This window comes from Neptuniibacter caesariensis (assembly GCF_000153345.1).
GTDB lineage: Bacteria > Pseudomonadota > Gammaproteobacteria > Pseudomonadales > Balneatricaceae > Neptuniibacter > Neptuniibacter caesariensis.
This window is the reverse complement of sequence record NZ_CH724125.1, coordinates 1,098,137-1,141,378: the sequence shown is the minus strand read 5'-3', so window position 1 is coordinate 1,141,378 and position 43,242 is coordinate 1,098,137. Positions and strand designations below refer to the sequence as shown.

Below are 43,242 nucleotides of genomic sequence, written 5' to 3'. Positions count from 1 at the left end.
AACAAAGATAAATGCTGTTCTCTTCTTGAGTGAACAGCATTTCGCATCTAGCGCGGCATTTTTTATTGGAGCTATGGATTTTTAACCATCCAAAACTAGGCGCTTCGGGTCGTGTAGAATGCGACAAATGCCAGAAGAGGGCAGAGTAGAAGCGTGACGATAATCCAAACAGAGCCTGCTGCAAGTATGAAGGGTGTCACTTGTGCAATCACCGCACCTGTTAATAACTGGATAAACCCCATGAGTCCCGAAGCTGTACTTGGTGAACCTTGACTGCAACTAATCCCCGCCGATTGTCCGCTCGGCTGGCTGAAGCCACGGCCAAGGGTAAACAGGGCCATAGGTATAAACAGGGTAAAGTAGTGGAGCCCGAAGCTCAGAATGCATAGCAGCATTGTGACCGCTGCCAGGGTGGAAAGGGAATGACCAAGAATAATCATCCGCTGGATGCCAAGTCGGGCGGAGATCTTTGCAGCGGTAAAGCTGCCCAGCATGAACCCCAGCGAAACTATTAGAAACCAGTTACCGAAGTCCGCTGATGTACCTCCCATCTCACTATCTACGATATAGGGTGCAGAGCCGATAAACAGGTAAAAGGCACAGGCAATGAAGGTCGTAGAGAGTGCATAACCCAGGTAGTTAGGTGCTTTAAGTACCTGCCAATATTGTGATAGTACCCGGGTAATACGCAGACTATCGGTTTTCTCCTTTGCCGTTTCCGGGATCATAAACATAACGATCAACCAGGAAACCGTGCTAAGTAGCAGCGAGAAGTGGAACAGATACTGCCAGCCAAACTGCAGGTTAATATGCCCTCCCAGTGTGGGAGCAATCGCCTGAGATAGGGCGATAGACAAAGTAATGTAGCCGATTTTTCCCGCCGCCTGATCACGGGTGTACCGATCCAGCATAATAGTTCGCGCGAGTACCATGCCCGTACAGCCGCCGAGCGCCTGAAGTACTCTGGCCGCAAGCAGAGAATTTAGGTCATCAGCATATGCACCCAGTAAACAACCGATAAAATGCAAAGCGATACCTGTGAGCAAAATGGGGCGGCGCCCAAACCGATCAGCGAGTGGACCACAGATCAGCTGTCCGATCGCTAACGAGAACAAGTAAAGCGTCAGGCTAAGCTGAACTTCACTGGTGGTGACCCCTAAGTTCTCGGCAACATCGGGCAGTGCGGGTAGCAGAATGTTGAGGGCAATCGGGCTCACCATCGACATGACGGTGAAATAAGCGATTGGGGGTAGCGGCTTGTGCTGATCCATTCTGAACGTAAACTTCCTGCAAGGTTGTACTAGTTGCTGAGCTGAGTAATGGCGGCAATACCCGCTTCAGCACATTCCTGATCCTGTGCTTCGCTGGCTCCAGAAACACCGATAGCGCCAACAATCACACCTTCATGTTTTATCGGCAGACCGCCGCCAAACATCACGACGCCTTCCTGAACATTTAAGCCGGCTAGCAGGTGGGGCTTTGTCGCCAGGCGTTCCTGCCAAAGATGCGTACCAAAGCCGAAGCTCACCGCAGTATAAGCTTTGCCGCGAGCGATCTCTGTTGAAGGCATGGGAGCATTGTTAATGCGCTGCATTGCCAGCGGGTTGCCGTGGCGGTCCAATACCCAGGTGCAGATACGCAGATTATTATCTGCAGCATATTGGCAGGCCGCTTTAGCGATTGAGTTAGCGGTTTCCCAGCCGAGTGAACTGTCATTTACCAGCATGTTCTGCCTATCCTTTGTAGAAAATAAAAGGGCGCCAGATTGGAAGGCGCCCTTTGGTTCGACTTTAACTTTTACAGCGAGTGCTTACAGGCTGAATACTACGTTGACTTGGCCTGTACCTGAGCTTGGGAAGTATTCACCAATGATCTCGCCTTTACCCTGGTATTGATCCCAACCCAGTGCACCAAACAGCATAGCAGTATCGTGCATACCACCTTCACCTGAACAGCACTCAGAGTAGTCTGGTAGCATTTTCAGGAAAGTATCGATTTCACCCTGCTGCCATAGGTCCAGAACGCGCAGGTCTACCTGACGGTTGAACTCTTTGGAGATCGTGAACGTACCATTGTTAGCTTCGTAATCATCGTTGTCCCAGATGCGGTGAGACAGGGAACCGGAAGCCAGTAACATTACTTTGCTATCGCTAGCTTCGATCGCTTCACGAATCGCTTCACCCAGCTTACGAGAAGATTCGATGCTGTGAACTGTACACCAACCCGCAACAGAAACGACTTTCAGATCACCTTCCGGGTTCATGTAACGCATAGGTACCAGCGTACCGTATTCCAGAGACAGGGTTTCAACCTGGTGAGACAGTGTGAAAACGCCTTTCTCAGTCGCTTTTTCAGCGATCAGATCACCCAAAGCAGGGTTACCTGAGTACTCGTATTCCATGTTCTGGATGAAATGCGGAAACTCGTGGCTAGTGAAAGAGCCTTTGAAGTGTGCATTAGAGTTTACATGATAGCCCGCGTTAACCAGCCAGTGTGTATCAATAACAACAACAGTATCTGCACCAGCTTCGCGTGCGCGGCGCGCAATCTCTTTATGTCCGTCGATAGCCTGCTGACGGCAGCCTTCTAGCTTACCAGGCTGTTCAGAAAGCAGCATGGTTGGGACATGAGTTACTTTAGCAGCGAGAACAATCTCTCCCATCGTAAACCTCTCAACTTTTATTTTTCTAACAGCAGCGCTCTTTGGGGGACAGTCAAAGAGATGCTGATTAGTTAGTGAATTAACTTAATATGTTAATTATATTTCAACTAAAGATAGTTGTCATGTTATCTATTGTCAATGGGCTAACTATTTATATTGATTGAGATCAGCCTTGGCGAGACTAAAAAGAGCTGAGTAGCTGGAAGGGATTGTAGCCGCTATCTGTCTGGAGACAGCGGCTAGCTTTAAAGCTTGTTTTAAGGCTCTAGTTCGGAAAGCTCTTTGAGCATCTCCATAAGCATTTTCAGTTTTTTCTCATCATAGCGATCAGTAAAAGTCTTATAACGCGCTTCAACTTCAGGGCTGAGCTTCTGGAACAACTCGTTGGCCTGATCGGTCAGGCTGATAATAGTGCGGCGTTGGTCCTCTTCAGACTTACGGCGTTGTACATAGCCCTGTTGTTCCAGGCGTTTCAGAATACCAGTAAGGCTTGGGCTTAGCAGGCAGCAACGATTAGCCAGCTCTTTCGACTCCATTTCTTTATACGCATAGAGCGCACGTAGTACACGCCACTGCTGTTCTGTCAGGGAATTTTCATGGAGTAAAGGACGGAAGAACAACATGGTTGCTTCGCGTGCTTTTAGCAATTGTAGTGGCAGAGAGTCTTCAAACTTACGCATATTCTTTATCTTTATTGGAACGTAGCGGATATTCTCCCGGCTTCATTAGTGATCTGCAAGCCTTGGGCATGTAATTCCACCTAATGAATAGGGCTAAACTAGTCAGGAACCTGCGAACAAGTCCTATGCGACTCAGGCTTACAGAGCAAATGAAGCGCGCGGCAATAATTACAGTCATGCTGGTTGCCTGGCGAAAATTATTAACAAAGCGATTCACTTGCTCTGCAAGCCCCGCAGGGTGGGCTGTATAACGGCTATCTGCTTTGTCAGTCAGTTTGAAAAGGTCTAGACATTCCACTGCACTGACTTTCGCGCACATAGCCGTTCTATAGTCCACTGAGAAAGCATGAGACTTATTCGCAGATTCCTTAATATATTACTAATATCTAGTGTCGAATATAGCAGTTCGGTAGGGAAAAGGAATGACTTAAGGCGATCTTTGCACATTTAGACGGGCAAAATGCAAAAAAAAGCCCCGACATAGTCAGGGCTTAAGGTAGAGAGAAGAGATAAGGGCATAGGGACCCTTAAAAAAAGGACCTAGTCTTCTCTGCGCACAACCATGGTCAGGATGTTGTATACCGCTACAGGGGTATTATCCTGATTGATCACTTCAACATCCCAAACGATTACGCCATTAGGCTCATCTTCAGGGTTGCGACGATCTTTCTTGATCTTACGCTTACAGGTCAGGCGTACCTGAATAGTGTCGCCGATACCCACTGGCTCGATGAAACGCAGGTTTTCCAGACCGTAGTTCAGCTGAACCGGACCTGGAGAAGGTTCTACGAACATACCCGCAGCCGCCGATAGAACGAAATAACCGTGAGCTACTCGCTTACCGAACAGAGAATCTTTGGCAGCAATCTCATCAAAGTGAGCGTAGAAGTGATCACCGGACAGGCAACCGAAGTTGACGATATCTGCTTCTGTCACTGTACGACGATGTGTGATCAGTGTTTCACCGATCTGTACATCTTCAAAGTACTTACGGAACGGATGCACATCATCTTTAATCTGTTCAGAACCTGGGTTGAACTCGTTAGTGATTGCAGTCAGCGTTGTTGGGTTACCCTGAATTGCTGTACGTTGCATGTAATGCTTAACGGCACGCAGTCCACCCAGCTCTTCACCACCACCGGCACGACCTGGACCACCGTGTACCAATGTTGGTAGCGGGGAGCCGTGGCCTGTAGATTCTTTAGCACAAGCTTCGTTCAGGATATGCAGACGACCGTGGTAAGAGGCGCAACCCAATACCAGCTCACGTGCTTCCAGGTTGTCAGCGGTTACGATAGAACCCGCCAGCGAACCTTTACCCAGCTTAGCGATCGCGATCGCCTGATCGATATCGTCGTAGGCCATCAGGGTAGAAACAGGACCAAAGGCTTCAACACCATGGGGTACGTCTGTTTCCATCGGCTTGTCAGAGTACAGCAGTGTTGTTGGGAAGAATGCACCTGTTTCCAGGTTACCACCCACAATCTCAAAATCTTCGCTGCCACCGTGAACCAGTTCACAGCTCTGTTTCAGCTGTTCCACTTTGTCCCATACGTCTGCTACCTGGCTACGACCTACCAGAGCACCCATGCGAACACCTTCCACAGAAGGGTCACCTATCACGGTTTTGCTCAGGCGAGCTTTCAGAGCTTCAGTCACCGCATCAACACGGTTACGTGGGATAATGGCACGACGAATGGCAGTACACTTCTGACCGGCTTTAACGGTCATCTCGCGCGCGACTTCTTTCACGTACAGGTCAAACTCAGGAGAACCTGGCTCAACCGTTGCACCCAGAATCGCACAGTTCAGCGAGTCGGCTTCCATAGTGAATGGAATTGAGTTTGCAACGATGTTTGGATGCGTACGAAGTTTCTGGCCCGTTGATGCAGAACCTGTGAAAGTCACAACATCCTGCTCGTTTAGCAGATCAAGCAAGTTGCCAACGCCACCACAGATCAACTGGATAGAACCTTCTGGCAGAATGCCAGATGCGATGATCTCTTTAACCATCACTTCTGTCAGGTATGAAGAGGCTGTTGCGGGTTTAACGATAACCGGCATACCCGCAGCCAGGCTTGGAGCGATCTTCTCAAGCATACCCCAGCAAGGGAAGTTGAATGCGTTGATATGAACCGCTACACCTTCTTTTGGTGTCAGGATATGACGACCAATAAAGGTACCTTCACGGGACAGAATCTGTGCGTCATCTTCAACCAAGAACGTTTCGTTTGGTAGTTCACGACGAACCAGGCTGGAGTAGGTGAACATGGTGCTTACGCCACCTTCAATATCGATCCAGCTATCCGCACGTGTTGCACCTGTCCAGGCAGATACGCGGTAGAAATCTTCTTTCTTCTCCATCAGGTGCTTACCCAATGCTTTCAAAGCATTAGCACGCTCATGGAATGTCATTTTACGCAGGGCAGGGCCGCCTTTTTCACGAGCGAAACGAACCGCATCGTTAAAGTCGACACCTGTAGAGCTAACAGTACAGACAGATTCGCCGTTAATCGCGTTAAATACTTCAGTACCTGCGTCAGTACCTTCGACCCACTGGCCGTTGATATAACTTTGTAGTTTCATCAGGTTGATAACCTCAAATGATTCTTTTTAATCGCGACAGAAACAAGCGATTAAAGCTCAGGATCAGAGAAAGATCCGGGCAGTTTAACTGCCCGGAAACACGTTATGAGCGTGCGTCGAAGTCCAGAACAACTTCGTCAGAGATTGGGTGTGCCTGACAGCTCAGAACATAACCTGCGTCAATCTCGTGCTGCTCAAGGCCGTGGGAGATATCCATGTCCACTTCACCTTTAACCAGCTTACACTTACAAGTAGAGCAAACGCCGCCTTTACAGGAGTAAGGCAGGTCCATGCCGTTCTCGATACCTGCATCCAGAATGTTCTCACCCACAGTTGCCAGGTCGAACATAACTGAACGGCCATCAGCCATGACGGTAACTTTAGACATCTTCTCTTCGCCGAACTGCTCTTTACGTGCAGCGGCTTTTTCCAGCATCGCTTTAGAGTCAGTCGCAGAGCTTGCAAACAGCTCGTAGTGGATGTGCTCATCAGTCAGGCCTTCCATACGGAAACCACGAGAGACTTCAGACATCATCGCTTCAGGACCACAGATAAATGCTTCATCAACTTCTTTGATGTTGATCAGGCCGGATTTCTGCAGCGCGTAACCTTTTGCGTTATCGATACGACCGTTCAGTAAGTCAGCACCCTGGTCTTCATAGTCCATGATGTTGATCCACTGGAAACGATCCAGGTAACGGTTCTTAACGAAGTTCAGTTCGTCTTTGAACATAACGGTGTTGCTACGACGGTTACCGTAAATCAGGGTCACTTTAGACTCAGGCTCTGTGGACAGAACAGTCTTCATGATCGAGATCATTGGTGTGATACCAGAACCTGCAGCGATGCACATGTAGTTCTTTTTCTGATCTGCTTTCACTTCAGTGAAGAAGCTACCCTGAGGAGGCATTACTTCAACGCTCATACCCGGCTTGAAGTTATCGTTCGCGTAGTTAGAGAACTTACCGTCTTTAACGCGCTTGATACCCACACGCATGTGGCCATCGTTAACGCCAGAGCAGATAGAGTAAGAACGACGGACATCTTCGCCATCGATCTCAGCACGCAGGGTCAGGAACTGACCCTGAATGAAGTTAAACTTGTCTTGCAGTTCAGCAGGAACTGCAAAGCTAACCGCGATTGCCGTATCCGTTTCCGGCTGCACTTCAGCGATTTTTAGCGTGTAGAAATTGGTGTCAGACATTGCTTCACCTTTATCTTAAAACCCAGGTTGAACCTAGATTTTCTTAAAATAGTCAAATGGTTCGTTACAGTCGTTACACTGAAACAGTGCTTTACAGGCTGTAGAGCCAAACTCACTTACCCGGCGTGTATTTCGGGAACTACAGTGTGGACACTGCGCGTGGGCATCCGGTGTCAGACCGTCTTCATCAAGATCTGCGTCTTCTGGTGGCGCAATGCCATAGTTACGCAGTTTGCGACGGCCCTCAGGGGACATCCATTCTGAACTCCAGGCAGGCGACAGTGAGGTTTTCACCTTCACATCAGCGTAACCAGCATCATTCAATACCTGAGTGACGTCTGTGCTGATGTTGTCCATCGCCGGACAACCGGAGTAGGTCGGCGTGATGGTGACAATCACGCTGTCACCTTCACGTTCGATATCACGCAGAATCCCCAGATCCCAAATCGTCAGCACCGGTACTTCGGGGTCTTTAACTTCGTCGAGCAGATCCCATAGTTCCTTTACGTCTTCAGCGTTGCGTTGCTGCAGGCGCTGGTACTGCTCTTCCGGCATCAGTGAGATTTCATTCATGTCGGCTTACCACTTACAACCTGGGTTAGAGCGGTGCACGATCTGCATCTCAGTCAGCATGTGACCCAGATTCTCTGTGTGGTAACCGGTACGGCCGCCACGAACAGCCCAGCTATCTTCCGGTACTGTGATCGTTGCTTCAGTCAGGATGTCCGTTACCATTTTCAGCCATGCATCACGCAGCTTGGAAACGTCAACGCCGATACCTTCGTCAGCCAGTAGCTGCTCCGTTTCGTCCATATCGAACATTTCGTGCGTGTAGCCCCACAGCTGGTCGACAGCTTTCTGAGTGCGCTTGTGGCTCTCTTCAGTACCGTCACCCAGACGCAGAACCCAGTCACGGCTGCGGCGCAGGTGGTATTTAGTTTCTTTGATCGCTTTTGCCGCAATAGCAGATAGTGTTTCGTCTTTAGACTGCAGCAATTCTGGTAGTAGAACTGTGTAGTAAACGTCTGCGAATAGCTGGCGAACCTGAGAGTATGCGAAGTCGCCTTTTGGCATCTCCATCAACAGCAGGTTGCGGTATTCACGATCGTTACGCATAAATGCGAAATCGTCTTCGTCACGACCATCAGCAGCCAGTTCAGCAGCGTATGTGTAGAACATACGAGCACGACCGATGTAGTCCAAAGATACGTTACCGTATGCGATGTCTTCTTCCAGGAAAGGACCGTAGCTTACCCACTCAGAGATGCGGTGACCCAGAACAACAGAGTCATCACCCAGGCGGGTTGCGTATTCAAGCGTTGCAGCTTTGATATCACTCATTCTTTAATCCCCACCAATTACATGTTGTTTACTGGGTCAGGAAGAACGTAGTAAGTCGCGTGACGGTATGGTTTGTCATCGCTTGGATCGTAGAAGCAATCCGCATCGTCTTCCTGAGAAGCACAGATGTCAGAAGATTTAACAACCCAGATACTTACGCCTTCGCTACGACGGGTGTAGCAATCACGTGCGTATTCCAGCGCCTGTTCGTGATCTTCCGCGTGCAGGGAGCCTACGTGTTTGTGGTCCAGACCACGCTTGGAACGTACAAATACTTCAAACAGTTCCAGTTTTTCAGTGATGTTAGTCATTTCAGTTTCCCCTTACGCAGCGTTCTGTGCTTTTTTAGCTCGTTTCTTCTCGTTGTACGCGGAGATAGCGTCGCGTACCCATTCGCCTTCATCGTGAGCAGCAACGTGGTGCTCGATGCGCTGGCGGTTGCAGTGGCCGTTACCGTTGATCACGCTCCAGAACTCGTCCCAGTTCAGATCGCTGCTGTCATAGTGACCACGTTCTTCGTTCCACTTGATCGCTTTGTCCGGGTGCTCAAGACCCAGTACTTCAATCTGCTTAACCGTCTGGTCAACAAACTTCTGACGCAGATCGTCATTCGTTTCACGCTTGATCTTCCACTGCATAGACTTCTGAGAGTGTGCAGATTCAGAATCGTGAGGACCAAACATCATCAGTGCAGGCCAGTAGAAACGGTCCAGAGCGTCCTGAGCCATTGCCTTCTGATCTGGAGAACCTTTAGCCAAAGCCAGGATCGCTTCATAACCCTGACGCTGGTGGAAGGATTCTTCCTTACAAATACGGATCATGCCACGGGAATAGGGGCCGTAAGAGGTACGCTGCAGAGATACCTGGTTTACGATCGCTGCACCGTCTACCAACCAACCGATTGCGCCTACGTCGGCCCATGTTAGTGTTGGGTAGTTGAAGATAGAAGAGTACTTGGCTTTACCTGTCTGTAGCTGTTCAATCATCTCGGAACGAGAGATGCCCAGCGTTTCACAAGCAGAGTACAGGTACAGACCGTGGCCCGCTTCATCCTGTACTTTAGACAGCAGTACCGCTTTACGACGCAGAGATGGCGCACGAGTGATCCAGTTACCTTCAGGCTGCATACCAATTACTTCAGAGTGAGCATGCTGCGAGATCTGACGGATCAGGTTCTTGCGGTAGTCATCTGGCATCCAGTCTTTTGGCTCGATCTTCTCTTCAGCTTCGATCTTTGCCCAGAATTGTTCTTCTTGAGGGGTCATTGTTTTGCCTCCACAAATTGGGTTTGCAGGTCCTGCACTATCGGCAGGGCTGCAGAGCTCTATGTAGGGATGCCGGATACCCGGCATCCTGTATTTTTATTAACTGCTTACTTCGGACGGTTATCGAAAACGCGCTTCGCTTTACCTTCAGAACGTGGCAGCGCACCAACAGGTACAACGTCAATCTTGGTGCTGATACCAACAACAGATTTAATGTGGTGCTGAAGTTCTTTAACAACAGGATCCTGAGCGGTGTTCTGCGCTTCAGGTGTCAGTTCAACTTTCACCTGTACTTTGTCCAGGTTGCCGTCTTTAGTGACGATGATCTCGTAGTGAGGTGCCAGCGCTGGGATCTTCAGAATCTGTTCTTCGATCTGCGTTGGGAATACGTTTACACCACGGATGATCAACATGTCGTCAGAACGACCAGTGATCTTGTCGATACGGCGCATCGGACGTGCAGTACCTGGCAACAGACGAGTCAGGTCGCGAGTACGGTAACGGATAACCGGCAGGGCTTCTTTCGTCAGAGACGTGAATACCAACTCACCGTATTCGCCATCTGGCAGTACTTCGCCTGTGTTTGGATCGATAATCTCTGGGTAGAAGTGATCTTCCCAGATAGTTGGGCCATCTTTGGTTTCAGCACATTCCTGCGCGACACCAGGGCCCATAACTTCAGACAGGCCGTAGATATCAACTGCATCGATGCCCAGACGACCTTCGATGTTTTTACGCATCTCAGCAGTCCATGGTTCAGCACCGAAGATACCGATACGCAGCGCCATCTCCTGTGGGTCCAGACCCTGACGCTCCATCTCATCCATCAGGTTCAGCATGTAGGATGGCGTTACCATGATGATGTCCGGATCGAAATCGCGCATCAGCTGAACCTGCTTCTCTGTCTGGCCGCCAGACATCGGAATAACAGCACAGCCCAGACGCTCAGCACCGTAGTGCGCGCCCATACCGCCAGTGAACAGACCGTAACCGTAAGATACGTGTACCTTATCAGTGCTGCGGCCGCCCGCTGCACGGATAGAACGGGCAACAACATCAGACCAAACGTTGATGTCGTGCTGTGTGTAACCTACAACCGTTGGCTGACCTGTCGTACCTGAAGATGCGTGGATACGTACAACATCGCTCATTGGAACAGCGAACGAGTTGAACGGGTAAGCATCACGCAGGTACTGCTTAGTAGTGAACGGGAACAGTGCCAGGTCTTCCAGAGTTTTAAGATCAGATGGGTGAACGCCTTTCTCATCACACAGTTGACGGTAAGCCATTACATTGTTGTAAGCGTGCTTGATACTGAACTTCATGCGGCTCAGCTGCAGCGCACGAATTTCATCAATACTGGCTGTTTCGATCGGATCGAGTGCGTTTGGATCCACTTTGATATTCATCATAATCCTGTCCTGTTGTTTACTCTGTCGTTTATGAACACGCCTTCTATTGGGCGTTATTCACAGGAAGGCCGAAGCCTTCCCATTGGCACGTTTAAACGCGCTCGATAATAATTGCGATACCCTGACCGACACCGATACACATTGTGCACAGCGCGTAGCGACCACCGGTACGGTGTAGCTGGTACATAGCTGTAGTCACCAGACGTGCACCGCTGGCACCCAGTGGGTGACCCAGAGAGATCGCGCCGCCATTCGGGTTTACGTGGGCAGCATCATCTGGAAGACCCAGATCACGCATGACCGCCAGACCCTGAGATGCGAATGCTTCGTTCAGTTCGATCACATCCATCTGGTCCAGTGTCAGGCCGGTTTTTTCCAGAACTTTCTTAGTGGCTGGCGCAGGGCCAAAGCCCATGATGCGAGGCTCAAGGCCCGCTGTTGCCATGCCAACGATACGTGCTTTAGGTGTCAGACCATTCTTCTCTGCCGCCTCTTTAGACGCGATCAGCAGAGCACAAGCACCATCGTTTACACCAGAAGCGTTACCTGCAGTTACAGAACCGCCTTCACGGAAAGGTGCTTTCAGCTTAGCCAGACCTTCCAGAGTAGTAGAAGCACGCGGGTGCTCATCGGTATCTACAACAACGTCGTCGCCTTTACGCTGTGGAATCACAACCGGAACGATCTCTTCTTTAAAGACGCCTGCTTCCATCGCAGCCGCAGTTTTCTGCTGGCTGCGGAATGCGAACAGGTCCTGGTCTTCACGGGAGATGTTGAAATCTTCTGCGACGTTCTCAGCCGTTTCAGGCATTGAATCAACGCCGAACTCTGCTTTCATCTTCTTGTTGATGAAACGCCAGCCGATTGTCGTATCGAACAGACCGTTTGGATTACGGCTGAATGCAGATTCAGCTTTACCCATAACGAAAGGCGCACGTGACATAGATTCACAACCACCGGCGATCATCAGATCGGTTTCGCCTGCTTTGATTGCACGTGCAGCCATGCCGATCGCATCGATACCAGAACCACACAGACGGTTAACCGTAGTACCCGGTACAGAGGTTGGCAGGCCTGCCAGCAAAGAAGACATACGTGCAACGTTACGGTTATCTTCACCTGCCTGGTTAGCATTACCGTAGATCACGTCTTCAACGCTTGCCCAGTCAACCTGAGGGTTACGTTCCATCAGTGCTTTCAGTGGGATCGCGCCCAGATCGTCCGGACGTACAGGGGCTAAACCACCACCGTAACGGCCGAAGGGTGTGCGGATCGCATCACAGATATATGCATCGGTCATAAGTTATTTTCCTTCCGGTAGTTCGGTGCCTGGAATAACGACACCACGGATTCGATGAGAACGACCGCGGAACAGTGCGATCAGTTCACCTTTCTGGTTTTCAACACGTACGTCATATACACCGGTACGTCCGCGTTGATGAGATTTGCTTGCTTTGGCTACCAGCAGGTCACCTTTGTGACCCGGGCTGATGTAGTCAATGGTCACGCCAGCGGCAACAGTCGGGTGGTTCTCTGTGTTGCAAGAGAATGCAAAAGCACTGTCTGCCAGTGAGAAGATCATGCCGCCGTGACAAGTATCATGACCGTTGGTCATCCAATCCTGTACCGGCATAGTCAGCTCTGCGTAGCCTGGTGCAACCTTGATGATCTCCATCTTCAGCTCGCGGGTCAGCGGATCGTCTGCCAGCAAGGCATCGCGACAGGCTTCAGCCAGCTGCTGCGGATCATTAAGGTCATATTTTTCTGCGTAGTTGATCTGCTCAGCCATGGAACGTTGCTCCAGCGAAGAACTTACGGCGTAGCAGGGCAGAAGGGCGGTAACGATCTTCACCGTAGCACTGCTGCAGATTGCTCAGGGTATTGAAAACATGAGCAACACCGATTGCATCTGCCCAGGCCAGAGGGCCCTGTGGATAGTTCACACCACCACGCATCGCAACATCCGCATCTGCTGCAGTACAAACACCCTGATTAACCGCATCAGAGGCTTCGTTTGCCAGCATCGCTACGGTACGCATAACTACCAGGCCTGGAATATCGTCGATCACGCTCAGGTTGATATCCAGCGCATTGAACAGGCCGATAACGTCTTGCTTAGCTGCTTCACTGCACTGATCAGCGAAAGATACTGCCAGTGCGGTTGCAGCGTTGTAGTCCAACGCCAGATCGAATAGCGCCGTGTCCGGGTTACCTGTTGCAGCTACTTCAGTCGCGAAGCGGCCGTCGGTCAGGCATAGGCGTGCAGCGCCAACTTTGATGTAAGATTCAGTATCAGACGCCTGTTTTTCAACGTTCAGGCCTTTAGCTTCCATACGCTCAACCAAGGCATTAGCCACACCCTGATCGCCCACAACCTGTACCTGAGCAGGTGCGTTACCACCGGTGGTGATAGCAGCCGCTGGTTTTTCAGCGCCTTCTGCGTAATCGTAGAATCCGTGACCGCTCTTACGGCCCAAACGGCCACACTCAACCAGTGCTTTCTGGGTGAGTGATGGTAGGAAGCGTGGATCCTGATAGTAAGCATCGAATACGGAGCAGGTTACTGCATAGTTAACATCGTGGCCGATCAGATCCATCAGTTCAAATGGACCCATACGGAAGTTACCCGCACCTTTAATCACCTGATCCAGGGTTGCCAGATCCGCGCCACCTTCTTCAAAAATACGCAGTGATTCAGCATAGAAAGGACGTGCCACACGGTTAACGATAAAGCCCGGCGTTGATTTGGTGTATACCGCCTGCTTGCCCCATGCTGTTGCCGTAGCATGAGTCTGATCGGCTACCGCCTGAGACGTCGCCAGACCGGATACGATCTCAACCAGCTTCATCACAGGAGCCGGGTTGAAGAAGTGCATACCTACCAGACGTTCCGGGTTGCTCATCTCAGCGCCCAACGCGGTAACAGAGATAGACGACGTATTCGTTGCAAGAATCGCATCAGTCGCACAAGTGGCTTCAAGGTTAGCCAGCAGGCCACGCTTGATGCCCAGATCTTCAATGATCGCTTCAATCACTAGTTTGGAATCAGCCAGAGCTTCGATCTCAGTTGCTGGCGAGATGTTTGCAAGCAATGCGTCCAGGGCTTCCTGGGTCATCTTGCCACGGGAAACCTGACGTTCCAGACCCGATTTGATGTGGTTAATACCACGCTCAATCGCTTCCGGGTTCATATCAAACAGAATAACCGGGTGGCCATAAGCGGCTGCAACCTGCGCAATACCTGCACCCATTGTGCCGGCACCGATGACTGCAATCTGAGCGCTTTTATCCAGAGGAGAAACAGTGTTAGTCATAGAACGCTCGCTTATTTGCCTTTAAATTCTGGTGCACGTTTTTCCATGAATGCTGCTACGCCTTCACGGTAGTCATCAGTACGGCCCGCCAGACGCTGAAGGTCACGTTCCAGATCAAGCTGCTCATCCAGCGTGTTTGTGTTGGCTGCGTTCACTGCGCGCAGAGTCAGGTCGAAACCTTTCGTTGGCTGTTTAGCCAGTTTCTTCGCCATGCCCATGACTTCATCCATCAGTGCTTCATCATCAACGCACTTCCAGATCATGCCCCACTCTTCAGCCTGCTCAGCAGATACTTTGTCGCTCAGCAGCATCAGTGCTTTAGCGCGTGCAGTACCGACCAGACGTGGCAGCGTCCAGGTACCACCAGAATCAGGTACCAGACCAATCTTGCTGAAGCCCTGGATAAAGCTTGCAGAGCGTCCTGCAACAACGATGTCACACACCAGTGCCAGGTTAGCGCCGGCACCTGCTGCTACGCCGTTAACAGCACAGATAACTGGCATTGGCAGATCACGTAGTGTGCGTACCAATGGGTTATAGTTCTTTTCTACAGACAGACCCAGATCTGGCATCTCTGCATCAGCTGCAACGTTACGGTCGCTTAGATCCTGGCCAGCGCAAAAACCACGGCCGTTACCGGTTAGTACCAGACAGCGTACGCTTTCATCTTTCTTAATGGCTTTGATTGCCTGGCGCATCTCTTCGTGCATGTCAGCGTTAAAGCTGTTCAGACGATCGGGACGGTTCAGGGCAAGCAGTGCTACCCCATCTTCAATTGATAGGCTTACAGTTTCGAAATTCATGCTTAGCATCCTTTGAAAGCGGGTTTGCGTTTTTCGATAAAAGCGTTGATACCTTCGTTACGGTCTTCAGTAGCAGCCAGCAGCGTAAATGCCTTACGCTCATAGAGCAGGCCAGAAGCCAGATCAGTATCAAAAGCTTTAAGTACGGAATCTTTTGCCATCTCCACCGCGATCGGTGCGTGGCGAGCAATCTGTTGTGCAACTTTCTGAGCGCGTTCAACAGTTGTTTCAGGAATAGTGATTTCAGAGATCAGACCGAAGCCCATCGCCTGTTGGGCTGAGATAGGCTCGCCGGTTAGCACCATCTGCATCGCCATCGACTTACCAACAGCGCGAAGCAAGCGCTGAGTGCCGCCGGCACCTGGCATGATGCCTAGTTTGATTTCAGGCTGACCAAATTTGGCTTCTTCACCCGCGATGATAATGTCTGCGTGCATCGCCAGTTCACAGCCGCCGCCCAGGCAGAAGCCGTTAACGGCAGCAATCAATGGCTTTTTAAAAGCGGTAATTCGTTTCCAATGATCAACACGTGGGTCGCGTAGTACGCCAACGGCATCCAGGGTCGCCATCTCACGAACATCAGCGCCGGCTGCAAATGCTTTGCTGGAACCGGTAATAACCACAGCACCCACTTCCGGGTTGCTCTGGATCTCATCAAGAAGGTCTGCCAGTTCTTCCAGCAGTTTCGTATTCAGTGCATTTAATGCTTCAGGGCGGTGCAGGGTAATAGTTAACACACCCTTAGTAGGTTCACTCACCTTAAGGTTTGTTGGAGTGCTCATGCATTGTCCTGTCAATTGCTTAATATGTTAACGAGTACTTTCTCTTAGCACGGAGTACTCTTCATTGGCCTTGATGCTACTGAAGACTGATTTCCGGAAATGCAGTAGCAAACATTGATGCCGATCAATATTCTAATTAAATGCAAAGTGATCCATTTTGTCAAACCTGTATTGCATTTTTTGTGTCACTTTTGGTTTTTGTGGTTAATTGGTTTGTTATGGGTTAACTTGCTGATCTGTATAGGTTTTTGTTGTATTTGCTTGGGTTGCTATGGGAAGGGGCTGTAGGTTTTTGTACTGACTCATTGGTCTAATCATGTATTGATTATGTCAATTATTGATGGTGAGTGTCATGCGTTTAACTTGTTGATAAATAAGGGTATATGGTTTTTTCCTTGATGTAAGTCAATAACGTAGGTTATAGTTTGTTCAAGTATTGGATACAAAAAATATTATATTTTGTTCTTTTTTGTATCGTAACTATAAGAAGTGTAACAAGCAGGTACCTCAGCTATGTCTAAAGCAGATTCACTATTTAATAAGCATAAAGAATTGTTAGCGAAAGCCTGTGACGCGATTCAGGAGAGGGGGCACTGGCTTCCATACCCAGAGATTCCAAGCGGGAAAATCTACGGGGAAACAGCTAAGCAGGAAGGTAAAGAAGCCTTTGAATCATCGCTTAATCAGCCTTTTATCGTTAAAGGTCCGCAGCCGCAAGGGCGCGTAGGTGTTGAAGTTTCTCCATACACCGGCGAGTTAGGGATTAGCTATGATCAGTACAATGCAGAAGACCTGATCATGACGGCTAAACAGGCACTGCCTGCCTGGCGTGATGCGGGGCCTGCGGCCCGTGTAGGGGTTTGTGCTGAGATTCTTGAGAGGCTGAACAAACGTAGTTTTGAGATCGGCAATGCCACTATGCATACCACCGGGCAGGGTTTTGCGATGGCCTTTCAGGCAGGTGGGCCCCATGCACAGGATCGCGGTCTGGAAGCGGTAGCTACGGCCTGGTTGATGATGTCTAAAGTACCAGTTTCCTCTACATGGAATAAGCCACAGGGTAAGCATGATCCGCTGCTGATGAGTAAGAAGTACCATATTGTCCCACGTGGTATTGCCATGGTTGTGGCCTGTTCGACATTCCCAACCTGGAATACCTACCCAGGATTATTTGCCAGCTTAGTGACGGGTAACCCGGTTATTATTAAACCCCACTCACAGGCCGTATTGCCGGTCGCAATTACCGTTCAGGTTTGCCAGCAGGTACTCGAAGAGTGTGGCTTTGACCCTTGCCTGGTCCAGATGGCGCCAGAAGGTCATGAGGTAGGCATCGCACAGGCGCTGGCGACTCATCCAGATATGAAGATCATCGACTATACCGGCGGCAATCACTTCGGTGACTGGCTCAGTGAAAACGCTCGTCAGGCACGTATCTATAAAGAACAGGCTGGGGTGAATACAGTTCTTATCGACAGTTTGCCTAGCCTTAAGCGCAGTGCCCAGAATCTGGCGTTCGCGTTGAGCCTCTATTCAGGGCAGATGTGTACCACGCCGCAAGCGGTGTTAATTCCGAAAACGGGTATTGAAACCGACGAAGGTCAGATGAGTTTTGATCAGGTGGCAGACTATCTGTGTAACACCATCAAAAAGTTCCTCTCCGATCCTGAGCGTGCCATTAGTGTGTTGGGGGCGATTCCCAATCCGGCAACCGTAGCGCGCCTCGAAGCAGCCGAAAGCCTGGGTAAAGTTCGCCTGGCTTCTGAAAGCCATCCGGTACCGGGTTTCGAAAATGCCCTTTATCGTACACCCTTAGTGTTGGAAGTCGAAGGAACAGACGCCGCATGGCAGCAGGAGCAGTTCGGCCCGATCAGCTTCCTGGTTGCGGTTGAAGATACAGACCAGGGGTTACAGCTGATCTCTGAGGCTGTGGCGAATAAAGGCGCGATCACGTTTGCGGTTTACTCTCAGGATGAGGCAATATTAGATAAAGCTGAACAAGTTGCAATCGAGCAGGGCGTTGCGTTGTCATGCAATCTGGATGGTGGAGTCTTTGTTAATCAGGCTGCCGCATTCAGTGATTTCCATGCGACCGGTAATAACCCAGCGGCGAACGCATCTTTGACTGATGTGGCCTTTGTTGCGGACCGTTACGCGGTTGTACAAAGTCGACGTCACATGGTCAGCGAATAAATATAAGTAGCCAGGCACTGGAATTGAGGGGATTTATGCAGGTTTATAGTATTGATGGAATTACGCCGGTGGTAGACCCAACGGCTTATGTGCATCCAACCGCCGTATTGATCGGTGATGTGATCATCGGCCCTGGCTGTTATGTAGGGCCTAACGCGGCCCTGCGTGGTGATTTTGGCCGCCTGATTCTGGAAGAGGGTGCAAACGTACAGGATACCTGCGTTCTGCACGGCTTCCCGGGAACCGATACTGTGGTTGAGAAAGATGGCCATATTGGCCACGGTGCCGTGTTGCACGGCTGCCGTATTGGTCGTAATGCGCTGGTGGGTATGAATGCCGTAGTGATGGACGGTGCTGAAATCGGCGCAGAATCGATCGTCGCAGCTTGTGCTTTTGTAAAGGCGGCTTTCAAATGTGAACCGCGCAGCATGCTGGTAGGCTCACCCGCCAAATTCCTTCGCGAAGTCTCCGATAAAGAGATCGCCTGGAAAAGTGCCGGTACAGCAACTTATCAGGATCTCACCAACCGCTGTTTAACGACCATGGAAAAGGTCGAACCACTCACCGAAGTGGAACCAAACCGCCCAAGAATGGATGTGGGCGAGGTTAAGCCGAAGTATAAGACTGAGGCGTAAAAGCAGGACGCCGCTTTGCGGCTAGAGGGCGCTGCGCTTCAGGGCGCAGCTTCGCTGCTAGAGGAAAAACAAAGGCAGATAGAAGCGGTCGGGAGCTGCTGAATTCAGGAAAAAGCTTGTAAATTAAAACGGCTGCTTTGTGCTATTTGCAGACAAATGCCAATTTATTGCTGTGAATAAAATCTGTTTGTTTATACAGTATATTTCAGCAAAGCAGTTTTTTGAGCCGTTTCAGCATCATGATCTGATATGAAATGTGCTTGATTTTGCCTCGATGCTAAGTTAAAAATCTTATAAAAACAGACAGATGGAAGTCTAACGAGGGTAGATACACGGACCCCGTATATCAATTGATATAGCGCATGGGCGGTTTGTCACGGAAGAGTCTCAGTAATTTCTAATTTATTCCTTCCTTTTCAATTTCTTACATCTGTTATTAAACACATGCCGTTAGGGTAGATATACTGACTCCCGTATATACAAATGTTAGCCTTTTTGGGCAGGGATATATGAAAAATAAAAAGTTAGCAAATTTACTTGCCTTTAAAGCAAATCTGTTTGAAGTATTTGTAATCGCTGTACTAGTCTCTCTTGGTGTCAATATTTTAGCCTCAGGGTTTCTTGCTTATCTTGATTTAGGTTCTACTCAATCACTTATAATCGGAGGGCTACTTGTAGTAATAGGTTTGTTAATTCTATTGAGGAACTTACAGCCAGAAAATAGTGGAATCTATGAGTTTAATGGTGTTATTTGTACAGATAGAGATTCAGGTGAAATAATATCGATTCAGAATTATGAAGTTACAGAAGAGCTTAAAACAGCAATCACTGCGCTATGTACTGAAAATAAAGCTTTTCAAAAAATCTGGTCAGAATCACCTATTGGTTTAGGTATGTATTTTGAAAATGGTCAGGCTGTTTCTAAACGCCCAAAATCAAATGTAATTCTATTGGAAGCTATTGAGTATTTTACTTTAAATCAGCTTAGCTTACATTTGAGTTCTCATTTTAATAATAATTCCAGTGTGTCAAATGATGAATTGGTAACCATTGAAAGAAAAAATATACCTCAAGTTTTATTAGATAACAGATTCTTAGATTTATTTTCTAGACCCATGGAAGAGCGGGAGCATTTTATTGAACATGGTGGTGAATCAAAAGATGGTAAAGTAGTTTACGCATTTGGAAAAGGCGGAGCTATGTTCAATCATTTTGAAATGGTTCTTCCTAAAGGAAGTTCAATTAGTCGTGATGAAGACTCTAGCTTAGTGATTAAGACCCCCCGTTTTGAGTTAAAAATTAAGCCTAGTTTTATTGGTGTAAATGCCAATCTGCCTCGTAATTTTGAACAGTTGTATATGGGCAGGGATCTAATGTCAGTTTCAACTTTTCATATTGGTTTAAGCCTTACGGTAGATTTTTATGCTAAATCATTATTTTCAGTTCAAGGTTGGGGCTACTATTGGTGGCTAGACTCATTTTTAAACAGGATAGAAAATGAATTCTCAAAGAATAAATTTCTTACTAAAATATCATGGGAACAAAATGCAGCCATAATGTTAATGGCTGAAAATAGAAGAAAAAAACAAGAACGTGACCTAAACAACAGAGAAAAAGAAGGCTGACAAATTGCTCAAGCGGACAAGAAACAGTTGGCTTTTGCTCGTTTCTCGCTAATTTTAGCCAAATATTTTATTGCCGCTTAGCAAGGCGTTAAGCAAAATTAATAGGCATCATTAAGGAAAATTAATTGTGTGTACTAATTTTATTATATTTATAACTTTGTTGTTTGCAGGAATGTCTGGGGGCTTGATTAATTATTCAAACACACCAAAAGACAAAGACGTAACGTTTCTGAAGAGCAATCTATTTAAATGTTTAAGTCTAGGTGTCGCAGCCTCATTTATGATACCTGTATTCTTACAAATGATATCTAGCAATTTACTTGAAGAAGTCAAAGCTGAAGATAAATCTATTTTTATATTATTTGGATTTTCATTGATTGCAGCAATATCATCACGATCATTTATAGAAAGTGTATCAAAAAAATTCCTTAATCAATTAACGGAGACGGAATCTAAAATTGATGAGTTAAAAGCGAGATCAGACGAAGAAGAAAAAGAAATAAAATATCTGAAAGAGAAGAACTTTTTACTAGAAGGGAAGGCATACAGATCAGATGGACAGCATCAAGAAGCGTTAGAAGAATTTGAAAAGGCCATTGAAGTCGAAAGCAGTGATAGAGCCTGGGGGCTTAAAGCATTGCAGCATTATCACCTAAAACAATATGAAGAAGCGCTTGAGGCAAATATCGTTGCTTTAGGTTTGGAGCATACTAGTGATACACAAACTTATCAGCTTAATTGGAATCAAGCGTGCTTCATGTCAATTCTAAAGCAAGATATAAAAGAGATAGAGAAACATTTAGACATTGCTATTGATCTTAATCAAGATCTTAAAAATCAAATTTCTAACGAAAAAGATCTATCTTTTGCTCTAAGTGATGAGAATTTTTGTAAAAAATACGGCATCCAATTTAACGCTTAACAAAGCGATTGAGCAAGGACGGACTGATGCCCGCCACTTAGCTTGGCGTTAGGTGTACTACAATCATGGCCGAAACCGAGAATCCAAGATTCAATAAGAACCACACCATCGATCTCAAGCAAATTAGACTCGATGTTTACAGACTGGTTTGTTACTTCGAGGCGGCACGTTCGATTGCAGAAACACATGCCTCACAAGATGATTACGCTATAGAAGCCTTACCGAGAGAATTCTTCACGGACGAAGTGTCGAGAATCCTTCTGCAAACAGCCATCATTCTTAGAATGCTAGATGATGAATCAGAGGCTGATATAGAAGAAAGAGATCCATTTTTCAGTGGCAGGCTAGAGCAAAATGGAAAAACTAAGCAGCTCTCTTTGAGGGAGGCCTGTAATAAAATAATCCATTCCCACAAAATTAACTTCGATCAAGAGCATTTTTCTGACGGTGGGGCTGAAGGTGAGTATTTCACACCTATTATTTATTTATACGGTCGTCAAAAACAGTACGGATGGAAGGCAACACTTAACCTTAGGCTTTTTTTAAACCATGCTGCCCGCCTACTACGAGCCCGTTCATTTTCAGAGTTTATCGAATGGGAAAGAGTATATGGAAGCGTATAACAAACAAATGAACTTCGGACAACACAAGCCGCCTCGAGCTTTTTGAGTCTGGTTATTTGCGGTGTTAGCGCAGTAAAACGACGGATGATTAAGACATGCATTTAAAGGATATCTTGGCTAGGGGTTTCTTCCCTAAGGAGCTGCCGGCACCATTTATCACAGATAATTTCGCTGAACTCCTTACTTCATCTACTATTCCGGTGACGGGGGATTTTGCGAAGAATATCACTAAGAAAGCCAAGATACCTAAAGCAAAACTTTGCGTTTACACGCACGCACGTGGTGGACTGCTGAGGAGAAAATTAAGCATATGTAATCCGGTTCTTTATTATCTTTTATCACGGGAGATTGAAAGCAACTGGACAAGCATTGTTAGTGTGGCAGGCGGTTCTTCGTTAGCAGCTACTGCTCCAGAACAAAAAAAAACTGGTAGAGCTATTGATGGAAAGCATTCACAGGGAGATAGAGCTAGCTTAGCTATACACACAAGGATTGGAAGGCGATTTGTTTTAACTACAGATATTAGCCGTTTCTATCACAGCATATACACTCATTCCATTCCATGGGCTCTACATACAAAACCAGTTGCCAAAGCCAGTCGCGCGTTAACTCTTTTGGGTAACAAGTTGGACTTCTTGGTTCGACAAGGGCAAGACGGACAAACGGTTGGCATACCAATTGGCCCTGATACATCCTTAGTTTTAGCAGAGCTTATAATGCATCAGTGTGATCACGCTTTGATCACAAAATTGCCTCTTATCAAGGGACACAGGTTTATAGATGACTATGAGTTGAGCTTTAGTACAAGAACGGAGGCCGAAGAAGCATTCCACTTTCTTGAAACCTGCTTATCTGACTATGAGCTTGCGCTTAACCCTAAAAAAACCAAAGTATCTGAATTACCACTTCCATTAGAAAGTGACTGGTCCCGTGAACTGAAGAAATTTCGATTTAGAGCTTCTAAGCGTAGTCAAGCAACAGACCTAGAGGCATTCTTCTCGCTGGCGTTCGAATTCCATAGGCATCACCTTGATGAGCCTGTTTTACAATTTGCAATTGCACGCCTTAGGTCCGTGACGGTAGATGCTGGTAATTGGGAGTTGTTTCAACGCTTGATATTACTTTGCGTCGTTCCTGAGCCTGCAACCTTGCCATATGCCCTAGAACAAATAATAAGCCGAGTGAATGCCGGGGCTGCTCCGTTGAAAGGTGAAATACAGGAAGTACTTAACGACTTGATTGAAAATCACGCCCCACTTCGACATTCAAGTGAGGTTGCTAACTCGCTATGGGGGTGTTTAGCACTAAAGCTAACTCTTAATGACTGCGCAGTTGTTCTTGTTTCCAGTTGCGAAGACTCATGTGTTGCTCTTCTAGCTCTTGACTGTCAATCCAAAGGGTTATTAGCGAAGCCTCTTAATACCAGTCTTTGGGAAACCCAGATGTGTGCTGAGGGTTTGTACGATGAACATTGGCTATTGTCGTACGAAGCAAATGTGAAAGGCTGGCTTCCAAGTGTTGGAGGAGTAGATCATGTGAGTGCTGATGCTAATTTCGGCTATTTAAAGGCAAACGGAGTACATTTCTACGAGGAAAGTCTCGCCTCACCAGTCATCGGCGGAGATGTACCAATGCCTACACTGCCATCTATATTAGTTCAGTCCAGCTATCAATCAATATGAACACTGAAAACGCAAACTAGAGGCTATAGGGGACGTTGGTTCTATCGCGCCAAATCTCCTGAACCCGGGAGTTAAATGTCTGGAAAGTGACGAAAGAAGTCTTCTAGAATCTAACAACTAGCCCTTGCTTTTTCTCTAGCCACGAAGTGGCGTGCTCTAGCAGCGGAGCTGTGCCTTCATCCGCTTTTTCCTGAATTCAGCCGCCCCTGGCTGCCTCAAGCGCTTTTAATTCAATCCACCATACCGCTTATAAAACTTATTATTCGGCGGAGGTAGTGGCCCTTCGGCGGTTTCCAGTACGGCATCCATATGCTGTTCAGCCCCTTGCCAGACGCGCTGATAGATATTGGTACACAGCTGGCGTGCGGCGCTGCCTGCCCAGTCGCCCGGAAGTAGTTCATCCGGTAGTTCCGGATCTCGAAGGATGATTCGGCGGTATTCGTGAATCAGCAGGGTGCGGATCTGGAAGCATTGTTCAGGGGTTGGGATACCCTTGTCGTTGATGTGGTTCCAGATCGGGCGGAATTTATCGAGGAAGCTCTGGTAGCTTTCAGCCAGTTTCGGCAGGTTCCAGGATTCACGGGTTTGCAGACGGAGCGGGCGGGTCGCGGTGCTGCCTTCGCCCATATCTTCAAAGATGATCACATCATCGGTGTAGTCGTATTCCTGCAACACGGCCTGCAGTTCGCTTTTCTGCATCTGTGGATGCAGTAAAACGGTGGGAGACAGGGTGCCGAAACCGTGCCATTCAAGTTCCTGACGAAGCTTTTGGCGTTCATCTTGTTCAAGCTGGCTTAAGATGGCCATCAGCCAGCGACCATCCCATTCCGGGTTTTGATCGGCATAGACACGTTTAAAGGCTTTCTGGAAGCGGCGGATACCGGGCCCGGTCAGGCTGTAATAGCTGCGGCGGCCAACCTGTTCGGCAACCAGCCAGTTTTCTTTTGCCAGACGGAACACCGAGGTGCGTACCAGGCGCTGGTTAAGCCCCAGCGGCTCCAGGAGTTTGATCATGCTGCCCAACCATACGGTTCCACCACGGGGTGCGATCGCATCACCATATACGGTAATAATCAGTGATCCTGCACGGATAGGCCGACGATTTCGGAAATTATCGACCAGGGTTTCGAGGGCGGGGAAAGCGGGCATGTGACTCCAGTTAATTTGTTTATGCTCTGAACAACAGTTTCAGGGCGTGCATTCTATAGCTCGTTGTAAACTCAGGCAAATTAAGCTGTTACAGCCACTGAGTTCAGTCAATAGATATACTCTTTTTTGCTTAATATGTTAAGAGTGAAAGTGATACGTAATTCGTATAAGTATAGATGCTTATTGTGTAATATCCGTCCACTTGTTCAATTCTATACGGCTGTCGTGATAGGTTTCATTGAGCTGAGTGCATGAGCTTTGCAGTTCAGCATGGTTATCACTCTTAATGGAGCCTGCTTTTTCCAGTGCTTTAGCGGCTTGCTGGACCTGAATAAACCCAAAATTAGCCGCCGCCCCACTGAGCGTGTGTGCCGAACTTTGCAGTGCCGCTGAATCCTGTTGCTGGATCGCTTCAGCAATCTCTTCAAGCAGTTGCTCCGCCTGATTATGGAACTGCGTAAGCAATTGCTGAACACTCTCTTCACCGAGCATTTCCCGGTGTTGCGTGAGCAGCGCCAGATCCAGGTATTCCTGCGTAGCTGTGTTCTTCACTTCAGTTGTGCCTTCCTGTTCCAGAATCGCTTTAAGGTCCGCATGCTGAATCGGTTTAGCTAATACGCCGTTCATACCTGAATCCAGATAGTTCTGAACTTCGTTAGGGGTGACCGAAGCGGTGAGGGCGATAATTCTGATCGCGCTTTTCTGTTCCTGTGGATGCTCTCGCATGCGTCTGGTGGTTTCCATTCCGTCCATATCGGGGAGGTGGATGTCCATCAATACCAGATCGTAGTCATGGTCGTTGTGCATCGACAGGGCGGTATACCCATCATCGGCAATGGATACTTTATGCCCGTCGCTTTCCAGAAGCCCTTTGGTGACTTCCTGATTCACCGGCGTATCTTCCACCAGAAGGATATCCAGGCAAGTGGACGGTTTAGGCATTGGAACGTTAGCAACTTCGGCAGGGAGCTCGTCTGTAATAGGGAAGCTGAGTTCGAACCAGAATGTTGTTCCCTGTTCTTCAGTACTCTCAAAGCCGATCTCTCCATTGAGTCGTTCTATAATCTGCCGGGTGATCGCAAGGCCAAGTCCCGTGCCTCCGTAGCGGCGAGTGATGGAACTATCCGCCTGAGTGAAATGTTGGAAGATTCGTGATTGGGCTTTTTCCGGAATACCGATCCCCGTATCTTCGATCGTAAAGCGAGTTTTTAGCTTATCTTGAGTATCTGGCAGGCCTTCACAGCTGATACGAATATACCCCTGATGGGTAAACTTTAAGGCGTTTGAGCACAGGTTCATCAAAATCTGGCTAAGCACCCGGGGGTCGCCCGAGACTGCGGGCAGCGTTCGCTCGATATTAGGGACAATCTGCAACGATTTTTCCTGGGCAACCGGCTTGAACAGGTTATAGATCTCATCCATGACATCCTGAATCAAGAAGGGTTTTTCTTCCAGTTCAAGCTGACCCGATTCGATCTTCGAGTAATCAAGAATGTTATTCAGAATCGACAGCAGGGTTTGGCCAGCGTTGTAGATTGTATCAATCTGTTCATTCTGTTCGCTGTTTAACTGCCCTTGTTTCATCAACTGGGCCATACCGAGAATGCCGTTCATCGGGGTGCGAATCTCATGGCTCATGGTGGCAAGAAACATCGATTTGGCTTCGTTTTCTGCTTCCGCCTCGTGGCGAGCCTGTTCTGCCGCTTCTTTGGCTTTTCGTTCCGTAATATCGGTCAGTGAGCCTTCGTAATATTGAACCTGGCCACTGGCGTCGAGCACTTTGCGCGCGGAGAGAGACACATAGATCGGCTCGCCGCTTTTCTTCCGCCAACGCGTCTCGAAATTGAGAATCTTATGCTGTGTATCGAGCTTCTCAAGAAACGCGACTCTTTCATGATCAACGTAGAAACACTGACTGGCGATGTCGGTGATCTCATCGTGAAACTCATCCATAGAGCGATAGCCGAGCAGGGTTGCCAGCGCGGGGTTTGCCGACAAAAAATGGCCATCGGGTGAGGCCCTGAAAATCCCTTCAACCGCATTCAGGAATAGCGACTTATAGTCATATTCGGATTGCTCAAGGCTTTGGTAAAGCTTGGCGTTCTCAATTGAGATAGCGGCCTGTGCAGCAAGAATTTGCAGCGTTTCCAGCCGATTTCGATCAAAGACATTACTGCTTTGATTGTTTTCCAGATACAGGATAGCGGTTAATTCGCTGTGGTAGAGAATCGGCAGCGCTAACAGTGAACGGGGTTTGAAACCCTGAATATACTGATCCTGTTGAAACATCTCGTGCTTGGTTGCATCGCCAAGTACGACATTCTCTTTTGTTCTGGCAACGTAATGAATAATGCTTGAAGGCAAAATATCTGCGGCCTGATTCAGGGGGAGATCATCATAGAAGCGAGTGTCCGCTTCAATCGTGGCTTCAGCAGAAATAGTCAGATGTTCATGGTTGAGCAACAGAACTGCACGCTGCGCACCTGCGTTAACGATCGCAAGTCTGATCAGGGTTGAGATCAATGGCTCAAGCATGATCTCGTCTGAGATCGCTTGCGATGCTTTAATAACCGAGGTGATGTCATAGTCGCGATGCTGCAGGTAGGGTTCGGAACCGCTTCCTGTCTGCGTATCGAGTTGTCGCTGTTCGACCTGTACCTCAGTTAAGAAGCTGTAGCTTTCTTCAAGTTGGCGTACTTTGCTGGACGCGCCCCAGGCAGCATAGCGTTTGGCTGCTTGTTTTATGTAATGCTGATAAAGCGTTTCTTTCTTCCACTGCCGGTAGCAATGGGCTGTCAGCTCCATACACAGAGCGTGATCGAGATTGAAGTTGTACGACTCTGCATGGTTTGCCGCCTGATCGAAGAAGTCGATTGCACTGCTATAACGGGCTTCACAGGTCAGTATTAAGGCCTTGATCAACATCTCATGATGCAGATGGTTTTCACGCGAGTGCTGGCAAAACTGCCTTAGCTTCTTTAGGTACTTCTTGGCTTTTTTAATTCTGTTGGATTGTTCCAGAACGCTAGTTGATTCGAACTGAAGCAAACTGTTAACAGTACTGAAAAACTCCAGGTAGGGCGCTGTGTAAGTACCGCTGATATAGGGTGAGTATTCATTGGCTTCAGCGAAGAACTGTTCGGCCTGATCGTGTTGTCCATAGATGAGTGCCAGAACCGCCTTGTAGTAGAAATGCAGGCAGATCGCAGTTTTATGGTTGTTCGCCTGATACTCAGCAAGCATCGCCGCTTCGTCATAAAACTTACCGTTAAGCCCGGCAGGCTCTGGGCCGATCAGTGTAGCGACACACTGCTGTGTCATCAGGGTGTAGTGCAGAGACTGAATCTGACCCGACTCATTGAGCTGGAGGATATATTGTTTTAATTGATCGGCAAAGATGCCCAGATCCGATGTGAGGGCGAACTCATACTGAATATACGCGGCTAGTGAGTAGGCGCTCCATTCAATATCCCCGTACTCCAACGCTTTAAGATGTGACTCAAACAAGCTGGCTGCGCAAAGGCTCAGGCTTTCCGCATAATGACGTATGTAGGCGTTATACAGGGATTGCACCCTGTGTTCGCGGTTGTTTGGGTAACGGTCACAAATTTTAAGCGCCAGCCTGCCAAGGCGCAGGCCGAGTTCGATCTGTTTGTTTTTGCCGCAAAGTACTCCGCCGTAACCAGCAAAAGCCATGGCCGATTCATTACTCAGCCCATGTTTGAGCGTTAGCTCAACCTCTTTTGCCATCACCAGCGGCCTGAGGCCGGAACTGGAGAACTTCACTACCCCGAACATATTGGCCAGCAATGACATTGTGGCGAGTTTGTTGGGGTCTTTCATTTTTGGCAGTTTCAGAATCCGTTCGTCACTGAAGCGGTTAAGCAATAGATAGGTTTTCACCTGATTGAGGGTGATTGTGCTGCTCTTCGGTGACAGAGGAAGCTGTATTTTTAGCTGACTAAGCTGCCCCAGTGCGGTTTCAAGGGCCTCTGAAAAACGGTTTTGTGCGACCAGTGCCTGGATGCGGAGCTCTTCAAGCTGGATACGCGCATGCAGGTCTGGAATGCCCGGTAATGCGTCGCTTAATAACCTATCAAGATACTCAAAGTCAGCTTTGATGTAAGCGGTTTCCGCCGCGTGCTGAAACAGCTGGTTCTTTAGCTCCTGAGCCCGAAGTTCCGGGGACCCGGCAAACAGAGCCAGGCCTTGTTGAAAGTATTCGAAGGCAGATTCAAAAGCGGCTGATTCACGGGCTCTGATACCTGTCTTTAGGTTGAGTTCAGCCAGCTCGAGTTTCTCTGCAGTCGTGCTGATCAGGCTGAGTGATTGATTTAAGTGATTGGTTACATCGAAAAGGCGACGTCCAAGCGCTTTAATCGACATGCTCTCTTTGAGGACGTTACCAATTTGATAATGCAGCGTTTCTAATTCCTGATCAGGAATCATTGAATAAGCCGCTTGCTGAACCCGGTCATGAACAAACCGGTAATAACTGTTATTTACCGGGCCTTCCGGTTTGTACTGATGGATATTCGCAGTGGGTAATAGCAAGCCCTCTTTCAGGGCGGGCCAAAGTGCATCAGCCGTATCGGGTACAGAATGCTTAAAAGCTGATGCCAGAATCTGCAGTGGAATCGGGTTACCGATGCAGGCGGCCAGCTTTAAAGCTTCAAGTGTTCTGGGGGGCAGCCTTTGCAGTTTGTCGACCATGAAATCGATAACATTATCGGTGATTTCACAGTCGAGAATATCCTGTTGGGTCCAAACCCATTTGTCACCCTGGAAACTGATGAGTTGCTTGTCATAGAGCTCAATCAAAAACTGATTGAGGAAAAAAGGGTTTCCCTGGGTTTTACTGAAACAGATCTCTGCCAGTTCCTGACAGGTTTCACTGTGTTGCCCCAATGTGTCGGCAACCAGCGCGGTGATATCATTGAGCGTTAGCGGTTGGATCTCGACATTGCACTGCTTAACCGGCGCTTTCTTGAGGTGCTCTATCGCCAGGTTGAATGGATGGTTGTTACTGAAGTTCTGCGTCCGATAACTACCAATTACCAAGAGATGTGGGTGCTGGGGGTTATGCGAGAGCTTGTCCAGTAGCTTCAGTGACGACAGGTCGGCCCAGTGAAGGTCGTCAAAAAACAGGACCAGAGGGTGCTGTTCAGTCGCAAATACTTTCAGCAACTGCCTGATAATATGTGAGAACCGGTGTTGCTCCTCAGATGGTGACAGCTTGGGTGCTGAGGGTTGCTTACCGAGGATCAATTCGAGCTCGGGGATCAGACGAAAAAGTACCTGGGCATTATTGCCGGTTGCTTCTAAGAGCCGCTCACGCCACTGGGCAATCTGTTCATCTGATTCGGTCAGTAACTGGCGGATCAGAATTTGCAGGGCCTGATAAATAGCGGTGTAGGGGCGGTTGCGATGGTATTGATCAAACTTACCCGATGCGAACAGTCCGCGCCGTTGGGTAATGTAGTGGCGCATCTCATGAGCCACACTGGATTTACCAATTCCCGCATAGCCTGAAATGAGCGCCAGAGACTGCTGCCCGCGACAAGCTGCATCAAAACTCTCCTGAAGCTGCGCGACTACGTTTTCGCGTCCATAGAGTTTTTGCGGCAATTCAAAGCGTTCAGATATGTCTCTACAACCAACGGTAAAATGATCTTTACGCTGCTGCCGGGTCATCTCCAGGCAGGCGTTTAGATCATTGCACAGGCCAAAGCTCGATTGATAGCGCTGGCTGGCATCCTTCGCCAGCAATTTCATAATGACCTGCGACAGAGGTTCGGGCAGATCGGTATTCTGGATATAAGGTTCAACCGGTTGCCGGGCCAGATGGCAGTGAATCAATTCCAGGCTGTCATCGCTGATGAATGGAGTGGCGCCCGTAAATAATTCGTACAGCGTCGCTCCGAGTCCATAATAGTCACTGCGATAGTCGATAACACGATTGATACGGCCGGTTTGCTCGGGTGATATATAGGCCAGGTTTTGTTTATCGCTTAACCCCGAAATTGACCCTGGGTGCTCACGTTGTAAACGTGAGCTAAGTGAAAAGTCGATGATCCACAGGTTCAAGGATTGTGGATCAATCAGTATGTTGTCAGGCGTGATCTGCTTGTGGATGATTTCGGCGTCATGAATCTTTCCTAGTGCTTTGGCAATATTCAGGGCGGCGCTAATTCGATTGACCAGTTCCGGGCGATCACTGAGCATCCACTGACGAAGCGTGACAGCCTCGATATCCTGAAACAGGATTTGATGGCCTTTATCGGTTTGGCGCAGCTCTATCGGGCGGCAGATACAATCCAGTTGGAGCTGGCTTAACAGGCTGAACTCGTAAGCCAGGCGCTGTTTGGCCGAATTGATCTGTTGTTCATTGGCGGCTTGTTTGACGATGACCGGGTATTTATCAGCATCGTTGCGCTCAATAATGGCGCGGGATATACGACTGTGTTTGCCCTGGTGAAGAAGTTCAATAATATGCAGGCGGTCAGGCATGTTTAGCCAACCTCGCCAGCAAACATATATCCGGCCCCGTGGGCGGTCAGTATAAAGTGTGGATCGGCCGGGTTGTCGCCCAGTTTTCGTCTTAACCTACCCACCATAACATCGACTGACCGATCATTAGGGGTCCATTCGCGGTCATGGATCGCATCCATTAACTGGTCTCTGGAGAGGATTGCCCCTGGGGCGTTGAGTAGCGAAGAAAGCAGCTTAAATTCACCTTCAGGTAGGCGCTCTGCATCGCCTTCGGGGGACTCTAAAAGACGTTTGTTTGCATCCAGGGACCAGCCTTCAAAGTGCCATTGCTGACTGTTGTTTTTCTCAGTTGAACGGGCTTGTAAGCTGTCACGTACACGCCACAGCAGGTTTTTTGCTCTGACCAATAGCTCGCGAGGATTAAAAGGCTTAGTGACATAGTCATCCGCACCCAGCTCAAGGCCAACGATGCGATCGATCTCATCGCCTTTACTTGTCACCAGGATAATACCCACGCTGGATACAGAGCGAAGCTCGCGGGTCAGGGTTAATCCATCTTTACCAGGAAGATTGATATCCAGAAGCACCAGATCGATGTTTTCCTGCTGTACGCGCTCGCAAAGGTCATCTGCTTGTTCAGTTTCACTGACAAGATATCCCTCCTTGCTTAGGTAGCTGGAGAGTAAGGATCGTGAAGCTATATCATCTTCTACAATCAATATGCGGTACTGGGTATTTGAGCTTTGGTTCATAAAAACAAATAATTGTTGGCTTTGATCCCAGTCTAGCAATGCAGCTGTTGCTTGAAAAGTTAGACTATTTTTAGTTGATAAAAAAATAATTCTTTAATTTTCAGTAGGTTATATTAATTTTTCTTTCCTTTGTTACATCTTGTTACATCCCTGAACAAAACAATACATAAGCAGGGTACTTCATTTACATGGGTGAAGTAATTTGAGTAGACCCAAACAAGTCAAGGCGCGGCCATTGTGCTGGCTAAGCTTGATACATAACAAAGGATCACCAAAAAGTGGGGAGTGATAGTCTTGAAAAATCATAGCATGAAGCGAGTTATTCGCTTTGGCGGGGCTGTAGCTTTTCTTGGTCTGGCTTCAACGGCTTCTGCCATTGATGGCCCGCAAATCATCAAGGAAAACTGTCTGCTATGTCATAGTGAAACCGGTAATGCTGAAGCGCCGTTTTCGCGTATTAGTCAGCAACGAAAAACACCGGAAGGGTGGCAAACAACCATTAATCGTATGAAGTCTCAGCGTGGCTTAAGTCTTAAGCCAGAGCATGAGCGTGTACTGATTAAATACCTTGCCGATCATCAGGGGCTGGCACCAGCTGAAACAGCTGATTTGCGTTACGTGCTTGAGCGTCAACCTAACGTGGTAGAGCAGAATGTACCTGAACATGTAGCGGGTACTTGTACTGGATGTCACTCCAGTGCGCGTTCTGGTTTGCAGCGTCGTACTACGGATGAATGGCAGAAGCTGATTCATTTCCATATGGGACAGGTGCCAACCATCGAATATCTGGCCGGGCATCGTGACCGTCCATGGTTCCAGATTGCTCTGAATGAAACTGCAGTGAAGATGGGTGAAGGTTACCCGCTGCAGACTCAGGCATGGTCTGACTGGAAGGCAAAACCTAAAGCCGCTCTGAATGGTCAGTGGGCTGTTAGCGGATTTGTTCCGGATAAAGGTGAATTTACGGCAGTTATGTCGGTGATGCCAAATCAGAAGGATAACTACATTACTTTGATCAATGGTCATTATGCTGATGGCAGCAAGCTGACAGGTAGTGGTAGTGCAACTGTATTTACCGGTTATGAATGGCGTGGCGCGATCGTTATCGATGGTCGTAAGATGCGTCAGGTCTTCGCAGCATCTGAAGATGGTAAGCAGATGGCAGGTCGTATGTACCTGAAAAATGATGAAGTGATGGGTGGTCGTGTACTGGCTGAAAAAGCTGATAAAGCGGCAACGCTTGTTTCGGTAACGCCTTCTTCTATTAAGCAGGGCGCTTCTCAGACGCTGATTATTGCGGGCGCAAACCTCAGCAATAAAGTGTCTTTGGGTAACGGCGTGAAGGTAGAGAAAGTGATCTCCCAGTCGGCTGATCGTCTGGTTGTGCAGGTAAAAGCAGATGCTAAAGCCGCTATTGGTCAGCGTACGCTGAGCGTAGGCAAGCAAACGCTGGAAAATGCAGTGGCTGTTTATGATCAGGTTGCACGTGTAGAGATTACGCCTACTGAGTCTATCGCCCGTATCGGTGGTAATGGTGGCCCAATTCCTAAACGCAAATCAACGTACCGTGCAGTAGGTTATGCAGCCGGTGCTGATGGTAAACCTGGCACTGAAGATGATCTGTCATTGGGTTATCTGCCGGCTACCTGGTCTCTGAAAGCGTTTGACGAAGTAGCGGAGCATGATAATGACCTTAAATACGCAGGAAGTATCGATGCTAAAGGTATCTTTACGCCGGGTGATGCGGGTCTTAACCCTGAACGTAAGATGTCTACCAACAACGTAGGTAACCTTGCGGTTGTCGGTACTGTTAAAGACGGTGCAAACAGTGTGAGTGGCGAAGCACACCTGTTAGTGACAGTTCAGGACTTCGTAAAAGAACTTATTCAGTAATCTGAATGTGATAGCAACCTCAACAGCCGATATGGCATACAAATATTAACGAGGTGATTATGGGATCTCTGTCTCTGGTAAAACCAAACATCCATCTGGTGGATCTGAAATCGCGCACCATGCTGTTTCATGTGCCTACCAGTGGTCTGTTTGAACTGGATCAGATGAGTAAGGATGTTATTGATCTGTTTGGCGAACAGGGTGAAGTTACAGCGCCAATGATCAAAGAGCGTCTGGCAAGCCGTTATGCTCCAAGTGAGGTTTTCGATCTACTCGAAGAGTTCAAATCGCTGGAAATTATCCACGATAGCAACGGTGTAGCCCGCTACAATCCTGAGCCACAAAAGGTGGAAAACTTCCCCTTAACAACGGTTGTATTGAACGTTAATACCGGGTGTAACCTGAGTTGTACCTACTGTTATAAAGAAGATCTGACGACCCCCTCAGAAGGTCTGAAAATGTCAGTAGAAACGGCGATTCAGTCAGTAGAAATGCTGTTGAAAGAGTCGCCGGATCAGCGTCAATACAATGTGGTGTTCTTCGGTGGTGAACCATTGTCGAATATGCCACTAATACGTGAAGTTGTTGCTTACTGCGAACGTCGTTTTGCAGATCTTGAGGCACGTGTGGACTTCACCCTGACAACCAATGCAACCCTTCTGAATGAAGATTTGATTGATTGGTTTAATGAACACCGTTTTGGTCTGACTATCTCTATGGATGGGCCAAAGGCGATGCATGATAAAAACCGCATCACTGTGGGTGGTCAGGGAACTTATGATGTTGTTAAGAAAAAGGTCGACATGCTGTTGTCTCGTTACACAGCGAGACCTGTCGGTTGCCGTGTCACCCTGACACGTGGCATCACGGATGTGGAAGCCATCTTTAATCACCTATATCACGATCTGGGTTTTGCAGAAGTGGGCTTTGGCCCGGTTACTTCTGGCGATATTGCTGCATTCAACCTGACTCCTGAAGAGATGGAAGAGGTGTTTGAAGGCCAGAAGCGTCTGGGTAAACAGTATCTGGAAGCAGCTCTGCAAAATAAAAACTTCGGCTTTGGCAATATGCACCAGTTGATGACCGATCTGCATGAAGGCAATAAGAAACAATTGCCTTGCGGTGCCGGTGTCGGTTTGTTGGCGGTGGATAAAGAGGGTGGTTTGAACCTGTGCCATCGCTTTACCGGATCAGACATGCCTTTGTTTGGTGATGTCGAGAACGGTATCGATAAGCCCGCCCTATCTGGTTTTATCGAGGAGCGTCTGGATCGTAGCGGTAAAGGTTGTGAAACCTGTCGAATCCGTAATATCTGTTCTGGCGGCTGCTATCACGAAAGCTATGCAAAATATGGTGATCCTGCGACACCTTCCTACCACTATTGTGATCTGTTACGTGACTGGATCGACTATGGGGTAGAGGTGTACTCGCAGATTATGCTGGAGAACCCAGGGTTCTTCGATGCATATGTATCTCCACGAAGAGGTGCTTAAGCAAATGAAACATTTAAAGTCATTCAATAAGAAAGCAAAAATGCTGGATGCTGCTGTCTCCCAGGGCGATGTGGAAGAAGTGGTAGCGATGCAGTCTGTAGTGGGCTGTACTTCAGTGAACGATCCGGGTTGGGAAGTTGACCCGTTTGGTGGCCTGGGCTCCCTGTGCCAGCCAATGGAATCTGACCTGTATGGTTGTGCGGACGCTTGCTGGTGGCCTGCGCAGGTTCCGGACACAATGTCTTCGCATCCTAACTGGTCTCAGGATGTGGCTAAAGCAGATGAAGACTGGCGTAAGATCGATGCGATCTTCCCGGAATCTGAGTAAGGGAGTTAGGCGATGAAATTATCTAAGAGCTTTAAACCAGCACGTCTGCTGGGCACTGCGATGACCAGCCTGGCCCTTCTGGGTACCGGTTTGTCTGCTCAGGCGGCTACAGATGAGTACCTGCTGACAGTGACTCGTCCTAATCAGCTGCATGTTATCGATACTAAAACCGATAAGCTTCTGCGCAGCTGTGATGTGCCGGGCACTTTTGGTAACGGTGGTGTTGCACCGTCACCGGATGGCAAGATCGCTTACGTGATGACGAACAAGTGGGAAGATGTTGTTGGTTTCGATATCAGTAACTGTAAGATCGTTTTCTCAATGTCACAGTCCACACCAAAAGAGCAGGTGAAAAGCATCATCTCCATGGCAATCAGTGCTGATGGTAAAGAGCTTTATACTGTTCAGAACCCGGTGACTTTACATAAAGATCACTTTGAAACCCAGCAGCCGCGTCTGGCCGTTTACAACACGGCTGATGGTATGGATGCGAAACCGGTACGTACGTTCCCGGTTGATCGTCGTATCACTAAACTGGGTTACATCGAAGCGACTAATGAAGTGATTCTGGGTGGCGGCGATGTTAAAGCGATTAATGCTAAAACCGGTAAGATTCGTACACTGGCTAAATTGCAAAACTGGGACCGTAGCCCTGAGGGGTGGGTACCACCGGATGCATTCCAGATGCACACTATTGGTGAGCACATTGGCGAGTACATCATGCCGTACTTCACTATTAAGTGGAACGGTGCGCCGGGGGATATGGAGAAAGCGGAATTCCTTTGGGGTATGACGCGAATCGATACCAAAACCGGTGAGCTGACATCAGGTGAGGTTCTGCCATTTGAGTTTATCGTCTTCAACTGGCTGACAGATCCTAATGACTCTGACATTGTGTACGGTGCGTTTAATACGCTGTCTAAACACAATATCAAAGAAGGCAAAACGCTGAAGGTTCATAACATGCCGCATACCTACTACAACATCAACATGTTGCAGGATGGTAGCAAGATCTATGTGGGTGGCACGTCCAGCGACATTTCTGTCCATGATCCTGAAACGCTGGAGAAGATTGGTTCCATTCAGTTGAGTGGTGATATGTCGACTTCGGACATGCGTATTGCAAAAGTACAGCGCTAAGATTAGGGTTATTCCTAATAAAGTGAAAAAGGGGCGATCTATATCGCCCCTTTTTGTCTCACACCTAAAACAATAAAAAGAGTAATTCGCCTCTGATGTTAAAGTGGCTTTCCCGCACCGTTACCCATGATAACCCTGCGCAGCTAGAGCAGGCTTTCCGTTGGCTGTATAGCTTTGTTCGGCCACAGCATAAAGCGATTCTAGGCTTGCTCGCGCTCTCAGTCGTTGCCTCCCTGCTGGTACTGTTGCAGCCCTGGTTAACTAAGATGCTTATCGATGATGGCCTGTTAGCTAAAGATTACGGGGCATTAATCACGGTTGCTATCGGCATGATCTTTGTCGGTATTTTTAGTACAGCGCTTTCAGGCGTGAACCGTTACCTCCATACAAAACTGTCCGGCACTATCCTGTTTGCTCTGCGTAATGATATCTACCGGCACCTACAGGGCTTATCGCCGCTGTTTTACGGGCGTCAGCGCATTGGTGATCTTATCTCCCGAATTGATGGCGACGTTGCCCAGATTCAGCGCTTTGCTGTGGATAGCTTATTTGCCGCGGTGAGCAGTATCTTAGGGCTGGTGGGCGCTGCGACCATGATGCTAGTGCTCTCCTGGGAGCTTTCATTGTTAGTACTGGTATTGATCCCTCTTGAGGTTATCTGGTTGCGCTGGATGCGCCAGAAGGTTGAGGTACGTACTCGTCGGCTGCGTGAGCGGTCTGCGGATATTTCCAGTTTTCTGGTAGAAACCCTACCGGCCATGAAATTTATCCAGTCAGTTGGTCAGGAGCCAAAAGAGCGGGAACGACTAGAAGGGCTTAATCAGCATTACCTTGGTGATCTGCTCAAATTGCAGGTCACCGAATTCTTTACCCAGGCGATACCGAATACGCTTACGTCGGTCACGCGTGCGGCTGCTTTCTTGATTGGCGGTTACTGGGTGATTGAAGGTAACTGGCAGTTGGGTTCGCTGATCGCTTTTTCGACTTACCTTGGGATGGCAGTGGGCCCGGTGAATAGTTTATTGGGACTCTATGTTGCGGTTCAACGAATGAGTGTCAGCCTGGGGCGCGTGAATGAACTACGTCTGCACCAGCCTGAAGTGCAAGATATCGCGCAAGGCCATATCTTACCGATTGATGGAAAGGGTGAGCTCCAAATAGAGGGGCTTTCTTTTAACTACCCTGGACGCAACGAGTTTGTTTTTCAACAAGCGGATTGCCTTATCCCAGCAGGGAGTAAGGCTGCGCTAACTGGCCCATCCGGTACCGGTAAATCAACGCTGGTCGATCTTATTCAACGCCACTTTGAGCCCTCAGAAGGGGGGCTGCTTCTGGATGGGGTCAATCTATCCGAAGTTAATACCTGCGAGCTTCGCAAGCAGGTCGCCGTGGTAAGTCAGGATATTGTGCTGTTCAGAAGTTCGTTAAAAGAAAATATTCGCTATGCGGCACCAGAAGCAACAGATGAGGCGGTTCATGAGGCCGCTAAAAATGCCCAGCTACTTGATCTGATTGAGCAGTTGCCGCAAGGGCTCGAGTCGGAACTCGGTGAGCGAGGGCAGCAGCTGTCCGGTGGTCAGCGCCAGCGCATTGCAATAGCCCGAGCGCTGCTGCAAAACCCTCGTGTATTGATTCTGGATGAAGCAACCGCGGCTGTGGATGAGAAAACAGAGCAAGAAGTTATCATGGCGGTAGATCAGCTATTTGCAGATAAAACTCGCTTGCTGATCAGTCACAGGGCGTCAACGCTTAAAGGTGTGGATCTGAAAATACAGTTGCACGATGGCAAGCTTTTAACTGAGTTCTGCCCCGAAGCAAAAGGGGAACCGAACCTTGAATCTTAAAGTTGGTGTGGTTGATAGTGGATACCGTGAGGACCAGAGTCATCTGATATCGGACAGTGCTAGTTTCTATCTGGAGGATGGGGCGCTATGGATGGGCGAAAGCACCTTTGATCAGATCGATCATGGTGGACGTATTATTGAGATTATCGCTCATCATCAGGATGGACTGGAGATCTATTCGGCGCAGGTTTTTGACGAGCGGGGCGTTACTTCACCCGCACAGGTAGCCGCTGCGATAAACTGGCTTTGTGAACAGGGTGTACAAATTATCAACTTGAGCCTGGGACTGCGACAAAACCGTGAAATTTTGGAGCAGGCAGTTGCAGCAGCGGTTAATCAGGGTGTTCTACTTTGTGCATCATCACCTGCTCGTGGAGAACCGGTTTATCCATCTGCGTATCTGGGTGTCTATCGTATGACCGGAGATGCGCGTTGCAGTGTCGATGAGATATCCTGCCTTGAGACCGAATTTGCCGATTTTGGTGGGCATGTCTTAGGCTTTGATCAGGAGCAGGCTAAAGCCGGTGCTAGTCTGGGCTGTGCGCATATGACAGGGCACTTGGCTTGTCAGTTAATCGCTTTGGATGAAGTTGAATGTTCTGATCTGTCTCTGTATGAAAGGGGCTATCGTGCCCTTAAGGCCCAATCGAGTTATTTCGGTCCGGAACGGCGTAGCTCTTGATCGTAGGTCAGAGGTAGAAGTTTTAGAAGGTTTATCGAGGAGTCGTGATGTTAAACCAGCAACGTGAAATCGTTATCTTAGGTGGTGGTCCTTCCGGGGCCGCGGTTGCGTTGGGGCTTAAACGTATAGGCTACACCCATATCACGATGGTTTCTGAAGCCAGGCCATTTAAAGCGATGGAAGGTATTTCAGAGCGTGTTGTTGAGGGCTTGAAAGGAGCCGGTTTCCAGCATGCACTGAAAACCTTACCTGACCCCAGTCCGCGTTATGTCACCTGGAATGGTGAAAGTAGTCAGGCCAATACCGAGCGTTTAATTGATCGTGTCGCTTTTGATCAGGCGCTGATGATGGATCTGGCAATGCAAGGGATACATGTTATTCAGGGGCGGGTTAATGCCGTTAAATCAGCTTCTTTTGGGCATGAGATCCTTGTTGAGTCCTGTGAACAGCCCATTGAGTTAAAAGCTGATTTCTTAGTAGAAGCGCGTGGCCGAGCGGCACCATCAGCCGGTTTGAAGCGCATTCGTGGCGCTGAGACCGTCTCTCTACTGCAATACTGGCAGGGGCCAGAAATGGAGCGCCGATCTGCTGCGCAAAGTTTCGAAAGTGGCTGGGCCTGGATGGCTGCTGATGAATACGGCAGGCGCTATTTGCAGCTGACCTTTGATGTTGCCAGTGCAAACCTTCCTGAGAAAGCAAAGCTCGTCGAACATTGTAATGAATTTCTAACGCGTTTAAGCGAAGCGCAGCCTTTCTTGCAGGATGCAGAGCCTACAGGGGAGCTGCATGCCCGGACCAGTACCCCGATTCTTTGTGAACAGGCTTGTGGTGAAAACTGGATCCGTGTCGGTGACGCGGCTATGTCAGTCGATCCTTTATCAGGCAATGGTATTTTCCAAACGTTGTCTTCGTCGCTCCAGGCGCCTGCGGTGATTAATACTTTGCTCACCCGACCCGATAAATCCCGTCTGGCGCAGCAGTTCCATCAATTACGTCTGACTGAGCTCTTCTACCGGTTTGCTCGAATTGGCCGTGATTTTTATGCCATGGAAGATCAGTGGTCTGATTCACCCTTCTGGAGCAAAAGAGCGGTTTGGCCTGATGATAAGCCGCTTCACCTTCAAGTGGATATCAGCGAGCTTGAGGTGACTAAACGACCTGTTGTGAATAATGATCTGGTGGATCTGGCTGAAGTCGTGACGACACCTGACCAGCCGCTGGGTATCTGGCATCTTTCCGGTATTAAGCTTGCTCCTGTGCTGCAAGCCTATCGTGAGGCTGACACTCAGGAAGTGCTGGTTGAACGACTACTGAATCAGGGGTTGGAAAAACGGCAGGTTGTAATGGCAATGAATTGGCTGAGGCAACAGGGAGCTGATTTATAGATTTAGGTACTAGCTTATCTTTACGGATAAGAACTAAGGCCTCAGACAGGGATGATAGGGCTTAAAAGATGTAATGTGCTTTGGGCTCTTGTGATGGTTAAGGGGGGACGTCGTAGGAGAGATTAAATTCATCAAAAAGCTTTTAATTATTTGGGAAGTTATAAAACTATGGAAAGTAATCCTTATGCGGCACCAGCGGCCGAATTGAAAGATGCTGGATCAGATTCAGATGTAAAGTCTGGCGATTTTTATGTTGTAGGTGTAACAAAGTTCACAATTTTGTTTTTTGCTACATTTGCTTTGTATCCGCTCTATTGGTTTTATCGAAACTGGCGGGCTCACAAAGAAGCTACCAATGCTAATATCTGGCCGGTTCCGCGGGCTATTTTTAGTATTTTCTTTACCCATTCCCTTTTCTCAATTATTGACGCTAGCCTCAAGAGCACAGGAAAGAGCTATAACTGGAAGCCAAGTCTTGTAGCTACGCTCTATGTGGTGTTTAGCATTGTAAGCCATATGTTGGATCGCCTTTCTATGAAGGAGATAGGTTCTCCACTGACAGATGTGCTTAGCTTGGCTATCTTGCCTGCACTTTATTACCCATTATTGATTGCGCAGAAGGCTGTTAATCAACTTGAAGGTGACCCGGAGGGTGAGGCAAACCAATCACTTACGGTTCCTAATTTTCTTTGGATGCTGCTGGGCATTATATTTTGGGCGTTAGCGATATTTGGTTTATTGATCATGTTTGGGGTGATCGTTCTCTGATTTGTACCTATTCCAAATAAATGGTTAAAGCAGTAAGCGCCTTTCTATAACCAGAAACAGATGAGCTTACTGCTTATAACCTGCAAGCTAAGTCTTGTTTTTACATCCTGTTACATCTCCAAACAATTTAAGACATTCCCCGCAAACCTGGTTTACAACACCGCTTTACTATCAGTCTATTCAAAGCTGCGGCAAAGCTCAGCAGCTTAATAACAACAAGACTGACTGTGACGGTGGAGGAGCCATCCAGATGAAAAAAACATTCGCAAAATCTCTTATAACAGCAGCAGTTGCTGCAGCTGTTGCAATGCCAGCTCATGCCTACAATCTGCACTCAAGTGATGCGGGTGAAGTTAATCTGGATGTGGAAGCCATCGTGGGTGTCTTCAGTAGTGAAGAAACCTATAACACTTTGGGTGGTAACACCGGAGAAAGTCGTGATTGGCAGGAAGCTTATATCAAAGCTGGCTTTAGCGGTCACCGTAACCTGGATAATGGTTCACAGGTATATGGTGGAATTAATATTCTGACGGGTGGTACCTGGGGCGACGGTGATGCAGCAGGCTTCTCCAATGGTTCTGAACGTGAAACGGACCTTGAAGATGCTTTTGTCGGCTGGCGTAACGATATGATCGATTTTTCTTTCGGTCGTCAGAACTTGTCATTTGGTGATGGTTTCCTGATTAATGGCGATGCTCTGAACTTTGGTAGCACCGTGCTGGGTGATAGTTTCGACCGTGGTGGGGCGTACTGGCTGGCTGCTCGTAAAGCGTTTGATCAAACAGCGGTTCTACGTATTGGTAAAGAAGGCCTTCGCTCTGATATCTTCTGGATTGAATCGGACAATGCTGCGCAGTCAAGCATGGAGATGGCTGGTGTAAACGTTGAGTACGTAACCGAAAAAGGTACTTTCGGTGCAATGCTATTAAAAGGCTTGGATGTTGACGCTACTGAAGCGGCGACAATGGGTCATACGCACCGTGATGGTCAGGATACTTTCAGCCTTCGCTATCAGGGTAACGCTGGTGTTGAAAACCTCTTCCTGTCTTCTGAATTTGTTACTCAGGATCAAGGCAATAATACTCGCAAAGATGGTGATGCTTGGTATGTAGAGGCAGGATGGACTTTTGCTGATCTGCCATGGTCGCCAAGTGTTAACTACCGTTACAGCACCTTTGATGAAGGGTTTGACCCTCTGTTCTTTGGTTTTAACCGCGGTTACGGTACTTGGTTCCAGGGTGAAGTTGCTGCAAATTATGCAGGTCCTTTCAACAGCGATACTGATGTTCATCACCTTGCTGTTAAAGCTGCACCAAGTGAAACTCTGGCGTTTGGCGCGTTATTCTTCGACTTCAGCAATACCAATGCGGGTGCGGATACTAATGATGGCCAGGAAATCGATCTTTACGCTGAGTGGGTGGTTAACGATAACCTGATTATTAGCCCTCTGGTTGGTTTCTATACTCCGGATTCTTCCAGTAGTTCTCAGGGCAACGACGATACCAACACATACTTCCAGGTTCTGGCTATCGTTCCTTTCTAAATCTTTTAGTTAGATCGACATAATAAATGCCGGGTGGATTCACCCGG

Annotated in this window: 34 protein-coding genes; 15 read left to right on the top strand and 19 right to left on the bottom strand. The window is 48.2% G+C overall.

Going from position 1 to position 43,242, the window contains the following annotated elements:
- Positions 1-95: 95 nt before the first annotated feature.
- The 16 genes from MED92_RS05395 to paaF form a co-directional block, all read right to left on the bottom strand.
- Positions 96-1,271, bottom strand: a complete 1,176-nt coding sequence (locus MED92_RS05395) for a multidrug effflux MFS transporter (protein WP_007020497.1) — start codon at positions 1,269-1,271, stop codon at positions 96-98.
- A 29-nt stretch (positions 1,272-1,300) separates the two neighbouring features.
- Positions 1,301-1,726 carry a GlcG/HbpS family heme-binding protein gene (locus tag MED92_RS05390; RefSeq protein ID WP_007020496.1) on the bottom strand — a complete coding sequence of 142 codons (426 nt, stop codon included), beginning with the start codon at positions 1,724-1,726 and terminating at the stop codon, positions 1,301-1,303.
- A gap of 84 nt (positions 1,727-1,810) precedes the next feature.
- On the bottom strand, positions 1,811-2,662 hold the full coding sequence (gene hpaD / locus MED92_RS05385; protein ID WP_007020495.1) for a 3,4-dihydroxyphenylacetate 2,3-dioxygenase: 852 nt from the start codon (positions 2,660-2,662) through the stop codon (positions 1,811-1,813).
- Positions 2,663-2,919: 257 nt separating this feature from the next.
- Complete coding sequence (gene hpaR, locus MED92_RS05380) at positions 2,920-3,342, bottom strand: homoprotocatechuate degradation operon regulator HpaR (protein ID WP_007020494.1); 423 nt, start codon at positions 3,340-3,342, stop codon at positions 2,920-2,922.
- A gap of 540 nt (positions 3,343-3,882) precedes the next feature.
- On the bottom strand, positions 3,883-5,928 hold the full coding sequence (gene paaZ, locus MED92_RS05370; protein ID WP_007020492.1) for a phenylacetic acid degradation bifunctional protein PaaZ: 2,046 nt from the start codon (positions 5,926-5,928) through the stop codon (positions 3,883-3,885).
- A gap of 103 nt (positions 5,929-6,031) precedes the next feature.
- Positions 6,032-7,132 (bottom strand): 1,2-phenylacetyl-CoA epoxidase subunit PaaE, encoded by a 1,101-nt coding sequence (paaE, locus tag MED92_RS05365; protein WP_007020491.1) that lies wholly within the window; start codon positions 7,130-7,132, stop codon positions 6,032-6,034.
- A 33-nt stretch (positions 7,133-7,165) separates the two neighbouring features.
- Positions 7,166-7,705 (bottom strand): 1,2-phenylacetyl-CoA epoxidase subunit PaaD, encoded by a 540-nt coding sequence (paaD, locus tag MED92_RS05360; RefSeq protein WP_007020490.1) that lies wholly within the window; start codon positions 7,703-7,705, stop codon positions 7,166-7,168.
- A 6-nt stretch (positions 7,706-7,711) separates the two neighbouring features.
- The gene (gene paaC / locus MED92_RS05355; protein WP_007020489.1) at positions 7,712-8,473 is read right to left on the bottom strand and encodes a 1,2-phenylacetyl-CoA epoxidase subunit PaaC; all 762 of its coding nucleotides are present in this window, start codon (positions 8,471-8,473) and stop codon (positions 7,712-7,714) included.
- A 17-nt stretch (positions 8,474-8,490) separates the two neighbouring features.
- Positions 8,491-8,784: a 1,2-phenylacetyl-CoA epoxidase subunit PaaB gene (gene paaB, locus MED92_RS05350; RefSeq protein ID WP_007020488.1), complete on the bottom strand. Its 294-nt coding sequence runs from the start codon at positions 8,782-8,784 to the stop codon at positions 8,491-8,493.
- Positions 8,785-8,796: 12 nt separating this feature from the next.
- Complete coding sequence (gene paaA, locus MED92_RS05345) at positions 8,797-9,738, bottom strand: 1,2-phenylacetyl-CoA epoxidase subunit PaaA (protein ID WP_007020487.1); 942 nt, start codon at positions 9,736-9,738, stop codon at positions 8,797-8,799.
- Between the two features lie 107 nt (positions 9,739-9,845).
- On the bottom strand, positions 9,846-11,150 hold the full coding sequence (paaK, locus tag MED92_RS05340) for a phenylacetate--CoA ligase PaaK (RefSeq protein WP_007020486.1): 1,305 nt from the start codon (positions 11,148-11,150) through the stop codon (positions 9,846-9,848).
- Positions 11,151-11,241: 91 nt separating this feature from the next.
- Positions 11,242-12,450 (bottom strand): 3-oxoadipyl-CoA thiolase, encoded by a 1,209-nt coding sequence (gene pcaF, locus MED92_RS05335; protein WP_007020485.1) that lies wholly within the window; start codon positions 12,448-12,450, stop codon positions 11,242-11,244.
- Positions 12,451-12,453: 3 nt separating this feature from the next.
- Positions 12,454-12,939 carry a hydroxyphenylacetyl-CoA thioesterase PaaI gene (gene paaI, locus MED92_RS05330; RefSeq protein WP_007020484.1) on the bottom strand — a complete coding sequence of 162 codons (486 nt, stop codon included), beginning with the start codon at positions 12,937-12,939 and terminating at the stop codon, positions 12,454-12,456.
- Positions 12,932-14,464: a 3-hydroxyacyl-CoA dehydrogenase PaaH gene (paaH, locus tag MED92_RS05325; protein ID WP_007020483.1), complete on the bottom strand. Its 1,533-nt coding sequence runs from the start codon at positions 14,462-14,464 to the stop codon at positions 12,932-12,934. The genes paaI and paaH overlap by 8 nt, the downstream gene beginning before the upstream one ends.
- Positions 14,465-14,475: 11 nt before the next feature.
- Complete coding sequence (gene paaG / locus MED92_RS05320; protein WP_007020482.1) at positions 14,476-15,267, bottom strand: 2-(1,2-epoxy-1,2-dihydrophenyl)acetyl-CoA isomerase PaaG; 792 nt, start codon at positions 15,265-15,267, stop codon at positions 14,476-14,478.
- A gap of 2 nt (positions 15,268-15,269) precedes the next feature.
- Complete coding sequence (gene paaF, locus MED92_RS05315) at positions 15,270-16,049, bottom strand: 2,3-dehydroadipyl-CoA hydratase PaaF (RefSeq protein ID WP_007020481.1); 780 nt, start codon at positions 16,047-16,049, stop codon at positions 15,270-15,272.
- A gap of 513 nt (positions 16,050-16,562) precedes the next feature.
- Here paaF and paaN point away from each other — a divergent pair.
- The 6 genes from paaN to MED92_RS05285 all read left to right on the top strand — a co-directional run bounded on the left by paaN (position 16,563) and on the right by MED92_RS05285 (position 23,726).
- Positions 16,563-18,239, top strand: a complete 1,677-nt coding sequence (gene paaN, locus MED92_RS05310) for a phenylacetic acid degradation protein PaaN (RefSeq protein WP_007020480.1) — start codon at positions 16,563-16,565, stop codon at positions 18,237-18,239.
- 35 nt (positions 18,240-18,274) lie between these two features.
- Positions 18,275-18,874, top strand: a complete 600-nt coding sequence (paaY, locus tag MED92_RS05305) for a phenylacetic acid degradation protein PaaY (RefSeq protein WP_007020479.1) — start codon at positions 18,275-18,277, stop codon at positions 18,872-18,874.
- Positions 18,875-19,383: 509 nt separating this feature from the next.
- Positions 19,384-20,499, top strand: coding sequence for a hypothetical protein (locus MED92_RS05300; protein ID WP_007020478.1), 1,116 nt, complete (start codon positions 19,384-19,386; stop codon positions 20,497-20,499).
- Between the two features lie 127 nt (positions 20,500-20,626).
- Positions 20,627-21,421, top strand: coding sequence for a tetratricopeptide repeat protein (locus MED92_RS05295; RefSeq protein WP_007020477.1), 795 nt, complete (start codon positions 20,627-20,629; stop codon positions 21,419-21,421).
- Between the two features lie 65 nt (positions 21,422-21,486).
- On the top strand, positions 21,487-22,044 hold the full coding sequence (locus tag MED92_RS05290) for a hypothetical protein (protein WP_007020475.1): 558 nt from the start codon (positions 21,487-21,489) through the stop codon (positions 22,042-22,044).
- Between the two features lie 95 nt (positions 22,045-22,139).
- Positions 22,140-23,726 (top strand): RNA-directed DNA polymerase, encoded by a 1,587-nt coding sequence (locus tag MED92_RS05285; RefSeq protein WP_007020474.1) that lies wholly within the window; start codon positions 22,140-22,142, stop codon positions 23,724-23,726.
- Positions 23,727-23,951: 225 nt separating this feature from the next.
- Here the strand turns inward: MED92_RS05285 and paaX are convergent, their stop codons facing one another.
- The 3 genes from paaX to MED92_RS05270 form a co-directional block, all read right to left on the bottom strand.
- On the bottom strand, positions 23,952-24,875 hold the full coding sequence (paaX, locus tag MED92_RS05280) for a phenylacetic acid degradation operon negative regulatory protein PaaX (protein ID WP_007020473.1): 924 nt from the start codon (positions 24,873-24,875) through the stop codon (positions 23,952-23,954).
- A gap of 180 nt (positions 24,876-25,055) precedes the next feature.
- A complete protein-coding gene (locus MED92_RS05275; protein WP_007020472.1) occupies positions 25,056-31,385 on the bottom strand; it encodes an AAA family ATPase in 6,330 nt (2,109 codons plus the stop codon).
- Positions 31,386-31,387: 2 nt separating this feature from the next.
- The gene (locus tag MED92_RS05270) at positions 31,388-32,119 is read right to left on the bottom strand and encodes a response regulator (protein WP_040661584.1); all 732 of its coding nucleotides are present in this window, start codon (positions 32,117-32,119) and stop codon (positions 31,388-31,390) included.
- Positions 32,120-32,404: 285 nt separating this feature from the next.
- On the opposite strand from MED92_RS05270, the gene peaA reads away from it, so the two are divergent.
- The 9 genes from peaA (at position 32,405) to MED92_RS05225 (ending at position 43,195) form a co-directional block, all read left to right on the top strand.
- Positions 32,405-34,012, top strand: a complete 1,608-nt coding sequence (peaA, locus tag MED92_RS05265; RefSeq protein WP_238321488.1) for a quinohemoprotein amine dehydrogenase subunit alpha — start codon at positions 32,405-32,407, stop codon at positions 34,010-34,012.
- A 59-nt stretch (positions 34,013-34,071) separates the two neighbouring features.
- A complete protein-coding gene (gene peaB / locus MED92_RS05260; RefSeq protein ID WP_007020469.1) occupies positions 34,072-35,505 on the top strand; it encodes a quinohemoprotein amine dehydrogenase maturation protein in 1,434 nt (477 codons plus the stop codon).
- A 4-nt stretch (positions 35,506-35,509) separates the two neighbouring features.
- On the top strand, positions 35,510-35,833 hold the full coding sequence (gene qhpC, locus MED92_RS05255; protein ID WP_007020468.1) for a quinohemoprotein amine dehydrogenase subunit gamma: 324 nt from the start codon (positions 35,510-35,512) through the stop codon (positions 35,831-35,833).
- 12 nt (positions 35,834-35,845) lie between these two features.
- Positions 35,846-36,973 (top strand): quinohemoprotein amine dehydrogenase subunit beta, encoded by a 1,128-nt coding sequence (gene peaD / locus MED92_RS05250; RefSeq protein WP_007020467.1) that lies wholly within the window; start codon positions 35,846-35,848, stop codon positions 36,971-36,973.
- A gap of 95 nt (positions 36,974-37,068) precedes the next feature.
- Positions 37,069-38,817 carry an ABC transporter ATP-binding protein gene (locus MED92_RS05245; protein ID WP_007020466.1) on the top strand — a complete coding sequence of 583 codons (1,749 nt, stop codon included), beginning with the start codon at positions 37,069-37,071 and terminating at the stop codon, positions 38,815-38,817.
- Positions 38,807-39,499 (top strand): subtilisin-like serine protease QhpE, encoded by a 693-nt coding sequence (gene qhpE, locus MED92_RS05240; protein ID WP_007020465.1) that lies wholly within the window; start codon positions 38,807-38,809, stop codon positions 39,497-39,499. The genes MED92_RS05245 and qhpE overlap by 11 nt, the downstream gene beginning before the upstream one ends.
- 47 nt (positions 39,500-39,546) lie before the next feature.
- Positions 39,547-40,884, top strand: coding sequence for a flavin-dependent monooxygenase QhpG (qhpG, locus tag MED92_RS05235; protein ID WP_007020464.1), 1,338 nt, complete (start codon positions 39,547-39,549; stop codon positions 40,882-40,884).
- Between the two features lie 168 nt (positions 40,885-41,052).
- On the top strand, positions 41,053-41,652 hold the full coding sequence (locus tag MED92_RS05230; RefSeq protein ID WP_007020463.1) for a hypothetical protein: 600 nt from the start codon (positions 41,053-41,055) through the stop codon (positions 41,650-41,652).
- A gap of 250 nt (positions 41,653-41,902) precedes the next feature.
- Entirely contained in the window at positions 41,903-43,195 is a 1,293-nt protein-coding gene (locus MED92_RS05225; protein WP_007020462.1) for an alginate export family protein, read from the top strand.
- The last annotated feature ends 47 nt before the right edge of the window (positions 43,196-43,242 follow it).

What these genes read in the sequence shown, in the direction of transcription:
- MED92_RS05290 (WP_007020475.1), top strand. Translation starts at nt 21,487, where the DNA reads ATGGCCGAAACCGAGAATCCAAGATTCAATAAGAACCACACCATCGAT.
- pcaF (WP_007020485.1), bottom strand. Translation starts at nt 12,450, where the DNA reads ATGACCGATGCATATATCTGTGATGCGATCCGCACACCCTTCGGCCGT.
- paaI (WP_007020484.1), bottom strand. Translation starts at nt 12,939, where the DNA reads ATGGCTGAGCAGATCAACTACGCAGAAAAATATGACCTTAATGATCCG.
- paaG (WP_007020482.1), bottom strand. Translation starts at nt 15,267, where the DNA reads ATGAATTTCGAAACTGTAAGCCTATCAATTGAAGATGGGGTAGCACTG.
- paaN (WP_007020480.1), top strand. Translation starts at nt 16,563, where the DNA reads ATGTCTAAAGCAGATTCACTATTTAATAAGCATAAAGAATTGTTAGCG.
- MED92_RS05275 (WP_007020472.1), bottom strand. Translation starts at nt 31,385, where the DNA reads ATGCCTGACCGCCTGCATATTATTGAACTTCTTCACCAGGGCAAACAC.
- MED92_RS05300 (WP_007020478.1), top strand. Translation starts at nt 19,384, where the DNA reads ATGAAAAATAAAAAGTTAGCAAATTTACTTGCCTTTAAAGCAAATCTG.
- paaB (WP_007020488.1), bottom strand. Translation starts at nt 8,784, where the DNA reads ATGACTAACATCACTGAAAAACTGGAACTGTTTGAAGTATTTGTACGT.
- peaB (WP_007020469.1), top strand. Translation starts at nt 34,072, where the DNA reads ATGGGATCTCTGTCTCTGGTAAAACCAAACATCCATCTGGTGGATCTG.
- MED92_RS05245 (WP_007020466.1), top strand. Translation starts at nt 37,069, where the DNA reads ATGTTAAAGTGGCTTTCCCGCACCGTTACCCATGATAACCCTGCGCAG.
- MED92_RS05395 (WP_007020497.1), bottom strand. Translation starts at nt 1,271, where the DNA reads ATGGATCAGCACAAGCCGCTACCCCCAATCGCTTATTTCACCGTCATG.
- paaE (WP_007020491.1), bottom strand. Translation starts at nt 7,132, where the DNA reads ATGTCTGACACCAATTTCTACACGCTAAAAATCGCTGAAGTGCAGCCG.
- MED92_RS05390 (WP_007020496.1), bottom strand. Translation starts at nt 1,726, where the DNA reads ATGCTGGTAAATGACAGTTCACTCGGCTGGGAAACCGCTAACTCAATC.
- paaC (WP_007020489.1), bottom strand. Translation starts at nt 8,473, where the DNA reads ATGAGTGATATCAAAGCTGCAACGCTTGAATACGCAACCCGCCTGGGT.
- qhpC (WP_007020468.1), top strand. Translation starts at nt 35,510, where the DNA reads ATGAAACATTTAAAGTCATTCAATAAGAAAGCAAAAATGCTGGATGCT.
- paaA (WP_007020487.1), bottom strand. Translation starts at nt 9,738, where the DNA reads ATGACCCCTCAAGAAGAACAATTCTGGGCAAAGATCGAAGCTGAAGAG.
- MED92_RS05285 (WP_007020474.1), top strand. Translation starts at nt 22,140, where the DNA reads ATGCATTTAAAGGATATCTTGGCTAGGGGTTTCTTCCCTAAGGAGCTG.
- paaK (WP_007020486.1), bottom strand. Translation starts at nt 11,150, where the DNA reads ATGATGAATATCAAAGTGGATCCAAACGCACTCGATCCGATCGAAACA.
- paaD (WP_007020490.1), bottom strand. Translation starts at nt 7,705, where the DNA reads ATGAATGAAATCTCACTGATGCCGGAAGAGCAGTACCAGCGCCTGCAG.
- hpaD (WP_007020495.1), bottom strand. Translation starts at nt 2,662, where the DNA reads ATGGGAGAGATTGTTCTCGCTGCTAAAGTAACTCATGTCCCAACCATG.
- paaZ (WP_007020492.1), bottom strand. Translation starts at nt 5,928, where the DNA reads ATGAAACTACAAAGTTATATCAACGGCCAGTGGGTCGAAGGTACTGAC.
- hpaR (WP_007020494.1), bottom strand. Translation starts at nt 3,342, where the DNA reads ATGCGTAAGTTTGAAGACTCTCTGCCACTACAATTGCTAAAAGCACGC.
- MED92_RS05230 (WP_007020463.1), top strand. Translation starts at nt 41,053, where the DNA reads ATGGAAAGTAATCCTTATGCGGCACCAGCGGCCGAATTGAAAGATGCT.
- paaH (WP_007020483.1), bottom strand. Translation starts at nt 14,464, where the DNA reads ATGACTAACACTGTTTCTCCTCTGGATAAAAGCGCTCAGATTGCAGTC.
- paaX (WP_007020473.1), bottom strand. Translation starts at nt 24,875, where the DNA reads ATGCCCGCTTTCCCCGCCCTCGAAACCCTGGTCGATAATTTCCGAAAT.
- MED92_RS05225 (WP_007020462.1), top strand. Translation starts at nt 41,903, where the DNA reads ATGAAAAAAACATTCGCAAAATCTCTTATAACAGCAGCAGTTGCTGCA.
- qhpG (WP_007020464.1), top strand. Translation starts at nt 39,547, where the DNA reads ATGTTAAACCAGCAACGTGAAATCGTTATCTTAGGTGGTGGTCCTTCC.
- peaD (WP_007020467.1), top strand. Translation starts at nt 35,846, where the DNA reads ATGAAATTATCTAAGAGCTTTAAACCAGCACGTCTGCTGGGCACTGCG.
- MED92_RS05270 (WP_040661584.1), bottom strand. Translation starts at nt 32,119, where the DNA reads ATGAACCAAAGCTCAAATACCCAGTACCGCATATTGATTGTAGAAGAT.
- paaF (WP_007020481.1), bottom strand. Translation starts at nt 16,049, where the DNA reads ATGAGCACTCCAACAAACCTTAAGGTGAGTGAACCTACTAAGGGTGTG.
- paaY (WP_007020479.1), top strand. Translation starts at nt 18,275, where the DNA reads ATGCAGGTTTATAGTATTGATGGAATTACGCCGGTGGTAGACCCAACG.